Genomic DNA, 55,968 nt, shown 5'->3' with positions numbered 1-55,968 from the left:
TGATGCATTGGGTAATACCGGCAGCGATGCTCGGCATGGCGTGAGGCAGTTCGATGCGCGAGAGCAACTGACGGCGCGAGCAACCAAAGGCTTTGCCGGCGTCGAGCAGCTCTTGGGGAACGTCGCGGATACCCAGGTAGGTCAGGCGGATGGGCGCGGCAATCGCGAACACCACCGTGGAGATCAAACCGGGCACCACACCCAGCCCGAAGAGGGTCAGGGTAGGGATGAGGTAGACGAAGGTCGGTACGGTCTGCATCAGATCGAGCACCGGCCGCATCATGGTGTAGAACAACGGTTTGTGCGCGGCAACAATGCCCAGCGGCACACCGATGACCACGCAGACCAGGGTGGCGAACAGCACTTGCGCCAGGGTCTCCATGGTTTCCTGCCAGTACCCCAGGTTGAGGATCAGCAGGAAGGAGGCGATGACGAACACCGTCAGGCCCCATTTGCGTTGAATAAAGTGAGCCAGCAGCGCAATCAGACCGATCAATGCCAGCGGATTGAACCAGGTCAGCGCGAACGTCACGCCGTGGATCATCGTTTCCAGGGTCGATGCGATTGCGTCGAAGTAGTTGGCACCGTGTTGGGTCAACCAATCGACGAAGGCAGCGATGTACTGGCCTAGTGGGATTTTCTGTTCAGTCAGCATGGTAGTGAATGTCCACATGCGAAGAGGGAAAACATCCCGGGGCAGCGCACCGCCCCGGGGACAACGGATTACTTGGCGAGGTAGGCTTTTACGGCGTCGAGTCCTGGTTTGCCATCAACGGTGGTGACACCGGCGAGCCAGGTGTCGAGCACTTGCGGGTTGGCCTTGAGCCAGGCCTTGGCGGCGGCGTCAGGCTTTTGTTTGTCGTCCAGCACTTTGCCCATCAGGGTGCTTTCCATGTTCAGGGTGAACGACAGGTTTTTCAGCAACTGGCCCACGTTGCTGCATTCTTCGGAGTAGCCCTTGCGGGTATTGGTATAGATGGTGGCCTGGCCGTAGTTGGGGCCGAACGAGTCGTCACCACCGGTCAGGTACTTCATCTTGAAGCGGGTGTTCATCGGGTGAGGTTCCCAGCCGAGGAACACGATGGCCTGGTCGCGCTTGGAGGCACGTTCAACCTGGGAGAGCATGCCGGCTTCGCTGGACTCGACCACTTTGAAGCCTGCGGTTTTCAGGCCGAAGGCGTCTTTGTCGATCAGCGTCTGGATGGTGCGGTTGCCGTCGTTACCCGGCTCGATGCCGTAGATCTTGCCGCCCAGTTCGTCCTTGAATTTGGCGATGTCGGCGAAGTCTTTCAGGCCTTTGTTGTACAGCGCCTCGGGCACCGCCAGGGTGTACTTGGCGTTCTCCAGGTTGGCGCGCACGGTTTCCACGGTGCCGGCATCACGGTACTGCTTGATGTCGTTTTCCATGGTCGGCATCCAGTTGCCGAGGAAGATGTCCATGTTCTTGCCGTCGGCCAGGGACTTGTAGGTCACCGGAACCGAAATCATCGTGGTGCGCGGCTTGTAGCCCAGGCCCTTGAGGACTTCGCTGGTGGTCGCGGTGGTGACGGTGATGTCGGTCCAGCCGACATCGGAGAAGTTGACGGTCTGGCATTGAGCCGGTTCTGCAGCGTTCGCCAGGACTGGCAGACTCAGCATGGCGGCCAATAACAACGAGGGTGAACCTTTCATGGGGCTAGACTCCTGTGTGTTTTCTGGCGGCATTTACCGCGCTTTATAAGTGTTGCGTTCGAGCGTGCGATGACAGCTCTGGCACGGCGCCTTGCAAACGAGTCGAGACTGATCATGTACCAGTGAAAATCTGACGCCTACAGGGGGCGTCGTAACCAGTACAGGGATGGTCGTATCCAGTGTCGGTGACGTCGCTTACAGATTTTTCCAGGGGCAAAACCAAGGTTTTTACCCTTCTGCACCGCTAAAAACGGCCAAAACGCCTGTTCGCACGAGGGCGGCGTTAGTGAGCATGGTTACGTCGGTGTGAGACGCCGTGACGGGCAACAAAAGCTAGATGATGCCGCTATTCGGGCGGATTGAGCGTAGCAGGTAGCCCGTGCTTATCGAGGAGTTCCACGGCAATGGCTATCAGCGTTTTCGACCTGTTCAAGATCGGCATCGGGCCTTCGAGTTCTCACACCGTCGGCCCCATGCGCGCCGCGGCGTTGTTCGTTCAAGGTTTACGTGAACGTGAGGTGTTGGAACAAGTGCGGCGCGTAGAAGTTCAGCTCTACGGCTCATTGTCGGCCACCGGCATCGGCCACGGCAGTGACACCGCGACCATCATGGGCCTGATGGGCGAGTGGCCGGACGCAATCGATCCGTCGCAAATCGGCCTGCATATCCACACCCTGCGCGAGACCGACACGTTGCTGTTGGACGGGCGTCTGCCGGTGCCGTTTGTGTGGGCAAGGGACATGCGTCTGCTCGACGAAAACCTGCCGTTTCACCCCAATGCCATGACCCTGGTGGTGTATGGCGATAACGGCGAATTGCACCGGGATACCTACTATTCAGTGGGCGGCGGTTTTGTGGTGGATGAAGCCCAGGCGCAAAGCGGCGTGGCGGATATGGACCGCACCGTATTGCCCTATGATTTTTCCAGCGCGGTGGAGCTGTTGCAGCTGTGCAAGACCCACAACCTGCGCGTCGCCGAATTGATGCTGGCGAATGAAAAGGTCTGGCGCTCCGAAGAGGAAATTCGCAGCGGCCTGCTGAAGCTTTGGCACGCGATGCAAGATTGCGTGGAGCAAGGCCTCAAGCACGAGGGCATCTTGCCGGGCGGTCTTAATGTGCGTCGGCGCGCGGCCAAGTTGCACCGCAGCCTGCAAGAGTTGAACAAGCCGAATGTGATCGGCTCGACCTTGAGCGCCATGGAATGGGTGAACCTGTTCGCGTTGGCGGTCAATGAAGAAAACGCTGCCGGCGGGCGCATGGTCACTGCGCCTACCAACGGTGCTGCGGGCATCATTCCGGCTGTGCTGCATTACTTCATGAAATTCAGCGAGGAAGTCACCGAAGCCAACGTCGTGGATTACATGCTCGGCGCGGCGGCGATAGGCATCCTGTGCAAGAAGAACGCCTCGATCTCCGGTGCCGAAGTGGGTTGCCAGGGTGAAGTCGGTTCGGCCTGCGCCATGGCCGCTGCCGGGCTGGCGGAAATCCTCGGTGCTACGCCGGAGCAACTGTGCAACGCTGCCGAGATCGGCCTGGAACACAACCTGGGTCTCACCTGCGATCCGGTGGGCGGGCTGGTGCAAGTGCCGTGCATCGAGCGCAATGCGATTGCGGCGGTGAAGGCGATCAACGCAGCGCAGATGGCGTTGCGTGGGGACGGCCAGCACTTTATCTCCCTGGACCGGGTGATCCGCACTATGCGCGATACCGGGGCGGATATGCATGACAAATACAAGGAGACATCGCGGGGTGGGTTGGCGGTGAGTGCCGTCGAATGCTGATGTGGTCGGCTTCTGTGGCGAGGGAGCTTGCTCCCGCTGGGCTGCGAAGCGGCCCCAAAATCTTGGGAGCGCTTCGCACTCCAGCGGGAGCAAGCTCCCTCGCCACAAAGTAAATGCCCTGCTCACAAAGTGCCCACCCAAACCAAAAGCGCCACCTTTTAGCGCGTCGCAAACAGATAAGTAGCTCCCAAACGATTTCCTGCCTAACGACTGTCTCTCTGTGCTCTGGGTGACAGACTTCTCCTACAGCCCCAAAGCGCCTTCCCACAAGTGCTACCGAACTGCTCACACCCGTTGGGCGGGCTCATTCCTACCGCCAATTCTGGCCATATCCATACTTCCGGCGCGGGCTTATCTAGACGCGTCAAAAGGTCGTTTTTAGGAGTTATTGGACGGCCATTCAAGTTTAGGCATGGCATTTGCTCTATCAATTCAAAGCCTCTCTCTGCACCAGATGAAGAGCGCAATAACAAGAGCCTCGCCTGAGGCCATCACCCGCTTTGTGTGAGGAGATACCGCGATGACGTCGTTCAACTCAGGGGCCCAACCCCAGAACCGTGCGCCTCAATCCATCGGCTTTTTGCTGCTGGACAATTTCACGCTGATTTCCCTGGCTTCCGCAGTCGAACCACTGCGCATGGCCAACCAACTCTCTGGCCGCGAGCTGTATCGCTGGACCACTTTGAGTGTTGACGGCAACCAGGTGTGGGCCAGCGACGGTCTGCAAATCACTCCCGATGCTTCCATGCACAAAGCCCCGGCCCTGGACACGGTGATCGTGTGCGGCGGCGTGGGTATTCAGCGTACGGTCACCCGTGAGCATGTGTCGTGGCTGCAAAGCCAGGCGCGCCAGTCGCGCCGCTTGGGCGCGGTGTGCACCGGCAGTTGGGCCCTGGCCTGCGCCGGTCTGCTGGACGGTTTTGATTGCAGCGTGCACTGGGAGTGTTTGGCCTCGATGCAGGAAGCCTTTCCGCGTGTGGCCATGAGCACCCGCCTGTTCACCCTCGACCGCAACCGCTTCACCAGCTCCGGCGGCACCGCGCCGCTGGACATGATGCTGCACCTGATCAGCCGCGATCACGGGCGTGAACTGTCCGCCGCGATCTCCGAGATGTTTGTGTACGAACGCATCCGCAACGAACAGGATCACCAGCGCGTGCCGCTCAAGCACATGCTCGGCACCAACCAGCCGAAACTGCAGGAAATCGTCGCGCTGATGGAAGCCAATCTGGAAGAGCCTATCGACCTGGACGAATTGGCGGTGTACGTCGCCGTGTCCCGTCGTCAGTTGGAGCGGCTGTTCCAGAAATACCTGCACTGCTCGCCGTCGCGCTACTACCTCAAGCTGCGCCTGATCCGTGCACGGCAACTGCTCAAGCAAACGCCGATGTCGATCATCGAAGTGGCGTCGGTGTGTGGCTTCGTGTCCACGCCGCACTTTTCCAAGTGCTACCGCGAATACTTCGGCATTCCGCCGCGGGATGAGCGTGTGGGGTCCAACACCACCCAGCAAGTGGCGATGATGCCGATTCCGCAGGCGCTGGTGTTGTCACCGCTGGCGGGGCCGATGTCGGCGTTGAGCCAGGCGCGCAATGAGTCGACGTTTGCCAGTGTAAGGCTGTAGACCGAGTCGCCTGCATCGGGGGCAAGCCCCCTCCCACCCTTGATTTGTGAATACATTCAAAAATGTGGGAGGGGGCTTGCCCCCGATAGCAATCTATCAGGCCCCAGAGCTCTGCTTGAACTGCACAAGCGCCGGCAACAACTGCTTATCGATCGCCTGCCTCACCGCCGGCAAGATCGTCGCGCTGCCGGTGTACATCTGCTCCACCATGCCCTTGAGCGCCTTGGCCCGCGCCGCACTCAAACCGCGCACGGCACACTCGCACGCCTGCTCGGCAGTCGCGCCGCTGGACACCTCGAAACCCAACGAGCGCAGCTGGCTCAGCAGGTCATCCTGGTCAATCAAATCCGCATGCATCATGACGTTTATCCTGGTGAAGGGAGCGGGGTTTGACTGGGATTCTGGTAGCCGCCCAAGCGGTCGGCAAGGGCAGATTGCACGAATGCCTCAGATGGCTATGAGCATGTCGTTTTCGGGCCATTTACCGACAGAAGTAATAGGCACACTGAATGCCAGGCACGCAACCTGAAGGTTTGGTCACCCTCTCGAAGCACCGCTCACACAAGGCACTCTGCCCCGATCTTGTCACGGCTTGATCGGGGCTTTTTTTATGCCGATAACCCGGCCGAGCAGGGCAGGCAGCGGCAGGTCGGTTTGCTCGGCAGTGATGGCGGTGAGTCGTTGCAGGGTTGTCTCGGTGAACGGGGTTGCTTGCGGGCCAGCGAGATCGACGTGCAGCAGCATCTGTTCGTTGCCCGCCAGTTCCTTCTCATCACTTGTCAGATGCAGGCTGTGATAGAGGTGCAGGCGCTTGGCGTCATGGTCGATCAGTTGAGTGCGTACTTCCACTTCGGCGCCCAGTTTCACTTCATGCAGGTAGTTTAGGTGCAGCTCCAGCGTGAACAACGAGTGGCCGCTGGCTTCGCGGTTCTGGCTGTCCAGGCCCAGTGTGTCCATCAGCGCATCGGTGGCGTAGCTGAAGATCAGCAGGTAGAACGCGTCGCGCAGGTGGCCGTTGTAGTCCACCCAGTCGGGTTGGAGGGTGGTGGTGTAGGTCGTCAGTGCTGGCATGCTTAGTACTCGGTCAAAAATGTGGGAGGGGGCTTGCCCCCGATAGCTGTGGGTCAGCTACAGATGTATCAACTGACAGTCCGCCATCGGGGGCAAGCCCCCTCCCACATTGGGTTATTCGGCGAAGCTCATACCGTGCTTGGCCTTGGTAGTTTTTACCGCCTCCAACACCGCCAACAAGCAATCATCACGATAGCGCTCCAGCGCCGAAATGCTGTGTGTGCCGAGCTGGTCGCTGGTGCCCTCGACGACATCATCAATCAGCTTATCGGTCAGCTCCGGTGCTGGCAGGTACGTCCACGGCAACTGTAGCGCCGGGCCGAATTGCGCCATGAAGTGGCGCATGCCCGCGTCGCCACCGGCCAAGGTGTAGGTCAGGAACGTGCCCATGAACGACCAGCGTAAGCCGGCGCCAAAGCGTATGGCGTCGTCAATTTCCCCCGTGGTCGCCACACCGTCATTGACCAGATGCAGCGCCTCCCGCCACAGCGCTTCCAGCAGGCGGTCGGCGATAAAACCGGGGACTTCCTTGCGCACATGCAGCGGGCGCATGCCGAGGGATTCGTACACCTTGATTGCCGCTTGAACCGCCTGCGGCGCTGTGTGCTTGCCGCCGACCACTTCCACCAGCGGCAACAGGTAAACCGGGTTGAATGGATGACCCACCACACAGCGTTCCGGGTGGGTCGAGCCCTCGTAGAACTCGCTGGGCAACAGGCCCGATGTGCTGGAGCCGATCAGTGCATTCGGCTTGGCCGCTGCGCTGATCTTACTGTGCAATTCCAGTTTCAGCTCCAGGCGCTCCGGGGCGCTTTCCTGGATGAAATCGGCGTCTTTCACGCACTCTTCAATCGTCGATACAAAGCGCAGGCGGTCTTGGGAAGCACCGGGCGCCAGGCCTTGTTTTTCCAGGGCGCCCCAGGCGTTGGCAACGCGTTTGCGCAGGGCGGCTTCGGCGCCGGGGGCGGGGTCCCAGGCGACCACATCGAGGCCGTGGGCCAAGGCGCGGGACACCCAGCCGCTGCCGATGACACCACTGCCGAGGGCGGCGAAGGTTTTGATTTCGGTGATAAAACTCATTGGCAACATTCCTGAATAGTGTGATGTACCCCTGTGGGAGGGGGCTTGCCCCCTCCCACATTTTTAAGTGCGTTTAGTCAGGCCCATTTTTTTGCGGCCTTCGGCAGGGGTCATGACACGCGCACCCAAGCGGCTGAGGATTTCACTGGCCCGCTCCACCAACTGCCCATTGGTGGCCAGCACGCCTTTGTCCAGCCACAAGTTGTCCTCCAACCCCACCCGCACATTGCCCCCCAGCAGCACCGCTTGCGCCGCCATTGGCATCTGCATGCGGCCAATACCAAAGCCTGCCCACACGGCATCGGCCGGCAGGTTGTCGACCATGGCCTTCATGGTGGTGGTGTCGGCCGGTGCGCCCCATGGAATGCCCAGGCACAGTTGGAACAACGGGTTGTCGAGCAGGCCTTCCTTGATCATCTGCTTGGCAAACCACAGGTGGCCGGTGTCGAAGATTTCCAGCTCGGCTTTGACACCCAGCTCTTGAATGCGCTTGGCGCCTGCTCGCAGCTGGGCCGGCGTGGACACGTAGATGGTGTCGCCATCACCGAAGTTGAGGGTGCCGCAGTCCAGGGTGCAGATTTCCGGCAGCAGTTCTTCAACGTGGGCCAGGCGGGTCAGCGGGCCGACCAGGTCAGTGTTGGGGCCGAACTCCATCGGGTTCTCGCCGCCGCCGATCTCCAGGTCGCCGCCCATGCCAGCGGTGAGGTTGACGATGATGTCGATGTCGGCCTCGCGAATGCGCTCCATCACCTCGCGGTACAGCGCGACGTCGCGGCTGAATTTGCCGGTTTCGGGGTCACGCACATGACAGTGCACAACCGTGGCACCGGCCTTGGCGGCTTCCACCGCAGCGGCGGCGATTTGTTTGGGGGTGACCGGCACGTGTGGGCTGCGGCTGGTCGTGTCGCCAGCACCGGTGAGTGCGCAGGTGATGATGACGTCGTGGTTCATGGGGCGGTTCCTTACAGGCGTGGTGGTGCCGTTCGCAGCCGGTGTCGGCTGCGAAGCGGTGATTGGGTTTGGGTTACTTGCTGGTCAATTGCAGGTTGGCCGCAGCCGGTTTGCCGTCGAAGGTGGTCACGCCTTCCAGCCAGCGTGCCTGGTCTTGTGGGTGATCCTTGAGCCACTGCCTGGCGGATTCAATGGGGTCCTTGTGATCCAGCAACGGCTGCATCATCCGGCTCTCGTCGGCGGCGGTGAAGGTGAGGTTGGTCAGCAGTTTGTGCACGTTGGGGCACTGTTCGGCGTAGGTCGGCGCGGTCACGCTCCACACGGTGGCCATGCCTTCGTTCGGGCCCAGGGCGTCGTCGCTGCCGGTGAGGTAGGTCATGGCGACGTTGACGTTCATCGGGTGCGGCGCCCAACCAAAGAACACCACGGCTTCCTTGCGGCGTACCGCACGGTCGACGGCGGCGAGCATGCCGGCTTCGCTGGATTCGACGAGCTGGAACTTGCCCAGGCCGAATTGGTTCTTGGCGATCATCGCCTTGATCTGCGTATTGGCGCCCGAACCCGGCTCGATCCCGTAGATCTTGCCGCCCAGTTCTTTTTCGAACTTGGCGATATCGGCGAAGGTTTTCAGGCCCTTGTCCGCCAGGTAAGTCGGCACAGCGAGGGTGGCGCGCGCGTCTTCCAGGCTGGGTTTGTCGAGGACTTTGACTTGCTTGGCGTCGACAAACGGGGTGATGGTCTGGGTCATCAGTGGGTTCCAGTAGCCCAGGAACAGGTCCAAGCGCTGGTCGCGAATGCCGGCGAAGATGATCTGCTGGGAAGCGCTGGTCTGTTTGGTCTTGTAGCCGAGGCCATCGAGCAACACTTGGGTCATGGCGCTGGTGGCGATCACGTCGGTCCAGTTCACCACGCCCATGCGCACGTTCTGGCAAGATGCCGCGTCGGCCGCCATCACGTTGGTGCTCAAGAGGGCGCTGGCGCTGAGCGCAAGCACGTAGCGGCTGATCAGTCGGTTCATGGTGATTCCCTCGGCAGGTCGTTATTGTGGTTGCCGGTGTCTTTGTGCACCGTGACGCCACGTTACGCAGCTTGGGGGGCAACAAAACGCACGGCGGCGACCGACTCTTGCACTGCAGCGACCTGTCCCCTTGAATCCACCCGGAAACGGGAGTATCACAGTGCCACGCTGTCCGTCCGACGAGAGCGCCACCATGTCCCAGGATTTCTATTTCTTGCTGATGCCGGGCTTCTCGGCCATTGGCTTTATCTCCGCGCTGGAACCCCTGCGAGTGGCCAACCGCTTTCGGGGCGAGTTGTACCGCTGGCACGTGCTGAGTGCCGATGGCGGTGCGGTATTGGCGAGCAATGGCATGTCGGTCAATGCCGATGCGGCGCTGGAGCCGCTGAACAAAGGCGCGACACTGTTGGTGGTCGCTGGCTTTGAGCCCTTGCAATTCACGACGCCAGCGCTGGAACACTGGCTGCGCCGTCTTGACCACGATGGCGTGACCCTTGGCGCCATCGACACTGGCGCCTGTGTGCTTGCCGAAGCCGGCTTGCTCGACGGCCATCGCCTGACCCTGCATTGGGAAGCCGTCGAGGCGTTCAAGGAGTCGTATCCGCACTTGAGCGTCACCCAGGAGCTGTTCGAAATCGACCGTCGCCGCATCACCTGCGCCGGCGGCACCGCCTCCATCGACCTGATGCTCGACCTGATCGCCCAGGCCCATGGCCCGGAGCTGGCGATCCAGGTCTCCGAACAATTCGTACTCGGCCGCATCCGCCCACGCAAAGACCACCAGCGCATGCAGATCGCCACGCGCTACGGCGTCAATAACAAGAAGCTGGTGCACGTGATCGGCGAGATGGAACAACACACCGAACCACCGCTGACCACCCTGGCCCTGGCCGAATCGATCAAAGTCACCCGCCGCCAACTGGAGCGCTTGTTTCGCCTGCACCTGAACGACACCCCGAGCAACTTCTACCTCGGCCTGCGCCTGGAAAAAGCCCGGCAGCTGTTGCGCCAAAGCGACATGAGCGTGCTGGAAGTGAGCATTGCGTGCGGGTTTGAGTCGCCGTCGTATTTCACTCGTAGTTACCGGGCAAGGTTTGCGAAATGTCCGCGGGAGGATCGGCGACGGGAGGTGGTTTGACGGCCAATTATAGTCAATTATACTCGTGACTATAATTTATAGTCCTTTCCATAATTGAGTATAAAACCATGTCCAAGCACAGCGGCTTCGTATTCCGCCGCCCCACCCTGGCAAGCAGCATCGCTGACGGTTTGGTGGGGGCTGGTATCCAGGATTTCACCTCCGGCCTGTTTCTCGCGGCGCCGCGTCGCACGGGCAAAAGTACTTTTCTGCGTGAAGACCTGATCCCGGAGTGTCAGCTTCGGGGCTGGATGACGGTGTATGTCGATCTGTGGGCCGACAAAGAGAAAGATCCAGCCGAGTTGATTGCCAGTGCCATTGCCGCCGCCCTGGCGCCCTATGAAAAGGGCATTCGCAAGCTGGCCAAAAACATCGGCATCGAGAAATTGAGCTTTTTACGAACCCTGTCCTGGGACTTTACCAAGCCACAGTTGCCGGTTGGTGCAACGCTGGCTCAAGCACTGGAACTGCTCCACAGTGCGGCAGAGAAACCCGTTGTGCTGGTGATTGACGAGGCGCAGCACGCGTTAACCAGCGAATCAGGGATCAATGCGATGTTTGCGCTGAAGGCCGCAAGGGACCAGCTCAACCAAGGGCGCGACGAGGAGGGCAGTGGCTTGCATCTGGTGTTCACCGGCTCGAATCGTGACAAGTTGGCTCATTTGGTATTAGGCAAGAGCCAGCCGTTCTTCGGCTCCAGCATCACCGCGTTTCCGCTGCTGGGCAGAGAGTTTACCCAAGCGTACACGGTGTATATCAACGCGCTTTTGGCCGACACCAACCAGTTCAACGCTGCTGACATTGATGATGTCTTTGAGTTGGTGGGGCGTCGTCCAGAGATGTTGCGCACCATCATCGGTGAAGTAGCGCTTGAGTTGGGGGGGGCGAGTAGTCTGGGTCAGCTGTTGCACAGCCGCGCCGAATCGTTGCGCGCTGGTGTGTGGACCGAGTTCGAAAGTGCCTGGAACGCCCTGACCATCCCCCAGCGTGCGGTGCTGGACGTGATGGTGGATCGTTCGCAAAGCGACGAACCCTTCGCACCCTTTACCGACAGCACCCTTGCCGCGGTGAGCAAGAAACTGGAACAGATGGGCAGTGACGTGGTGCCGGGCACCCAGACCATCCAAGCCTGTATCGATGCGTTGCGCGACAAGGAACTGGTATGGAAGTCGAGCCGGGGGGGTTATGCCTTGGAAGACAAGTCCTTCGGTGATTGGCTGCAATACAAGCGCCAGGCGCGTGCCTGAAGGCAACACAGGACAAATGTGGGAGCGGGCTTGCTCGCGAATGCGGTGGTTCAGTCGCTGATGAGTTGACTGACATACCGCTTTCGCGAGCAAGCCCGCTCCCACACTGGATTTGTGGTGTGGCTTATTTCTTCAGCAGGGCCGAGCAGGCGGCTTTGTAGGCTTCATGCTGGTATTTGTTCAGGCTGGCCGGCAGTTCGAAGTTGTGCTTCTTGTTCTGTGCATTGATGGTCTGTGGCGACAGCAGTGTCACCTCCACGCCTTCAAGCAGTTGGAACACACCCTCGATCTTGAACGTGGTCGGCCCGCCGGCAAACTCACCCTTCTTGCTGCGTTTCTTGATCGCAATACGCTCAATGCCGTTGGCCTGCACAAACGCCTTCACCTGCTCGGCAAAGGCCTTGACGTTGGCCGCCTCATCGTCGTCGTCCAGGGCGATTTTCTTGGTGGCCAGGGCAATATGGCTCAGCGCCTGGTTGTCCAGGGAAGCGACGGCGATGATGGCTTCGCTGCCTTTGATTTCGATGCCGCAAGTCTTCATGAATAGCCTTGTGTCAGACGGAAAGTGCCGGGGATTGTCGCTTATTCCTGCCCAATCGACTCCAAAAACTCCGACCGCTCATCACTCATCCGCGCCAGGCAGTCATTCTGTGCAATCGCATACGCCTTGGTGCCGTTCACCGCCGGGAAGGTGTCTACGGCGCAATCGGCATCACGCAATTTCTCCCACTTCTGCTGGGCATCCTTCAGACGAGCGGTAATGTCGGCGAGCTTGGTCTTGTCGCTGCCATAGGTCGAACCCATGCGTTCCAGCAGGCCTTGGTAGTTATCTTTGAGCAATTGTTCGGCGGTGGTGCGGTTGTAGGTGGCGCATTCCAGGGTTTGCTTGTCGTTTTCGATGCCATCGCACGGCGTGCTGTCGGTGTCTTCGGCCGCGTGCGCGGTGGTTGCGATGAGTGCCAAAGCCAGGAAAATCGATTTCATTGCGCCGTCTCATATCAGGTGATGACGCAAATTCTGGCTCAAGCGTGGGACAAAGAACAGCCGCCAGTCGGAGATGTCATGTTGGCCTTTGTCGCGGATTGACGCTTTCGGCAATTCCCCTGTCGTTTTTGCACCCGGCTCTGTCAGCCCCTGGGCATATGCTGGCCCCAAAGCGCCGGCAGACGATTCGGCGCATGAATCGCCAATAAGGGGACGCCTGATGAGCCCAGCCGAATTGCACGCCGACAGCATCGTTATCGACGGGCTGATTATTGCCAAGTGGAACCGCGACCTGTTCGAGGACATGCGCAAGGGTGGCCTCACCGCCGCCAACTGCACCGTGTCGGTGTGGGAAGGGTTCCAGGCCACCATCAATAACATCGTGGCCAGCCAGACCCTGATCCGTGAAAACAGTGACCTGGTGATCCCGGTCAAAACCACCGCCGACATCCGCAAAGCCAAGGAACAAGGCAAGACCGGCATCATCTTCGGCTTCCAGAACGCCCATGCTTTCGAAGACCAATTGGGCTACGTCGAGATCTTCAAGCAGCTTGGCGTTGGTGTGGTGCAGATGTGCTACAACACCCAGAACCTGGTGGGCACCGGTTGCTACGAGCGCGACGGCGGCCTGTCGGGCTTTGGCCGTGAGATCGTCGCCGAGATGAACCGCGTCGGCATTATGTGCGACCTGTCCCACGTGGGTTCCAAAACTTCGGAAGAAGTCATCCTCGAATCGAAAAAACCGGTGTGCTACTCCCACTGCCTGCCGTCCGGGCTTAAAGAGCACCCGCGCAACAAGTCCGATGAAGAACTCAAGTTCATTGCCGACCATGGCGGTTTTGTCGGCGTGACGATGTTCGCGCCGTTCCTGGCCAAGGGTATTGATTCGACCATCGACGACTACGCCGAAGCCATCGAATACACCATGAACATCGTCGGCGAAGATGCCATCGGCATCGGCACCGACTTCACCCAGGGCCATGGCCAGGATTTCTTCGAAATGCTGACCCATGACAAGGGCTACGCCCGCCGCCTGACCAGCTTCGGCAAGATCATCAACCCGCTGGGCATCCGCACCGTGGGCGAGTTCCCCAACCTCACCGAGACCCTGCTCAAGCGCGGCCACAGCGAACGCGTGGTGCGCAAGATCATGGGCGAGAACTGGGTCAACGTCTTGAAAGACGTCTGGGGCGAATAAGCCAGCGCATCACTGCGCAACACCTACATAACAATTTTTCTGGAGTTGAGTTTCCATGGCCAAGATCGCCCCGCAATTACCTATCGAAGTCGACAGCGAGACCGGTGTCTGGACCTCCGACGCCCTGCCGATGCTGTACGTGCCGCGCCATTTTTTCGTCAACAACCACATCGGTATCGAAGAAGTATTGGGCGCCGACGCCTACGCCGAGATCCTCTACAAGGCTGGCTACAAATCCGCCTGGCACTGGTGTGAAAAAGAAGCCGAATGCCACGGCCTGGAAGGTGTCGCGGTGTTCGAGCACTACATGAAGCGCCTGTCGCAACGCGGCTGGGGCCTGTTCAAGATCCAGGACATCGACCTCGACAAAGGCACCGCCAGCGTCAAGCTCGAACACTCGGCATTCGTCTACGTGTACGGCAAGGTCGGACGCAAAGTGGACTACATGTTCACCGGCTGGTTTGCCGGTGCCATGGACCAGATTCTGCAAGCGCGCGGCAGCCAGATTCGCACCGTCGCCGAACAAGTCTACGGAGGCTCCGAAGAGGGCCACGACGACGGCTTGTTCACCGTCAAGCCGTTGTAAGCCGAGGACCGTGCCATGGCTTTCGAAGCAATGTTTGCGCCGATCCAGATCGGCAAACTGACCATCCGCAACCGCGTGCTCAGCACCGCCCACGCCGAGGTGTATGCCACCGACGGCGGCATGACCACCGCGCGTTATGTTCAGTATTACGAGGAGAAGGCCAAGGGCGGTATCGGCCTGGCGATTTGCGGCGGCTCGTCGGTGGTGGCCATCGACAGCCCACAGGAATGGTGGAGTTCGGTGAACCTGTCCACCGACCGCATCATCCCGCACTTCCAGAATTTGGCCGATGCCATGCACAAGCACGGCGCCAAGATCATGATCCAGATTACCCACATGGGCCGCCGCTCGCGGTGGGACGGTTTCAACTGGCCCACGCTGATGTCGCCGTCCGGCGTGCGTGAGCCGGTGCACCGTGCCACCTGCAAGACCATCGAGCCCGAAGAAATCTGGCGCGTGATCGGCAACTACGCCCAGGCTGCACGCCGCGCCAAGGCCGGAGGCCTGGACGGTGTGGAACTGTCGGCGGTGCACCAGCACATGATCGACCAGTTCTGGAGCCCGCGGGTCAACAAGCGTACAGACGAATGGGGCGGCAGCTTTGAAGGCCGTATGAAGTTTGGCCTGGAAGTATTGAAAGCCGTGCGCGCCGAGGTCGGTGACGATTTCTGCGTGGGCATGCGTTTGTGTGGCGACGAATTCCACCCGGACGGCCTGTCCCACGAGGACATGAAGCAAATCGCCAAGTACTACGACGACACCGGCATGCTGGATTTCATTGGCGTGGTGGGTTCGGGTTGCGACACCCACAACACCCTGGCCAACGTGATCCCGAACATGAGCTACCCGCCGGAGCCGTTCCTGCACCTGGCGGCGGGCATCAAGGAGGTGGTCAAGGTGCCGGTGCTGCACGCGCAGAACATCAAGGACCCGAACCAGGCCACCCGCATCCTCGAAGGCGGTTATGTGGACATGGTCGGCATGACCCGTGCGCACATCGCCGACCCGCACCTGATCGCCAAGATCAAGATGGGCCAGGTCGACCAGATCAAACAGTGCGTCGGTGCCAACTACTGCATCGACCGCCAGTACCAAGGGCTGGACGTGCTGTGCATCCAGAACGCTGCGACGTCCCGTGAATACATGGGCGTGCCGCACATCATCGAAAAATCCACCGGGCCCAAGCGCAAAGTCGTGGTGGTCGGTGCCGGCCCTGCCGGGATGGAAGCGGCACGTGTCGCCGCCGAACGCGGCCATGACGTGACCCTGTTTGAGAAGAAAGAGTTCATCGGTGGGCAAATCACCACCGCTTCGAAAGCGCCGCAACGCGACCAGATCGCCGGTATCACCCGCTGGTTCCAGCTGGAGCTGGCACGTTTGAAAGTCGACCTGCGCCTGGGTGTGGCCGCCGATGCCGACACGATCCTGGACCTGCGTCCGGACGTGGTGGTGCTGGCGGTGGGCGGGCATCCGAATGTGGAGCAAAACGAACACTGGGGTGCCGCCGAAGGCCTGGTAGTCAGCAGCTGGGACGTGCTCGACGGCAAAGTCGCGCCGGGCAAGAACGTGTTGGTCTACGACACCATCTGCGAATTCACCGGCATGTCGGTGGCGGATTTCCTCGCGGACAAAGGCAGCCAAGTGGAGATCGTCACCGACGACATCAAGCCCGGCGTGGCGATTGGCGGTACGTCGTTCCCGACCTACTACCGCAGCATGTACCCCAAGGAAGTGATCATGACCGGCGACATGATGCTGGAAAAGGTCTACCGCGAAGGCGACAAGCTGGTGGCGGTGCTGGAGAACGAATACACCGGCGCCAAAGAAGAACGGGTGGTGGATCAGGTGGTGGTCGAGAACGGCGTGCGTCCGGATGAAGCGATCTACTACGCGCTCAAGGAAGGCTCGCGCAACAAGGGCCAGATTGATGTTGAGGCGCTGTTCGCGATCCAGCCGCAACCGTGCCTGAGCGAGGCGGGCGACGGCTACTTGCTGTTCCGCATTGGCGACTGCGTGGCGCAGCGCAACACCCACGCCGCGATCTATGACGCCCTGCGCTTGTGCAAGGATTTCTAAGCCGACACCGAACCAAAGTGGACTCGGTCCAAATGTGGGAGGGGGCTTGCCCCCGATGGCTGAGTGTCAGTTGATACATCTGTAGCTGACCCACCACTATCGGGGGCAAGCCCCCTCCCACAGTTTTTGGCCAGTTTCACAGCAGACCTGTGTGGTCTTTGGGAGCTTCACCATGTTGAACACCTTGCTTCCTATTCTCCTGTTTGCCGCCCTGGGCCTTGCCGTCCTCGGTGCCTTGCGCCGGGTAAACATGTGGCGCCGTGGCCGCGCCTCGAAAGTCGACCTGCTCGGCGGCCTGCTGGCCATGCCCAAGCGCTACATGGTCGACTTGCACCACGTGGTCGCCCGCGACAAATACATCGCCAACACCCACGTCGCCACGGCGCTGGGCTTTGTGCTGTCGGCGCTGCTGGCCATTCTGGTACACGGCTTCGGCCTGCATAACCGCTTCCTCGGCTACGCCTTGCTGTTGGCCTCGGTGCTGATGTTTGTCGGCGCCACCTTCGTCTACCTGCGTCGTCGCAACCCGCCGTCGCGCCTCTCCAAAGGCCCGTGGATGCGCCTGCCGAAAAGCCTGATGGCGTTCTCGGTGAGTTTCTTCCTGGTGACCTTGCCGGTGGCCGGGGTGTTGCCGGCGGACTTCGGCGGTTGGCTGCTCGCTGCGTTATTGAGCGTGGGCGTGTTGTGGGGCGTGAGCGAAATGTTCTTCGGCATGACCTGGGGCGGCCCGATGAAACACGCCTTCGCCGGTGCCCTGCACCTGGCCTGGCACCGCCGCGCCGAACGTTTTGGCGGTGGCCGTTCCACCGGTTTGAAACCGCTGGACCTCAACGACAAAACCGCGCCGCTGGGCGTAGAGAAGCCCAAGGATTTCACCTGGAACCAACTGCTGGGGTTCGACGCCTGCGTGCAATGCGGCAAGTGCGAAGCCGCGTGCCCGGCGTTTGCCGCTGGCCAGCCGTTGAACCCGAAAAAACTCATCCAGGACATGGTGGTCGGCCTGGCCGGCGGCACCGATGCCAAGTTTGCCGGCAGCCCCTATCCGGGCAAGGCCATCGGTGAACACAACGGCAACCCGCATCAACCCATCGTGAATGGTTTGGTGGATGCCGAGACCCTGTGGTCGTGCACCACGTGCCGCGCCTGCGTGGAAGAGTGCCCGATGATGATCGAGCACGTAGACGCCATCGTCGACATGCGCCGCCACCTCACCCTGGAAAAAGGCGCCACGCCGAACAAGGGCGCCGAAGTGTTGGAAAACCTCATCGCCACCGATAACCCCGGTGGCTTCGCGCCCGGTGGCCGGTTGAACTGGGCAGCGGATTTGAACCTGCCGTTGCTCAGCGAAAAAGGCAGCTGCGACGTACTGTTCTGGGTCGGCGACGGTGCCTTCGATATGCGTAACCAGCGCACCCTGCGCGCGTTCGTCAAAGTGCTCAAGGCGGCCGGTGTGGACTTCGCCGTGCTTGGCCTGGAAGAACGCGACAGCGGTGACGTGGCCCGTCGCCTGGGCGATGAAGCCACGTTCCAGCTGCTCGCTTCGCGCAATATCCAGACCCTGGCCAAGTACAGCTTCAAGCGCATCGTCACCTGTGATCCCCACAGTTTCCATGTGCTGAAAAACGAATACGGCGCCTTCAACGGCAACTACCTCGTGCAGCACCACAGCACCTTCATGGCCGAGCTGATCGGCGAAGGCGCACTGAACCTGGGCCAGCACAAGGGCAGCAGTGTGACCTATCACGACCCGTGCTATCTGGGCCGCTACAACGGCGAATACGAGGCGCCGCGCCAAGTGCTGCGGGCGCTGGGCATCGAGGTCAAGGAGATGCAACGCTCGGGCTTCCGTTCGCGCTGCTGCGGCGGTGGTGGCGGGGCGCCGATCACTGACATTCCCGGCAAGCAACGTATCCCCGATATGCGCATGGAAGATATCCGCGAAACCGGTGCCGAGCTGGTGGCGGTGGGTTGTCCGCAATGTACGGCGATGCTCGAAGGCGTGGTCGAGCCGCGCCCACTGATCAAGGACATTGCCGAACTGGTGGCCGACGCCTTGCTGGAAGAGGCCGCACCGGCCAAAGCTCCCCTAAAGCGTGAACCTGCGGAGGTGCACTGATGAGCGACATTATCCGCCGCGATCCGCGGGCCGAATGGATCGCCCGCAACCGCCTGCACCCGCTGCATGCGGCGATGCAACCGGTGCAACACAGTTGGATGGGGCCTAACGGTGTCATCCGCAAAAACGTGCATGGCGTGGGTTTTATCGGCCCCAACGGCATCAAGCGCATCGACCGCAGCGGCGCCCAGCAGGGCGGCGCGGCCAAACGTACGGCGGCGGTGGAGGTGCAGTTGCCGCTGCATCAGGTGCCTAGGCCTGCGTTCTACATCAACGTGGTGCCGGATATGGTCGGTGGGCGCTTGAGCAGCCACGACCGCGACCTGCTCGGCCTGGCCCGACAGCTCGCCGGCAGTGACGGCGCAGTCTTGGCCGTGGTGTTTGGTGAACACAAGGAAAGCGCATTTGCCACGGCGGGTGTCGACCGGCTGCTGGTGCTGGAAGGCCACGCATTCGACGGTTATTCACCAGAGCAACGGGTGCAAGGTTTGCGGGCTGTGGATAACCAGTTCAACCCGCGTCATTGGTTGCTGCCGGACAGTCGCAGCGGCGGTGGCGAGTTGGGTCGACGCTTTGCGGCCAGTCTCAAGGAGCGCCCAGCGACGCGGGTGTGGCAAATCAAGGGTGACGAGTGCATCGGCCGCGCCGGTGCAGGCCAGGAAGACTTGGCCCGTCCGCTGCCGCGCCTGATCCTCGCGGCGGTGGAGTGCGCAGAACCGGTCAGCGAAACCCGTCATGAAGTGTTACCCGTGGAGTTATCCACAACCCTGGCGCGCAGCTTGCCGCGTATCGAGGATCTGGGCGCGGTGGCGGTGGACCCGGCAGCTATCCCCATGGCCGAGGCGGAATTCATTTTCTCCGGCGGCAATGGCGTGAAGGACTGGGCATTGTTCCACCAGACCGCCGCCGCCCTGGGCGCCACCGAAGGCGCCTCCCGCGTGGCGGTAGACGACGGCTTTATGGCCCGTGACCGCCAGGTCGGTGCCAGCGGCACCTGGGTCACCGCGCGGGTGTATGTGGCCGTGGGTATTTCCGGGGCGATTCAGCACCTGCAAGGCATTGGTGCCTGCGACAAGGTGGTGGCGATCAACCTCGACCCGAGCTGCGACATGATCAAGCGTGCCGACCTGTCGGTGATCGGCGAAAGCGCCGCAATCCTGCAAGCGTTGATCGCGGCGGTAGAAACCTACCGCAATGGCGCCAAGCGCGATGCGGCCTGAGGATATGAACATGAGCACAAATGTCATCAGCCTGGTGTCCATCGGCGCCCACCCTACCTCCGGGCGTCCGCGTCGCGCCGAGCAGGATGCGCGTGCGGTGGAGCTGGGTTTGCAATTGGTTGGGGATACGTTGCAAGTGCTGCACGCCGGCAACATCGGCGAGCCCACCTTGCGCAGTTATCTGGGCATGGGCCTGCCGCAACTGCATGTGTTGGAACAGCCGGCGGGCAGCGATGCGTTGCCGGTGTTAAGCGACTATCTGCGCGACGCCGGCGCCCACGTGGTGCTCGCCGGCAGCCAGGCGGAAACCGGCGAAGGCTCAGGCATGCTGCCGTACCTGTTGGCCGAGCAATTGGGCTGGCCGCTGATTGTGGGGTTGGCACAGGTCGAGTCCATCGACGGTGGCGTGGCCCATGTGCTGCAGGCGTTGCCCCGTGGCCAACGGCGACGCCTGAAGGTGCGCTTGCCGTTCCTGGCGACAGTGGATAACGCGGCGCCCAAGCCACGCCAGAGTGCGTATGGCCCGGCGCAACGGGGCGAGCTGGCGGCCCATGACGTCGAGGTTGAAGAGGACGAGTTGTTCACCGGCGCCGTGCTGCAACCGGCCAAGCCTCGGCCCAAACGCCTGAAGGTGATCAAGGCCAAGAGCGGCGCGGACCGGATGAAGGCGGCGACGGCCAAGGCCAGTGGCGGCGGTGGGCAGGTGCTCAAGGGTGTGAGCCCGGAGGAGGGGGCCCAGGCGATTCTCAAGTTGTTGGTTGAGGAAGGCGTCGTGCGCTAACTCTCAAACACCGCAGGGGAAATGTGGGAGGGGGCTTGCCCCCGATAGCGGTGGGTCAGCTAAAGATGTATCAACTGACAGTCAGCCATCGGGGGCAAGCCCCCTCCCACATTGATCCTCATTGTGTCTGTGAGGGCGGGGTTGTTGCAGGCACGGGCGCAGGCTTTGGTACAAGGTCCGGCAACGGCGGTGGCAGCGGCGCCCAGTTGGCATCCGGTTGTTGCATCGGCGGTGGCAATGCCGGTGCTGAGCCGCCGCCCGTGGACTTGAGCACCATATTGCTGGTGGTGTCGCGCAGGATCATTCCTTCCGTCGAACTGCGCGCTTCGGTGCCACTGTGGAACGTGCTGATCTGCGAGATCGGCAGGTCCAGGTTACGTTCGATCCTCGGCGTGAGCAGCAGGATGATCTCGGTTTTCTGTTGGGTGCTTTGATTGGTGCCGAACAGTTTCTGGCCGATCCACGGGATCTGGCTCAGCCAGGGCAGGCCTGAGCCTTCATCGACGTCGGAGGTGCGGATCAGCCCCGACACCACTTGGGTTTCATTGTTGCGCGCGGTGAGCAGTGTCTTGGTGGAGCGGGAACCCAACTCGAACGTCGCGGGTACATTTTCCGAACCGGGAATCCGCTTGGTGATGTGGCTCATTTCCACATTCAATTCCAGGTTCACCTCATCGCTCAGGCTGATGATCGGCTTGACCGTAATCTGCAAGCCCACGTCCTGGTAAGACACTGACGAGGTGGTGATCTGGTTGGCCGTGGTGGTGGTGACCACCGGGATTTTGTCGCCGATATTCACCGCCGCTTCTTCACGATTGCGCACCCGAACCCGAGGGTTGGCCAGGGTTACCGTGTTGCCGCTGCGTTGCAGCATATTGATGCGCGCCGAGGTGCTGCCCGAGTCCAACAGGATGTTGTCGCCGTTGATGCCGCGCAGCGCGCTCAGGGGTATACCCCCCAGCCCGGTGGGAACACCACTCAGGTTACCCACCGACACGCCGATGCTCTCCGGGTACTTGATACCCAGGTTCAGTTCATCCGCCAGGCTGACCTCCAGCACCTGGATATCGATGGTCACTTCCGACTGCGCGATATCAATGGCTTCGACCATCTTTTCCACGGCGCTCAGGGTATCGAGGCCATCACGCACGATCACGGCATTCAAGCGCTCATCCACCAACACCTCCTTGGGCTTGAGCACTTGCTTGATCTCGGCCGCGATGATCTTGGCGTCGCCATGGCTGAGATAGAACGTGCGCACTGCCAGCTCGCGGTATTCGCGTTCCTTATCCGGGCGTTTGGGGTAGACGAGGATGGTGTTGTTGTTGAGGATTTTCTTGTCCAGGCCTTGGGTGGTCAGCAACAGGTTGAGCGCGTCTTCGGCGGTGGTGCGGCTGGCCGTCATGCTCGCCGAGGCACTGGGGTTGACGTCCTTGTCGATGACAAAGTTGACCCCCGACAGGCGTGCAATGGTTTCGAAAATCGTGCTCAGGCTTTGTGAGCTGAATTCCAGGCTCAGGGGTTTGCGCATCGCCTCGGAAAGGTCGGCGCTGAGGTAGTCGGCGCTCACCAGTTCACGGGTCAGCGCGTTGCGAAAGTCCAACGCCTCTCGGTAGTTGGGTTTTTGCGCGATGATCTGGCGCACCAGGTTGAGCGCCTCCACCGGGTTGGCGCGTTTCATTTCATAGGCCCGCGCGAGTTGTGGGCGCAGTTGCTGCATGGCCTGGATGCTTTGGATTTCCTGGCGTGCGCCGAGGTTGCCGGGGTCGTATTTGAGGATGGTTTCCAGCGCACGAATGGCGGCGGCATCGTCACCGCGCATCAGCGCAGTGCTGGCCTCGCGGCTGTATTGGGCGACCAGCAGTTCCAGCTTGCTGAATTGCGCGGTGCGTAATTGCACGTCATCAGGCGATTGCCTGGCTTCGGCTTGCAGCACCTCGACCGAACGCACAATGTCGCCTTTCTGGCGCAGCTCATCGCTCTGCTTGATCGCGTTCTGCGTCTGGCAGGCGCTGAGCAGCGCCAGCATCAGGCTTAACGACATCCTCGTACGGTTCGCCATGATGGTGTCCTTCCCCACTCAGTGGGTGTCCAGGCGCAAGGTGCTGACATGCTTGAGCGGCAGGTAGGTCAGCACCACGGCGGTGTCGGTAAGTTTGTCCAACCGGTAGTGGGCGTCGAGCATCTTGCCCGGCACGATGTGCCCGGGTACGGAGCAGCGGTTGCACAGGGTGTACTGGGCGTTGTTGCCACGCAGCACGACGATTTTCGATTGGTTCTCGTAGCGCCATTGCGCGCTAACCGTAAAGGGCAGCGGCGGCGGCTTGGGCGGCGAGTTGTCCACCGGTGTCGGCGCCGGTGGCGGTGTCCAGGTTTGGGCGGGGAACAGGTCGATCACCGCACCCGACTTGGGCCCGGGCGTGGTGACCGGCGCTGGTTCGACAGGCTTGACGACGGCGGTTGTGGGCGTGCTGGGCGGATTGTCCGCAGTGTCCTGCCAGAACAACCAGCCGCAGCCAACCAGGGTCAGCAGTAACAGCACGCGCAAGTACAACGGCAGCTTCATTGCACCACCCCCAGCAGGCTGAGTTTCAGGCTGATGCTCAGCAGGCCGCTGCTGATGTCCTTGCGCTCCAGGGACAGGCTTTCGATGCGCACGGCGGGTTCCTGGGCGATGGCAGTGAGGGTGTCGCGCAGGATGCTGTAAGGCCCGGTGAGTGGCACCTCGACCTCCAGGCGTTGCAGCCCGGTATCGCCTGGGTTGGAGTAGCTCAGGTTGGTTTGCTCAACGGTGAAGCCGCGTTGCTGGATCAACGTGAATACCGCTTCCAGGCGGGCGGCGAAGTCCGCCGCCTCGGGTAATTTTTCGACCACGGCCGGCTCGGTCACCTGCACCTGCTGGGGCTGTTCGGCGATGCCGGCTTCCACTTCCAGACGACGCTGGGCATCCTGCTGGACGGCGGGCTGGATCACCAAGGCCTCGATCAGCAGTGCACCGATCATCACCGCGATGGCCAATACACCCCAAAAGCCCAGGGCCTGTTGCCAACGGGTCAGACGCCAGCGCAGGGCGGGGAGGTGGCGTGCCAGGCGGTCCATGTCGGTTACCTCTTCGCCAGGCTGAGCTTGACCAGCATCGGGCGCTGCGGGTCGTTGGGTTTGCGTGCGCTTTGTTGCAGGGTCACGCGTAATTCGGGCAGGGCTTTGAGGCGCTCAACAAAACGAAACGCATCCGGCAGGGCGCGTACCTCCAGGTCCAGGGTCAGTAGCTGGGTTTGCGTTGTCACGTCCAGGCGGGTGATCGCCACATCGTGGGACCAGGCTTGGCCAAGCGCGTCGAGCAAGGCAAAGGGCGTGGCCGACTGCTGGGCGAAGACGGCCAGTTGTTGCTTTTGCACAGGCGATAAACGAATCGCAGCCTGGATCAACTGTTCTTGTTGGCGAGTCAGTTGGATAAAGTGCTGCTCACGCTCATCGGTGAGTTGCTGTTGGTACTGCAGGCGCTGCCAGTCTTCCCAGGTGTTGAACAGCAGCAACGCCGCCAGCAGCCAGAACACCGCCACCCACGAGCGACGGGTAGGGCTGGGGTGTTGGAAGTCAACGACGGGCGCGCTCATGGCAGCGACTCCAGCAACCAGGGATGAAGCGGTCCAAGCCAATGTTCATGGGTGGGGTCGTTGCTGATCACACGGGTTTCGTCGGCGTGGTGTTCCACCAGCATATCGGCGGCGAACAAGCTGTCGCTCAAAGGGCTGGAGGTGGCCATGGCGCATACCTGGCGCGCGCTGGCGTCTTGGACATAGAGGCAACTGAGTGCACCCGGTTCAGACACCGCCAGCACGCAATCGGCCGGCAATTGCGCCCAGTACTGGCGGGCTACGGCACTGAGCAATGGGGTGCACGCCACCAGCGGCAGCGTCTTGAGTTTGAACAGTGCACGCAGATCACTCAGCAATTCCCGCGAGGTCGCGACCGCGAGGCATGCCTGGCCGAAATCGTGACGGGCGACGTGTACGTGCCAGTACGTCGGGTCCAGGTCTGCCTGTTGGCTGAACGCGGTTTCGGCAAAGGCTTGCCAGTCTTCCATGCGGTGCATGCCGTCCTGCCAGGGCAACATCAGGTAATGCACATGAGGAAAACCGAGCAGCACCGTGGCCCGGTCGAGGAACGGTGCGCGCCCCCGCGGAGCCTGTTCCAACAAGCTGGCACAGGCTGCCAACGGTTCGCCGTGTTGCTGCGCACGCCATACGCTGGAGCCGCGCCAACGCGCCCGTGCGGCCCAACTGACGTCGGCTTTTTGCAGCAACACCACATGCTCAATAAAGGGAAATGACACGGTGAATCTCCTTGAGCGTAGTGTCGCCCTGGGCGGCATGGGCCAAGGCGATATCACGGATAAATACATGGCCGGCTTCACGCGCCAACTCACGTAGCGCGGCAGCGGAACTGCGATTGAGCAAGCCTTCCTTAAGGCGGTCGGTGACCGTCAGCACTTCCGCCAGGGCCAGGCGTCCGCGATAGCCGGTGTGGCGGCAGGCGTCGCAGCCCGTGCCGACGCGGTAATGCCCACCCTTGAGTTGCGCGGCGGACAGTTTGGCCAGGCGCACGATATCGGCATCAGGCTTGGCGTCGACCGCGCAGTCGGGGCAGATGCGCCGTACCAGGCGCTGGGCGACCACGCCGTTGAGGGCTTCGACAAAACTCGCCGGGGCCACCTCCATGTAGGTAAAACGCTCCAACACGCTGAATGCGCTGTTGGCGTGCACCGACGACATCACTAGGTGTCCGGTCAACGCTGCCTGTACGGCAATCCCGGCGGTTTCACCGTCGCGGATTTCCCCCACCAGAATGGTGTCCGGGTCATGCCGCAGGATCGAGCGCAGGCCACGGGCGAAGGTCAGGCCCTTCTTGTCGTTGACCGGAATTTGCAGCACACCGGGCAATTCGTATTCCACCGGGTCTTCGATGGTGATGATTTTCTTCTCGCCGGTATTGGTCTCCGACAGCGCGGCATACAGGGTGGTGGACTTGCCACTGCCGGTGGGGCCGGTCACCAGCAACATGCCGTAAGGCTCGCTGGCGAGTACGCGGATACGCGCGATGGTGTCGGCGGCCAACCCCAGGTTTTCCAGGCTCAAGGACGCACCACGCTGGGACTTGTCGAGAATCCGCAGCACCGCATCCTCGCCATGGATACTCGGCATGATCGACACCCGGAAATCCACCTCGCGCCCCTGCATCCGCGCCTTGAAACGCCCGTCCTGGGGCACCCGGCGCTCGCCGATATCCAGCTCCGACAGCACCTTGATCCGTGACAGCGCCTGCTCGGCCTGATCCAGCCCGGCGGCCTGGCCCATCTGCTGCAAAACTCCGTCGATGCGGTACTTGATCACCAGGCCTTGAGGCGTGGACTCCACATGGATATCACTGGCGCGGCTTTGCAAGGCATCGAACAACATGGAATTGACCAGCCGCACCACCGGGTTGTCGTCGCGGGCGATGCTGCTCAGGGAAATTTCCTGGGCGGCCTGGGCAACCTGAGCGTTTTCGTCATCGCTGCCGAAGGGCTGCATCACTCGCTGGCTGGTTTCGGCCAGCGCCAACTGGGCTTTGACCGCCCCCGGCAAACTCATCGCCAGGGGCAGTGGACTGTTGGACTGCAACCAATGGCGGCTGGCCTGGATAAACGGCTCGCCCAATACCAGACAGGGTTCGCCTTGGTAATCCACCGGCAGGACGTTGTGGATCAGGGCCTTGGGCAGCGGCAAAAGATCAAAGCGCCAATGGCCTTCAAGTTCATCGGCCGGTACGCCGATCAGCCCCAGAGGGCGGGCGATGGTGTGCAATTGATCGGGGGCTTTTTCCAGCACTTCCCGCAGGTAACTGGCCAGCGTTATCCCGCGTTGTGCGGCGAGGGCCTGCCACTGTTGGGTCTGAGTGCTCATCGCGGCTTACCCCTGGATTGAACCCGCCAATTCGAAAATCGGCATGTACAGCATGAACACGATCAGGCCGATCAGCCCGCCGACCACCAGCATCAACAACGGCTCGAAGACTTTGCTGAACAGCTCGATGGCCCGCTCCAGAGCCTCATCGTGAAACTGCGCAATGCGTTCGCACATGGCGGCCAGTTCACCGCTCTGTTCGCCCACCCGCAGCAGGCGCTCGGCGACGGCGGTGGTCAGTTGATGGCGGGCCAGGGAAGTGGACAGCGGCTGGCCGGCCTGGATCGCCGTCAGGGCCTGGCGCAAGTCGCCCTGGCGCTCGGGGGGCAGCAGCGCACCGGACATTTCCACCGCCGTGACCACCGGCATGCCGCCCATCAGCAACATGCCGGCGGTGCGATAAAAGCGCGCGAGGATAAACAATGTGCGCTGCGCACCGAGGCTGGGAATCTTCCAGAACAACGCGGCGGCACGGCGTTTGAACGCGGCGCTGCGAAACAGCAGCACCAGTGCGACCAGGATGAGCACCAGACCCACCATCAGCTCCGTGCCACGGCTTTCCACCAGGGCGCCCCACCACACCATGAACTGCGCTGTAGCGGGCAGGTCCGCCACGGCATCGAACACCGAGGCGAAACGCGGGATCACGAAGAACAGCAAAAACAGCAGGATCAACGCGCCCACGCTGAGCACCACCAAGGGATACATCAACGCGCCGCTGACGCGTTTCTTCACCGTCTCCAGATGCGCTTCAAAATGGTGATAGCGGCGCAGCGCCACCGACAGCTGCCCACTGTGTTCCGAGGACGCCACCGTGGCGATCAGCAGCGAGGGAAACACCTCGGGCTTGAGCTGCATGGCCTTGGACAACGAGTTGCCTTGGTACATCGATTCCAGCAAGTCACTCATGACTTGCCGATTGACGCCGGCGGGGGCTTTGTCGCGCAGGGTTTCCACCGCCTCCACCAACACCAGTCCGGCGTCCAGCAACACCACCAATTCCTGGATAAACAAGCCTAGGGCAAAGCGCGTGCGACGGCTGGGCAAGCGCAGTGGGCGGCGTGCCTGCAGCGAGATCACTTGGGCACCATCGGCCTGCAATTGCTGGCGCGCCTGGGCCAGGTCCAGAGCCTGCAAACGCAGGGTCTGCAAGTGGCCGTCGCGGATGATGCGCGCGTCAAAATCGATCATGGCGTTTGCCTCGCCAGTTGCTGACGCTGTTGCACCAATTCAGCGTAATAACGCCACACCGCCAACGCATAGCGCGTGCGACGGCTGTCACGGTCCGCCCGCGTACCGGCGTTATAGGCGCCCACGGCTTGCCAGCCGTAGCCTTTTTCGCGAATGAACCCGGCCAGGATCCACGCGCCGACCATCACGCTGGTGCAGGGCTGGGTGATCAAATGTTGTTCAGTGATACCGAATGGAACGAGCGCGGGCAGGTGACGGCTGTTGATCTGCATCAGGCCGATATCGCGGCTGCCGTCGCCATTGATATTGCGTGCGTTGGGGTTGAGGTTGGATTCGACCTTGGCGATGGCGTAGAGCAACAGCGGATCGACGTGGTAACGGCTGGCTGCCAGTTGCCAACAGTTGGCCTGGGCGAAGCCCGTCAGGCACCACAGGATCAGGGCCATCGGCAGCGTGCGCATGTCATAGCCCATAGACGATGTCGGCGTAAGTGTTCACCCCACCGGCCTTGCCGTCGCGACCCAGGGAGATGATCTCCACATCGTTGGGCGGGGTGCCGGGGTTCTTGTAGAGGTAGGGGTTGCCCCAAGGGTCGGGCGGCAACGTCTTCAAATACGGTCCCTGCCAGTTGTTGGCGTTGGCGGGGCGGGTGGTTAGGGCGTCCAGGCCGAGGGCTTCATCGGGGTAGTTGCCGTTGTCCAGGCGGTACTGGTTCAAGGCGTCCGCCAGGGACTTCATCTGGCCTTGGGCGGTCTGGACTTTGGCCAGTTCAAGGCGGTCGAACATCTTGGGACCGACGTAGCCGGCGAGGAGGGCGATGATCAGCAGGACGACGAGCAGCTCCAGCAAGGTGAAGCCATGTTGGGAGCTGTGGATAAATGCGCGCTTGTGCATGGAGATAACCCGGCGGTTGGGTGTCACTCTTCCGGCCCGCGTTTTGAGCGGGCACCGCCGGTAGGACTGCGTTAGAACGAGTACATCTTCAACTGTAGCGGTGCTCGATATAAGGCGCCGGGGGGCGCCCTATAACGATTGGCTCTTGTCATTATCGGGTTAGTGAATATGCCTGTGGGTTATGGTACTTCCTCCCAGGCATCTGCCCACGCGGTGCCTTTGCCTGGAGCGTAGGCCCATGCTGCACCCGCGCACCATCCGGTGTAAGGCCAAGGCTTGCACTTATAGTTCTTACCGTTATTGCTCACGATGTCGCCATCTTTGTAAGACGTACCTTCGACGTAGGCGGGCGCATCCCCGCCGCTAGCTGGCGAAACTCGTATGGTATGCGTCGCAGTGTAATTGGTACCTGTCTGACCATCGCGCGTATTCAATCGCACGGTATATTGAGTGGGATTCGCGACAGTGGGTGCCGTCCCGGTCACGGTTTTGCTGCTGGTGTCGTTAGTGATCAGTACCGGCGCCCACGCGTACTGGGGCGTGTTTTGTGCGTTCTTAAGCTCACCGACGAAGCTATAGGTTTGGCCTGATTTCAATTCAGTGGGACCGGTGATCATCGCGGTTGGTGTGGGGGCAGGGCCGCCACCTTCAATAACCGTCATGTTTTGCAAGGCGTCGCGCTCTTTGTAGAACACGTGATTTCTCAATGGGTCCACAGTATTAAACTTGACGGATCCGTTCTGCAGCTCGCCGATCTCAACGCTTGGATTGGTGATGCGATCTTTAAGCTCTCGGCTCCATCGAGCGGGGGGCAAGTTATCTGGGGTTAGCGCTACCTTCGCATCGCTGACATCGGTGCCATTACTGATGACACGATGTCGAATTTGGTCGCCGGGCTTAGCCGTCAATGTTGCCGGGTCAACGAAGGGACCAATTAAATAGCGTGTTACCGGGTCTGGCCCTCCTCCAAACGTAACGTCACTGCACATGAAAAATGTTTCTCCGACGCTGTCGTCCCTGGCCCAAATTAAAACAATCACGGCAGAACCCGTCAAACCACCCGGAATAACCGTGGGAATTGTTACTACGCCACTTGCCCACAGGCCTTTGGGTATTGTCCCCGCTGGCGGCGGTTTGACGTCTGATGACGTTATCGTGTGCATACTTCCGAGTGGCAAGAGATCACTTGTGCTTACGGCGGTCGTCGCAGAATTGAATCCGGGCTTGGTGATAAAGACAAACGCTCGGCTGGGTTCATGAACGGCTGTCATGAATAGCTTCAGATCTATCGTGGAACCAGCCGTTAAAGGTGTTTTTGTCCAGTCACCTGTCGGCACAGACATGCTTGCCTTCTTTTCATCGTTGGCCGAACACACTTGGCCTGGTTTAAGTTGGCTCAATATCTGTTCAATAGGTGTTGTAGCTGACCCTGTCACAATGGAGTACTCATGAAACTGGTCGGTTGGGTAAGCCTTCTGGGCATCCGTTTGGTGAATGGCCGCCGCGGTCCTGCATCCGTCGTCGTTAATGTACCCAGACCAGTGACCTCCTGTGCTTTTACAATTGGATTGTCTATCTATGGGGTATCCAACGAATCCGTGCCCCCACGTTATTGCAGGAATTGAAACTATTGCCGTCAGCCAGCAGAGAATCAGATATTTTGAATATCGCATTAACGTATTCATGCTCTAGTCCACCTTCAATTCAGATAACCAAGTTCCGAACGGCTGGAACAATCAGTGTGTTTGTATTGGCGTTACGGGTCGGGCTGATCTCCATGGGGTCTGATGGGAACTTCAGGGTTGCTCTGCCCAGAGCCATGCAGAAATACCCACCCTTGATAACTACCTTGCCCTGTAAAACCTTGATTGATGACGGCGAAGTTGCCTTGCTTGAACGGCGTGCCTGTGGCTTTGCTGAACACGCCCATGATGGTTTCGCCCGGGCCTTCGACCACGCCCCAGTCGGCGGTGCCGGTGAGGGGGTCGTCGTAGGCCTTGCGCAAGTAGCGCCGGGTGGTTGGTTGGCGGCGGTCGAGTACCAGATCCTCAAGCGACTTGGGATAGGTAGTGCCAGCACCGTAATACAGGCCGATAGCCCGGCGGATCTCATTGCCTCGCGCCAACAATTCCAGCTCCCGCTCGCGCTGCAACACGCTGGACCACAGCGTGCCCACTTCCATCAGCATCACGGCCACCACGGCCACCGTCACCAACATGCCCATGAACACCGAGCCGTGTTGGCGGTGTTTACCAATCTGCATACGTACTCCCGTCCTTTGCGGTGCCGGGTGCGCCGCTGCGTACGTCGCCCAAGCCTTGTTCATCGGAGGGTTGCAGCTGCCAGGTGTCGCGCTTGCCGGTGACCGGGTCCACGGGGATTTCGCGCAGATAGCGGCGGTCCACCAGGGCTTGTAGGGAGTCGGGGTTGTCGCCGTGGTCTTCGCGGTATTGGTCGAGGGCTTGACGGATAGTGGACAGGTTGTGGCGCAGCACGGTTTCCTGAGCCTTGGCGTGCTGGCGAAAATACTGGGGCGTGACCAGGGTCATGAGGGTAGCGATGATGGCCATGACCACCAGCAGCTCGATCAGGGTAAAGCCCCGATCACCACTGGCTGTATAACGTTCCATTCAAACTCTCCCGGGTGCTGCGGGATGAAACGTCAAATACATCTTCTCCCTCTTGTGGACTATCGGCGGCGCTTTTGTAACTGCGCAGTTGCCAGGTTTCTGCGGGCGAACGGTCAGGGCACTCGCACACCGGGTCGCGGGGAATGCGGCGCAGGAAGAAGAGTTTTTTGCCTTGCAGGTTGGTGCGGTCGGTTGCGCCGCTGACCAGAATTTCAAGGGAGGGGGGATAACCGCTGTCGCTGACGCTCTTTTCAATCCGGCCGTCGTCGGTGGCTTCCTTGTAGGCATCGATGGCGCGCCGGATCTCTCGCAACGAACGTTGCAAGTCCAGTTCACGATCACGTTTACCCATCAGTGCCGTCAGCGGATAAGCCACTGTCGCGAGCGTGGCCAGCAGGGCCAGCGTCAGTAGCAATTCAATCAGCGTAAAACCTTTGGCGCAGTGATGGCTGGGTTCACCCTGCCACATCACCGGTGCGTCTCCTGTTATCCCGCCAAGGACTTCCGCATTAACCCAGGCTTGTGAAGTTAACTGCACAGGAGAGTGTAGATGCTGGGTGTTTTTTGTACAGCAAGAAGGTTTACCCACAATCGCTGTGAGCGGAGCTGTGGATAAGGTGTTTGTGGGTGGCCGCAAGGCACGTGAATCAAGGGTTACAGACCGTTGTGTAAAAAATGACCAGGCTAAGTAGCGGTTTTTACGAGAGTTTTTGTGTGGATAAGCGCGTTGTACGACTCGGAGTTGCCCCCAAAGTCTGTTGGCGCTTCTGTGGATAAGATGTTTGCTATCGGCTACAGGTCATATGGATAAAGGGCTGCACAGAATTGATCAATTAGTGATCAATTTGCCCATTGATGAGGATTAAAGTCCCGAAACCCACGGTTTATGACGGTTGCGCATGGTTTTCCACAGCGCTGGCAAAGTTACACCCAAAGTCTGTTGGCGTTTCTGTGGATAAGGTGTTTGCGTAGTGCTACAGATCACGTTTTATATGGGTTGCAGCGTTATGGTTAAAAAATGATCAGATGGGCTTGAAAAGTGTTGGTTGGAATAAGTCACGGTTTTTCTTCAGTTATTTTCGTGTGATCAGCACAGTTGCCCACAATTGCTGTGGGTGGCTTTGTGGATAAGTTGTTGGGTAAAGGCTGGAGGGCAGAGGGTTAGAGGGCTGTAGCCAGTCTGGTCAAATTTTGAACATTATGAAGAGCCCAATGTGGGAGCGGGCTTGCTCGCGAAGGCGGTGTGTCAGCCAATGTATGTGCTAGCTGATCCACCGCGTTCGCGAGCAAGCCCGCTCCCACACAAGCCGGTCTTCACATTTCTTATTCGTGTACCGCGACACCCTTGAGGTACGGCGCCGGCGCCGCGCCCAGGTTGCTCAGCATGCGCTCGCTGTACCAATCCACGAAGTTCACCACGCCGAACTCATAGGTCTTGGAGTACGGGCCTGGCTGGTACGCGGTGGAGTTGATGCCGCGCTGGTTCTCTTCGGCCAGGCGACGGTCCTGGTCGTTGGTGGCGTCCCACACCTGGCGCATGCGCTCCACGTCGTAGTCCACGCCTTCGACGGCGTCCTTGTGCACGATCCACTTGGTGGTGACCATGGTTTCCTGGGCGCTGATCGGCCACACAGTGAACACGATGATGTGGTCGCCCATGCAGTGGTTCCACGAGTGGGGCAGGTGCAGGATGCGCATCGAGCCCAGGTCCGGGTTCTTGATGCGGCCCATCAGTTTTTGGCAGCCCTGTTTGCCATCCAGGGTCATCGACACGGTGCCCTTGAGCAGCGGCATGCGCACGATGCGGTTACGCAGGCCGAAGCTGGCGTGGGCGTAAGGGATTTTCTCCGCATCCCAGGCAGCAGCCGACGCGGCGACGTGATCTTTAAACGCCTGGTCGGCGCGGGGGTCGGTGACGTCGTCCCATTCCAGCAGGGTTTTCAACAGTTCCGGGTGCGACGCGTTGCAGTGGTAGCACTCGCGGTTGTTTTCCAGCACCAGCTTCCAGTTGGCTTTCTCCATCAAGGTGGTGGTGATTGCCACCTTGGTGTTTTCCATGTCGTACGGTTCCATGTAGTGGCTGAGCGTCGACAGGAAGTCATCAATGGCTGGCGGGTTCTCGGCCAGGCTGATGAAGATATAGCCGCCGGCCGTCTTCACGTTTACAGGCTTGAGGCCGTATTGCTTCATGTCGAAGTCGGCGCCCATCTCGGTGCCCGCGAACAGCAGGCGGCCGTCCAGCTCGTAGGTCCATTGGTGATAGTGGCAGACCAGTTTGGCGACCTTGCCCTTGTCGCTGGTGCACAAGCGCGAGCCACGGTGGCGGCATACGTTGTGGAACGCATGCACCACGCCTTCGGCGCCACGAATCACGATGATCGGGTTCTTGCCCACTTGCAGGGTCAGGTAGTTGCCCTTGGTGGGGATTTCGCAGGTCATGCCGGCGATCAACCACTCTTTCTGGAAGATCTCCTGCATGTCGATATCGAACAGCCGGTCATCAGAGTAGAACGGCTGCGGCAGCGAGAACGTGCGCTCACGTTCTTGCAGCATTTGCGCGGTGGCCTTGCGTGCGGGTTCCAGCGGATCGCCCAAGCTTAAGGTTGCGGTGACGTCCATCGTGTGTGTCCTCATGGCCATTCTGTGTGGCCGAGATAAGTGGCTAATCAGGTTTGCAGCAAGGCGTAAAAAAAGCGTCGTTGTTGGGAGCGAGTGTGGGGCCGCCGATGGGCCGAACCTTATCTATGGGCGACATGGCCCAATCTGATCCCGACGCGCAACCCTAGGTCGTTGGGGGCTGGTCGCGATAAGTATGTGAATGTCGCAGATAGGTAAATGGGCGCATTCGGCGTTACGCAGAATCGCCACCATAAGGCCGACGTCGGCGGTGGAGAACAACATGTCTAACAATTTCCTGAATCCGGTAACCACCCAGACCTGGGCCAATGGTCGGCACATCGTCCGTTGCGTCAAAGTCATCCAGGAAACCTGGGATGTGCGCACCTTCTGTTTCATGGCTGACCAGCCGATCCTGTTCTTTTTCAAACCGGGGCAATTCGTCACCCTGGAGCTGGAAATCGAAGGCCAGCCGATCATGCGCTCCTACACCATTTCCAGCTCGCCGTCGGTGCCCTATAGCTTTTCGGTGACCATCAAGCGCGTGCCCGGCGGGCGGGTGTCCAACTGGCTGCACGACACGTTGCATGAAGGCCAGGAACTGGCGGTGCACGGGCCGGTGGGGCTGTTCAATGCCATCGACTTCCCAAGCCCGAAAGTGCTGTACCTCAGTGGCGGCGTGGGGATCACCCCGGTGATGTCCATGGCGCGTTGGTTCTACGACACCAACGCCAACGTCGACATGACGTTTATCCACAGCGCCCGCTCTCCCAAAGACATCATTTACCACCGCGAGCTGGAGCATATGGCGTCGCGGATCGACAACTTCAGCCTGCACCTGATTTGCGAGAAGCACGGCCTGGGCGAGCCGTGGGCGGGGTATCGCGGCTATCTGAACCACAAGATGCTCGAATTGATGGTGCCGGACTTCCTGGAGCGCGAAGTGTTCTGCTGCGGGCCAACGCCGTATATGAACGCGGTGAAGCGCTTGCTGGAAGTCGCCGGTTTCGACATGACCCGCTACCACGAGGAATCTTTTGGCGCCACGCCGCCGGAAGCCCGTGCCGACGCGGTGGAGCAAGCCGAACAAGCGGCGGATGCGCCGGAAATCGATTTGGCAGACCTGCATCAGGTGGAATTCATTGCCTCGGGCAAAAGCATCCGCGTGGCACCGGGGGAAACCGTGCATGCGGCGGCGGCCAAGCTTGGCCTGTTGATTCCGAAGGCCTGCGGCATGGGGATCTGCGGTACATGCAAGGTGATGAAGCTGGGCGGCGAGGTCGAGATGGACCACAACGGCGGGATTACCGAGGAAGACGAAGCCGAGGGTTACATCCTGTCGTGCTGCAGCGTGCCGAAGGGTGATGTGCGCATCGAGTTCTGACGCTCTCAAGTGGGCACAATCCAATGTGGGAGGGGGCTTGCCCCCGATAGCAGTGTGTCAGCCAACAGATCTGTTGCTGATGTACCGCCATCGGGGGCAAGCCCCCTCCCACCTTTGCTTTGTGTGATTACTGGGCGTAGATGTGTACGACGAAGTGCTGGCCTGATGCTGTCAATTCATAGACTTTATCGTAGATCCGCAGTGTCCTTGATGGCTCACGGATGGTGTCGCCGACTTTGGCGTATTTGCGGAACTCATCCCAGTCAATCACGGTGGTGCTGACAGTGCCGTCGCTTTGCAGGGTGTTGCCGTTGCTTTGATATTCCATGGTTTAGCTCTCTGCTGGATTTCCGTTTCCGGCCGATGATTCGGCAGGCAGTTGTGCCCGAAAGGTGGCCGCTGCAGCGGCGTTTTCCTTTCGGGTTCCAAGAGGCTAGTCAATGAAAATGCAGTGTGCTGCTGTCAGAAATATCAAATAACAGACTCGGCATTGCGCCAGTATCAGGCGCCCATCACTTCGCGGATATCTGCTGCCAATTCCCTTACACGCTCTTCCTCGGTATCCCACGCACACATGAACCGTGCGCCGCCTTTGCCGATGAAGGTGTAGAAGCGCCAGCCCTTGGCCGTCAGCGCCGCGATAGCCGGTTCTGACAGCTGTAGGAACACGCCGTTGGCCTGCACCGGGAACATCAATTCCACGCCGGGAATATCCGCCACCAGGCTGCTCAGCAGTTGCGCGCAGTGGTTGGCGTGACGCGCGTGCTTGAGCCACGCATCGTTCTCCAGAAGGCCCACCCAAGGCGCAGACAAAAAGCGCATTTTCGACGCCAACTGGCCCGCCTGTTTGCAGCGGTAGTCGAAGTCTTCAGCCAGCTTGTGGTTGAAGAACAGGATCGCTTCACCCACCGCCATGCCGTTCTTGGTGCCGCCAAAGCACAACACATCCACGCCGGCCTTCCAGGTCAGGTCGGCCGGTGAGCAACCGAGGAACGCGCAGGCATTGGAGAAGCGCGCGCCGTCCATGTGCAGGTTCAGGCCCAGTTCCTTGCAGGTCACGCTGATGGCGCGGATTTCATCCGGGGTGTACACGCTGCCGACTTCGGTGGCTTGGGTAAGGGTGACCACGCGCGGCTTGGGGTAGTGGATGTCCTGGCGCTTGAGGGCGATCTCGCGGATCGACTCCGGGGTCAGCTTGCCGTTTTCGGTGCGGGCGGTGAGTAGCTTGGAGCCGTTGGAGAAAAACTCCGGCGCGCCGCATTCGTCGGTTTCGACGTGGGCGGTTTCCGAGCAAATCACGCTATGGTAGCTCTGGCACAACGAGGACAGCGCCAGGGAGTTGGCCGCCGTACCGTTGAAGGCGAAGAACACTTCGCAGTCGGTTTCGAACAAATTACGGAAACCGTCGGCGGCGCGGTGGGTCCATTCATCATCGCCGTAGGCACGTTGATGGCCCTGGTTGGCTTGTTCCATGGCGGCCCAGGCTTCCGGGCAGATGCCGGAATAGTTGTCACTGGCAAATTGTTGGCTCTTGTCGGTCATGGCCCGTTCCTGTGGTCGATGTTGGAGCGCACTGTAACCAAGATTGTTGGGGGGGCGCACGCACTGTAAATGCAAAGTCGTTGGGGAATTATGCACGGTACTCACACCTTGCCTGTCGGACCTGTCCGAGACGGCGCCCTGGACCTGCTCAAGTGGCTGGCGCTGCTGTGCATGGTGCTTGATCACCTGCGGTATGTCGGGTTGAGCCTGGATGGGTTGTATGTGCCGGGACGCCTGGCATTCCCGTGGTTTTGCCTGGCGATTGCGGCGAATGTGCACCGGGTGAAAATCGCGTCGGTCAGTGGGCGTTACCTGGGTTGGCTGCTGCTGTTCAGCGTGATCAGCGAAGTGCCCTATCGGATGTTTATCGAGGATGCCGATACGTTGAATGTGTTGCCGACGTTGGCGCTGGGGATGCTGGTTGCGCGGGGATGGCAGCAAAAGGCGCTTTTTGATCGGGGATTGGCGCTGATTGCACTCGTGATAGCGGCCGTGTTTTCCACGCACTTGATGTTCGGTTTTTTTGGTGTGTTGTTGCCGTTGGCGATGCTGCTGGTGTTTCGTCGTCCGTGGTATTTCAGCGTACTGCCGGGGGTGGTGTGTGTGGCGGCCAATCAATGGCAAATCCTGCTCAATAGCGGGTCGCTGGTGGCGATAGCGGGATTGGCCGCATGCCTGATCGCGCCATTGGCTGGCCTTGTCTTGTTGCGACATGCCAAAAACGTCTCGCCGCCGGCGATGCGGCGCTGGGCTTATACCCTTTATCCGCTGCACTTCCTCCTGCTGCTAATCGTCCGCAAGATCATCGCCTAACCCCCTGTGGGAGGGGGCTTGCCCCCGATGGCGATGTACCAGCCACTGCCTGTGCAAGCTGACCCACTGCTATCGGGGGCAGGCCCCCTCCCACATTTATCCAGTGTTGTTCCTGCCATGTCGTAAACGCACCTTTGCGTGGCGCCCGTAGGCATTTGATCTATAAGCGCCAGCCCTACCATCGCATCAAAGGGCCCTGCACCGGGCCTCAACAATACGAAAGGCTGGGAGAGACGCGATGTTCAGCAAACAAGACCAGATTCAGGGATATGACGACGCACTGCTGGCGGCGATGAATGCCGAGGAGCAGCGCCAGGAAGATCATATCGAGCTGATCGCGTCAGAGAACTACACCAGCAAGCGCGTGATGGAAGCCCAGGGCAGCGGCCTCACCAACAAATACGCCGAAGGCTACCCAGGCAAGCGCTACTACGGTGGCTGCGAGCATGTGGATAAAGTCGAAGCCCTGGCCATCGAGCGCGCCAAGCAACTGTTCGGCGCCGATTACGCCAATGTGCAGCCGCACTCCGGTTCGTCCGCCAACAGCGCCGTGTACCTGGCCCTGCTGCAAGCCGGCGACACCATTTTGGGCATGAGCCTGGCCCACGGCGGTCACCTGACTCACGGCGCCAAAGTGTCGTCCTCGGGCAAGCTGTACAACGCAGTGCAATACGGCATCAACACCGACACCGGCCTGATCGACTACGACGAAGTCGAGCGACTGGCGGTTGAGCACAAGCCAAAAATGATCGTGGCCGGCTTCTCTGCCTACTCCAAGACTCTGGATTTCCCACGCTTCCGTCAGATCGCCGACAAAGTAGGCGCGCTGCTGTTCGTCGACATGGCCCACGTCGCCGGCCTGGTTGCCGCTGGCCTGTACCCGAACCCGTTGCCGTACGCCGATGTGGTCACCACCACCACCCACAAGACCCTGCGCGGTCCACGGGGTGGCTTGATCCTGGCCAAGTCCAACGAAGAAATCGAAAAGAAACTCAACGCTGCCGTGTTCCCCGGCGCCCAGGGCGGCCCGCTGATGCACGTCATCGCCGGCAAGGCCGTGTGCTTCAAGGAAGCGCTGGAGCCGGGCTTCAAGACTTATCAACAGCAAGTGATCGATAACGCCCAGGCCATGGCCGAGGTGTTTATCAAGCGCGGTTACGATGTGGTGTCCGGCGGCACCGATAACCACCTGTTCCTGGTCAGCCTGATCCGTCAGGGCCTCACCGGCAAAGAAGCGGACGCCGCCCTGGGGCGCGCCCACATCACCGTCAACAAAAACGCCGTGCCGAACGACCCGCAGTCGCCGTTCGTGACGTCGGGCCTGCGCATCGGCACCCCGGCAGTGACCACCCGTGGTTTCAAAGTGGCGCAGTGCACTGAGCTGGCCGGCTGGATCTGCGACATCCTCGACAACCTCGGCGACGCCGATGTCGAGGCCAACGTGGCCAAGCACGTGTCTGCCCTGTGCGCTGATTTCCCGGTTTATCGCTGAGCGCGGTTTTGGAGTAATGACTATGCAACGCTACTCGGGCTTCGGCCTCTTCAAACACTCCCTCAGCCACCACGAAAACTGGCAGAAGATGTGGCGCACGCCCACCCCTAAAAAGGTCTACGACGTGGTCATCGTCGGCGGTGGCGGGCATGGTCTGGCGACCGCCTACTACCTGGCCAAGGAACACGGCATCACCAACGTGGCCGTGGTCGAGAAAGGCTGGCTGGGCGGCGGTAACACCGCGCGCAACACCACCATCGTGCGCTCCAACTACCTGTGGGACGAGTCGGCGCACCTGTACGAACACGCGATGAAACTGTGGGAAGGCCTGTCCCAGGACCTGAACTACAACGTGATGTTCTCCCAGCGCGGCGTGTACAACCTGTGCCACACCCTGCAAGACATCCGTGATTCCGAGCGCCGCGTGAGTGCCAACCGCCTCAACGGCGTGGACGGTGAACTGCTCAACGCCAAGCAAGTGGCCGACGAGATCCCGTACCTCGACTGCTCGAAAAACACCCGCTACCCGGTACTCGGCGCCACCGTGCAACGGCGTGGCGGCGTGGCCCGTCACGATGCCGTGGCCTGGGGTTTTGCCCGTGCCGCTGACGCCCTCGGCGTGGATTTGATCCAGCAGACCGAAGTGATCGGTTTCCGCAAGGAAAACGGCGTGTGCATCGGCGTCGAAACCAACAAGGGCTTTATCGGCGCCAAGCGCGTCGGTGTGGTCACGGCCGGTAACTCCGGGCACATGGCCTCGCTGGCCGGTTTCCGCCTGCCGGTGGAATCCCACCCGCTGCAAGCGTTGGTGTCGGAGCCGATCAAGCCGATTATCGACAGCGTGATCATGTCCAACGCCGTGCACGGTTACATCAGCCAGTCCGACAAGGGCGACCTGGTGATCGGCGCGGGTATCGACGGCTACAACGGCTACGGCCAGCGCGGTTCGTACCCGGTGATCGAGCACACCATCCAGGCCATCGTCGAGATGTTCCCGGTGCTGTCCCGCGTGCGCATGAACCGCCAGTGGGGCGGCATCGTCGACACCACGCCGGACGCGTGCCCGATCATCTCCAAAACCCCAGTGCCGAACATGTTCTTCAACTGCGGTTGGGGCACCGGTGGCTTCAAGGCCACACCGGGCTCAGGCAACGTGTTTGCCGCAAGTCTCGCCAAAGGTGAAATGCACCCGTTGGCAGCACCTTTCTCCATCGACCGTTTCCACAACGGTGCGTTGATCGACGAACACGGCGCTGCGGCCGTCGCCCACTAACAGGAGAAATTTCCTATGTTGCATATCTTCTGTCCTCACTGTGGCGAACTGCGCTCCGAAGAGGAATTCCACGCGTCCGGCCAAGCGCACATCCCGCGCCCGCTGGACCCGAACACCTGCACCGACGAGCAGTGGGGCGACTACATGTTCTTCCGCGACAACCCTCGCGGCCTGCACCACGAACTGTGGATTCATGCCGCCGGTTGCCGCCAGTATTTCAACGCCACCCGCGACACCCTGACCTACGAAATTCTTGAAACCTACAAGATCGGCACCAAGCCGCAATTTACCGCCAAGGCTGCTGGAGAGAAGGTATGAGCCAGACCAATCGCCTGTCCAACGGTGGCCGGATCGACCGTAATAAAGTCCTGACGTTCAGCTTCAACGGCCAGACCTACAAGGGCTTTGAAGGCGACACCCTGGCCGCCGCATTGTTGGCCAACGGCGTCGACATCATCGGCCGCAGCTTCAAGTATTCGCGTCCTCGCGGCATCTTTGCTGCGGGCGCCGAAGAGCCAAACGCGGTGCTGCAAATCGGCGCCACCGAAGCCACCCAGATCCCCAACGTGCGTGCCACGCAACAGGCGCTGTATCAAGGCCTGGTCGCCACCAGCACCAACGGCTGGCCGAACGTCAACACCGATGTGATGGGCATTCTTGGCAAGGTCGGCGGCAAGCTGATGCCGCCGGGCTTCTACTACAAAACCTTCATGTACCCGCAATCGTTCTGGATGACCTACGAGAAGTACATTCGTAAGGCCGCAGGCCTTGGCCGCTCGCCGACCGAGAACGACCCGGACACCTACGACAACTTCAACCGTCACTGCGATGTGCTGGTGGTGGGTGCTGGCCCTGCCGGTCTGGCGGCTGCATTGGCGGCTGCACGCAGTGGTGCCCGCGTGATCATCGCCGATGAGCAGGAAGAGTTTGGCGGTTCGCTGCTGGATTCCCGCGAAAGCCTCGACGGTAAACCGGCTGTTGAATGGGTCGCCAGCGTCATTGCTGAGCTCAAGGCCCTGCCGGACGTGGTGTTGCTGCCTCGCGCCACCGTCAACGGCTACCACGACCACAACTTCCTGACCATTCACGAGCGCCTCACCGATCACCTCGGTGACCGTGCGCCGATTGGCGTGGTGCGTCAGCGTATCCACCGTGTGCGCGCCAAGCGCGTGGTGCTGGCGACCGGTGCGTGCGAGCGTCCACTGGTCTACGGCAATAACGACGTGCCGGGCAACATGCTGGCCGGCGCGGTCTCTACCTACGTGCGTCGCTATGGCGTGGCACCGGGCAAGAAACTGGTGCTGTCGACCAACAACGACCACGCCTACCGCGTTGCGCTGGACTGGCTCGACGCCGGTCTGCAAGTGGTCGCCGTGGCCGATGTGCGCCACAACCCACGCGGCGCGCTGGTGGAAGAAGCCCGAGCCAAAGGTATTCGTATCCTCACCGGCAGTGCCGTGATCGAAGCCCGTGGCAGCAAGCACGTCACCGCTGCCCGTGTGGCCGCAATCGATGTGAAAGCACACAAAGTCACCAGCCCCGGCGAATGGCTGGACTGCGACCTGGTGGCCAGTTCCGGCGGCTACAGCCCAGTGGTGCACTTGGCCTCGCACCTGGGTGGCAAGCCGACCTGGCGTGAAGACATCCTCGGTTTCGTACCGGGCGAAGCGCCGCAAAAACGCGTGTGTGTCGGTGGTATCAACGGCGTCTACGGCCTGGGCGATTCCCTGGCAGACGGTTTCGAAGGCGGCGTACGTGCCGCCAGCGAAGCCGGGTTTGCGCCGGTTGAGGGCACGTTGCCAAAAGCGTTGAGCCGCCTGGAAGAGCCGACCCTGGCGGTGTACCAAGTGCCTCACGACAAGCCCACCGCACGGGCACCGAAGCAATTTGTCGACCTGCAAAACGACGTCACCGCCGCCGCCATCGAACTGGCGACCCGCGAAGGTTTCGAGTCCGTCGAGCACGTCAAACGCTACACCGCGCTGGGCTTCGGCACCGATCAGGGCAAGTTGGGCAACGTCAACGGCCTGGCCATCGCCGCTCGCTCGCTGAACGTGACCATCCCGCAGATGGGCACCACCATGTTCCGTCCCAACTACACGCCGGTGACTTTTGGCGCGGTGGCGGGCCGTCACTGTGGGCACATCTTCGAGCCGGTACGCTACACCGCGCTGCAAGCCTGGCACGTCAAGAACGGCGCCGAGTTTGAAGACGTCGGCCAGTGGAAGCGTCCGTGGTACTTCCCGCGCAACGGTGAAGACCTGCACGCGGCGGTGAAACGCGAATGCCTGGCCGTGCGCGACAGCGTGGGCCTGCTGGATGCGTCCACCCTCGGCAAGATCGACATTCAGGGCCCGGATGCCCGTGAGTTCCTCAACCGCATCTACACCAACGCCTGGACCAAGCTCGATGTGGGCAAGGCGCGCTACGGCCTGATGTGCAAGGAAGACGGCATGGTCTTCGACGACGGCGTTACCGCCTGCCTCGCTGACAACCACTTCCTGATGACCACCACCACCGGCGGCGCGGCCCGCGTACTCCAGTGGCTGGAAATCTACCAACAGACCGAATGGCCAGACCTCAAGGTGTACTTCACCTCGGTCACCGACCACTGGGCGACCATGACCCTGTCCGGCCCCAACAGCCGCAAGCTGCTGGCGGAAGTCACCGACATCGACCTGGACAAGGACGGCTTCCCGTTCATGACCTGGAAAGAAGGCCTGGTGGGCGGTGTACCGGCGCGGGTGTTCCGGATCTCGTTTACCGGTGAGCTGTCGTACGAAGTCAACGTACAGGCTGACTACGCCATGGGCGTGCTGGAAAAAATCGTTGATGCCGGTAAGAAGTACAACCTGACCCCGTACGGCACCGAAACCATGCACGTGCTGCGGGCCGAGAAGGGCTTCATCATCGTCGGCCAGGACACCGACGGCTCGATGACCCCTGACGACCTGAACATGGGCTGGTGCGTTGGCCGGACCAAGCCGTTCTCGTGGATCGGCTGGCGCGGCATGAACCGGGAAGACTGCGTGCGTGAAGAGCGCAAGCAATTGGTGGGCTTGAAGCCGGTCGATCCAAAAGTGTGGCTGCCGGAAGGCGCGCAGTTGGTGCTTGATCCCAAGCAGTCGATTCCGATGAAGATGGTCGGTCACGTCACTTCAAGTTATGCCCACAACTCCCTGGGTTATTCATTTGCCATGGGCGTGGTGAAGGGCGGCTTGAAGCGTATTGGTGAGCGGGTGTTCTCACCGCAGGCGGATGGCAGCGTGATCGAGGCGGAGATTGTGTCTTCGGTGTTCTTCGATCCTAAGGGCGATCGCCAGAACATCTGATAAACCGAGTCGCCTGCATCGGGGGCAAGCCCCCTCCCACAGGGGAATGCATTCCAAATGTGGGAGGGGGCTTGCCCCCGATGAGGCCAGAACAGACACCACCGAATTCAGAACAGGTGCTTTATGACAGCAGCCAATGTGTACCAACAACGCCCCACCACCGGCGCCAAGGCCGAGTCGTCGCTGCACCATGCCGACCTCGCCAGTCTGGTTGGCAAGGGACGCAAGAACGCCGGCGTGATCGTGCGTGAAAAGAAACTCCTGGGCCACCTGACCATTCGTGGCGATGGCCATGACGCCGCGTTCGCCGCCGGCGTGCACAAGGCCCTGGGCATCGAACTGCCCGGCGCCCTGCAAGTCATCATCAAGGGCGAAACCAGCCTGCAATGGCTCGGCCCGGATGAGTGGTTGCTCATCGTGCCAAGCGGCGAAGAGTTCGCCGCCGAGCAAAACCTGCGGACAGCCCTGGGTGATTTGCATATCCAGGTGGTCAACGTCAGCGGCGGCCAGCAAATTCTTGAGCTGAGCGGCCCGAACGTGCGCGATGTGCTGATGAAGTCCACCAGCTACGACGTGCACCCCAACAACTTCCCGGTGGGCAAGGCGGTGGGCACGGTGTTCGCCAAGTCGCAACTGGTGATCCGCCATACCGCCGAAGACACTTGGGAACTGCTGATTCGCCGCAGCTTCTCGGACTACTGGTGGTTGTGGTTGCAGGATGCGTCTGCCGAGTTCGGCCTGAGCGTCCAAGCCTGAGGAAGATCCCATGAGCCGCGCACCCGATACATGGATTTTGACCGCCGACTGCCCTAGCGTGCTTGGCACGGTGGACGCGGTCACCCGCTACCTGTTCGAGCAGGGCTGCTACGTCACCGAGCACCATTCCTTCGATGACCGGTTGTCCGGGCGGTTTTTTATCCGCGTGGAATTCCGTCAGCCCGACGGGTTTGACGAGCAGGCTTTCCGCGATGGCCTGGCCACTCGCGGCGAAGCCTTTGGCATGATCTTTGAGCTGACGGCGCCGAACTACCGGCCAAAAGTGGTGATCATGGTCTCCAAGGCCGATCACTGCCTGAACGATCTGCTGTACCGCCAACGCATTGGGCAACTGTCGATGGACGTGGTCGCGGTGGTGTCCAACCACCCCGATTTGAAGCCGTTGGCCGACTGGCACCAAATTCCCTACTACCATTTCCCCCTCGACCCCAACGACAAGCCGTCCCAGGAGCGTCAAGTGTGGCAAGTGGTGGAAGACACCGGCGCCGAATTGGTGATCCTTGCGCGCTATATGCAAGTGCTGTCCCCGGAGCTGTGTCGCAAGCTGGATGGCAAGGCCATCAACATTCACCACTCGTTGTTGCCGGGGTTCAAGGGCGCCAAGCCGTATCACCAGGCGTACAACAAAGGCGTGAAGTTGGTCGGGGCGACGGCGCATTACATCAACAACGATCTGGACGAAGGCCCGATCATCGCCCAGGGCGTGGAGGTGGTGGATCACAGCCACTACCCCGAGGATTTGATTGCCAAGGGGCGGGATATCGAAGGGCTGACATTGGCCCGGGCGGTGGGGTATCACATTGAGCGGCGGGTGTTTTTGAATGCCAATAGGACGGTGGTGCTCTGATTGACGCCATCGGGGGCAAGCCCCCTCCCACATTTGAATTGTGCACATCTTCAAGTGTGGGAGGGGGCTTGCCCCCGATGAGGCCCTAACAAACAACACAAGAAACAGCATCTGTAACCCGAGCACTTTACGCGCTGCCTACCAGGGCAACGCGGTTCCATAAAAACAACAGCGAGGTGAAAGCATGTCTGGTAATCGTGGTGTCGTGTATCTCGGCAACGGCAAGGTCGAAGTACAGAAAATCGACTATCCCAAAATGCAGGACCCCCGTGGCAGGAAGATCGAACACGGCGTCATCCTGCGCGTGGTCTCCACCAATATCTGCGGCTCCGACCAACACATGGTCCGTGGCCGCACCACCGCCCAGACCGGCTTGGTGCTCGGTCACGAGATCACCGGTGAAGTGATCGAGAAGGGCAGCGACGTGGAGAACCTGAAAATCGGCGACCTGGTTTCCGTTCCCTTCAACGTGGCCTGCGGCCGTTGCCGCTCATGCAAAGAGCAACACACCGGCGTGTGCCTCACCGTCAACCCGGCGCGTGCCGGTGGCGCCTACGGCTACGTCGACATGGGCGACTGGACCGGCGGCCAGGCCGAGTACGTGCTGGTGCCGTACGCGGACTTCAACTTGCTCAAATTGCCGGACCGCGACAAGGCCATGGAGAAAATCCGCGACCTGACCTGCCTCTCCGACATCCTCCCCACCGGCTACCACGGCGCCGTCACTGCGGGCGTGGGCCCAGGCAGCACGGTGTATATCGCCGGTGCCGGCCCGGTCGGCCTCGCCGCTGCCGCTTCCGCCCGCCTCTTGGGCGCTGCGGTGGTGATCATCGGCGACGTCAACCCGGTGCGCCTGGCCCATGCCAAGGCCCAGGGTTTCGAGATTGCCGACCTGTCCAAGGACACTCCGCTGCACGAACAAATCGCCGCGCTGCTGGGCGAACCGGAAGTGGACTGCGCCGTCGACGCCGTTGGCTTCGAAGCCCGTGGCCACGGCCATGAAGGCGTAAAAGCCGAAGCCCCCGCCACCGTACTCAACTCGCTGATGGGCGTAGTACGCGTTGCAGGCAAGATCGGTATTCCGGGCCTGTACGTCACCGAAGATCCCGGTGCCGTAGACGCCGCCGCCAAAATGGGCAGCCTGAGCATTCGCTTCGGTCTGGGCTGGGCCAAATCCCACAGCTTCCACACCGGGCAAACGCCGGTGATGAAGTACAACCGGGCGCTGATGCAGGCAATCATGTGGGACCGTATCAACATTGCCGAAATCGTCGGTGTGCAGGTGATCAGCCTGGATGACGCACCGCGCGGGTATGGCGAGTTCGATGCGGGCGTGCCGAAGAAGTTTGTGATTGATCCGCACAAGCTTTTCAGTGCGGCGTAGTTGATAGATAAGGGCGGCTTAGCGTCGCCCTTTTTTATCACGGATAAGTCTTAGATAAAAAACCAACTGATTAACATGCCGACAAAAGACATGAAGGCAGTGAGTGTCGGTATTACCATCCAATACCTAAGGTGTCTTGGTATTCTTTCAACGTCCTCAACAAGCACCAGGCGTCTCCATTGAAGTAGTTTCGGAATGAGAATAATGGTGGCCATGGCGAATACGCGCTGCGGGCGTCCGTCAAAGTGCGCATTACGAAAGATCTGTTTTTGCACGACTAGATAGGTGCTGTATTGCACATAGCCTTCTGCAGCATCCAGCTTTTTGTACATGGCACAAAAGATCAGCGGAAAGCTCAACAGCATCAGGATGGCTGAACCAATACCGAGGTAGAACCAGACCATTAATCCCTCGCAGTCTTATAGATGAAATCGCCTGTGCGTTGCGCAAGCCCGGTTCCCAGCGCAGCTCCCCCTATTCCGCCTGCGGCACCGCCGACGATTGCACATGCCAAGGCTCCGGTGCCAGCCGTGGGTATTCCAAAAACTAACATGCAGACGCCGATGCCGATGGAGGCTCCAAGTCTTGCTCCCAAGTATGAGCCACCCGCGCCAGCTACCAACTTGCCCCCTTCAACGTATTTCGCTTGCGTGCATTCTTGCTCACGCCCGGTGGAACACGCCTCTGCTATCTCCAGTGCTGTCGACCCAACGTCCAGCGCAAGACCAATGTAAGTGCCTTTCTTCAATATCTGCGACGCCTTGGCTATACGCTTGACCGTGTTCTCATACCCTCGAATCTCCCCGTGATGCCAATAGCTCTTGCTGGAGATCCCCAGCATTTTTTTGATTGAACCTTCATTCTTAAGGCCCGTACCAAAGCGCGCCATCCCGGAGAGTTGGGTATCCAGCTTCGCAAACAAAGCCCTGCGCTTAGCCAGAAACTCATTCCTCGCACTCACGGTACCGCTCCTCAGGTATTGCTTATGCAACTCATCGATTTCCTTGAGTGTCTGCTCGATCTGCGTCAGGTGCTTGCTCCAGGCACTGCTCACGCTGCCGATGCCCAAAGACGCATGGGACAGGATGGTCTGCAACTGATCGTAGTTTTTGATGAGGAATTGATCAGTGGCGGAATGTGCGAGCAAGGCGTGTTTGATGTTAGCGGCTGATTGCATCAAGCGAGCTTCTTCAGCGGTGCAGGCAGCGGATCGGCTGTCACCGATAATGACCAATTGCCCAGGCAGCACGACGGTGTTGCGAATGTGCTGGTTGAGGATGTCGAACTTGGTTTGGGTATTTGGGTTGAGCGAAAGGCTCAGTTTGAGCAATGGATATGGCTGCGGCCGTTCGTTGATAAATGCATAGGCTCCCTGCATTGCGTGCACTTCCAAGACTGTGGCGCACGACTATAGGAAGGCGCTACAAGCGAGGTAAGGCGCATACAGGGGCGGTTTTAAGGTTTGAGAAATGGACTACTTAAGTCCAGGCGTGTGCCTACGTTGCAGCCGTCGGCTGATCAGAGCCTGTCCTCCGCCATGAGCAAGTCTCCCAACCGATGAAGATCAAATGTGGGAGGGGGCTTGCCCCCGATGGCAGAGTCTCAGCCGCTTATTCATAGGCTGATACACCGCTATCGGGGGCAAGCCCCCTCCCACATAGTTTCCAGGTGTCTGGGGGATCAGCGGTTAGCCAAGGCGCCCTGGTACACAGTTGGCCCTGTAGGCTGCTTGCTCACCGACCCGCCCTTGACCTCCGAACTCACCATCACTTCCACCGGGTGGCGAATGCTGTCCTGCTGGCGCGGGTTCAAGCCGATGATGCCTTTGCCATCCTCCGGCAACAGCCCGAGTGAAACCGGCGCTTTGCCTTCGGGCATCGCCCACAGTTCCAGGCTGCGATCCGGTTCTGGCGCGGCGGTGGCGATAGGTTCGACTTCCAGGTAGTCCTTGTGCACCCTCAATTGCGCGGCGGGTTGCTGAGTGGTGGTCACCAGGGTGGTCGCGGATTTGACGTTGTCCTGGGTGTAGAACGCGCCAATGAGCCCGGCGACGATGGCCACGCTGACGCCGATGAATACGCGTGTGCGGCTCCAGAATGGGAGTTTTTGCTCAATGATTGGGTGGCGAGTGGCGCTCATGAAGTAGGTCCTGACAGGGCTTTCAGTCCTGTTATGGACCCTGCTTCACGCGCGGGGTTCCGGCCTCGATTCAGATCAGAGTGATGCCAATTTGCCCTGATACAGCACGGGGCCAGTGGGTTGTCCGGTAGGCGAACCACCGTGGGGCTCCAGGCTCACGGCCAGGGTCAGTGGCGCGACCAGTAAGGCTTGTTGGGCTTTGTTCAGTGGGAGGCGGCCTTTGCCCGCCGCCGGTATCAGGCCCAGGGAAATGGGTTTGCCGCCGGCAGGAATCGCCCATAGCTCCAGATCGTACGTCGATTCCACCGCAGCCAAGGCTAACGGCTCGACTTGCAGATGATCGCTAAATGTACGGACATGCAACGCTGGCTGCTGGCCGGCATTCACCAAGGTGGCGTTGTGTTCCATGCCGATATCGCGCTGGTACAGCACGCCCACCAGCAAGGCGACAACCACCGCGCAAGCGGCGGCCAATACGCGGATATTTTTCCACAGCGGTTTCTTCGCCGGCATATGCAGCACTTGCGGATTGATACGTGCCTGGATGCCCGCCCATACATGCTCGGGCACGGGCTGTTCGGGCAGAGTGCCGGTCAGGCTGGCCAGGGCGTTCTGCCAGTGGCCCAGCTCGACCCTTAACGCAGCGTCTTCCAGCAACAAGGCATCAAAGCGCCGACGTGCGGTGGCGGGCATCAACCCGATGGCGTAGTCGGCGGCAAGCGCGCGACGCAATGCTGTGGTTTGGTAGTTCATGATTCAAGGCACCTGCGCAGGCGTTCCATGCCGCGGCGAATCCAGGATTTGACCGAGCCCAGGGGCGCCGCCAGGTGGTCGGCCAACTCCGAGCAGGAGAGGCCCTGGAAGTAGGCCACGGTGATCGAGCGGCGCTGCATGCCATCCAGGGTGTCCAGGCAGCGATTCAAGGCGTGGGCTTCGCGCTGGTGGTCGAGCAGGTCGAGGGCGCTGGGGGCATCGTCGATCATGGCATCCTGTTGGCCGTCGGCCAGCGGCTGTTCGCGGTGCTTGCGCAGTTGGTCGATGGCCAGGTTGCGGGTGATGTTGACCATCCAGGTCATCGGCGCCGCCAGGTGCGCCTCATAGCGTGCTGCGTTGTACCAGATGCGCACGAAGGCTTCTTGCAGCACCTCTTCGGCCAGGTCCGCACGGCCCATGAAGCGCAGCGCCACACCGTGCAAGCGCGGCGAGACGCTGCGGTAGAGGGTTTCGAACGCCTGGCGGTTGCCCAGGGCGCATTGGGCCAGTAACGGCCGCAATGGGTCAGCATCGTTGATCGAAATAGGGCCTCTCCAAGCACTCGAACGAGGGCGACGGGACTGCGCACGGTAGGCAGAGGGTAGTTCAGCTCTGGCATTCATTCCATCCAACTCCCGGCGGCGCATGCTGGATATACGCAGGGGCAGTCGATTCGGATGCAGTGAATATCTGAACTAAACTTGGTGTGGGAACAATCCTTTGGAACTGTCAGTCAAACCCCTGCTTTTAGCGCCTACTTTCAGAGGTTATTTTGATGAAGATTTCACGCGGTTTTGCCCTGTCCTGCCTGCTGAGCGTGGCCGCCGGCCCGGTGTTTGCCGCAGGTTTCAGCCTGGGTGACGTGGCCAATGCCGTTTCCGGCGCCCAGGGCAACAACAAGGCGGCAGCAGCGGCGCCCAGCTCCCAGACCGCTGGTCTGCTCAGCGCCCTGACCTCACAGCTGAACGTCACCCCCGAACAAGCCGTCGGCGGCACGGGCGCCATGCTCGGTCTGGCCAAGAACCAACTGAGCGGCAGCGACTATTCGCAATTGGGTAAAAGCGTGCCGGGCCTGGATCAGCTGTCGGGCAGCAACTCCCTGGGCAGCCTCGGCGCCTTGAGCGGCATGCTTGGCCAGAGCGGCGGCAGCAAGACCAGCGGCCTGGATGGCCTGCTGGGTAATGTGAAAAGCACCAACGACCTGAACACGGCGTTCAGTGCGCTGGGCATGGACAGTGGGATGGTCGGCCAGTTTGCGCCGGTGATCCTGCAATACCTGGGCAGCCAGGGCGCCAGCACCTCCGTGCTGGGCAAGCTGGCCCAGGCCTGGGGCACCGGCGGTTAAGTCCGCTCCGCGCGCAGTTGTTCGATGCGCGCGTCCTTCTCGTTCCAGAGCTGGTTCACCCAGTTCTGGACGGTCTGGCGGAATGCCGGATCATTCTCGTAATCCCCCTGCCACAACGCCGGGTCCAGCTCCCGGGTGCGGATATCGATGATTACCCTCGGCACCGCGCCGCTGATCAAGTCCCAGAACCCTGGGATCTTGTCCTGTGGATACACCACGGTGACGTCAAGGATCGCGTCCAACTGCTCGCCCATCGCCGCCAATACAAACGCCACGCCGCCCGCCTTGGGCTTGAGCAACCGCGTGAACGGTGAATCCTGCTGCTTGCGCTTGGCCTCGCTGAAGCGCGTGCCTTCCAGGTAGTTGACCACGGTCACCGGCTGGCGCTTGAACAGCTCGCAGGCTTCTTTGGTGATCTTCAAATCCTGCCCCGCCAATTCCGGGTGCTTGGCCAGGAACGCCTTGCTATAGCGCTTCATGAACGGGTAATCCAGCGCCCACCAGGCCAGGCCGAGGAACGGCACCCAGATCAGCTCTTTTTTCAGGAAGAATTTGAAGAACGGTGTGCGGCGGTTGAGCGCCTGGATCAGCGCCGGGATATCCACCCAGGATTGGTGGTTGCTGATCACCAGGTAAGACGTGTCGCCCCGCAGGTCGTCGCCGCCGCGAATATCCCATTGGGTGGGGATGCACAGGGCGAAGATCAGTTTGTCGATCTCGGCCCAGGTCTCGGCGATCCACATCACCGCCCACGACATGTAGTCGCGCGAGCGGCCGGGGGCGACCAGCTTGAGCAGAGCGAATACCATCAACGGCCCGATCAGGACCAGGGTGTTGAGCAACAGCAGCAGGGTGACCAGACAGCCGGTGAGCAGGCGGCGCATAAGCAACTCTTGGATTCTTGTGGGCGGGCCATGATAAGCAAGCTGAGTCTAGAGGCCAAATCGCAAAGTGTCGGACGAATGTTTCACAATGTGCCGGGTAAGGTGGGAGGCGCTAACTAAGTGCCGCTGTTGCGGTCTAGAATCCGCCTACTTCTATTCCGAGGAACTCACTTCGTGAAACTGCTCCTTGCCGCCTTCGCCCTGGTCGCCTTGCCCGTCATGGCCGCCGAACCGACCCTCTACGGTCGCTACGAGTACATCCAACTGCCGGAGATCGGCGAAACCTTCAAGGCCAAGATGGACACCGGCGCGCTCACCGCCTCGCTGTCGGCCCGTGATATCGAAACCTTCCAGCGTGACGGTGACGATTGGGTGCGTTTCCGCATCAGCGGCAAGGACGCGTCCAACAAGGTCTACGAGCACAAGGTGGCGCGCATCAGCAAGATCAAGAGCCGTGCCGACGAAGACGACGACAAGGACGAGCCCACGGTGGCCAAGCGCCCGGTGATCGACCTGGAAATGTGCCTGGGCAACGTCAAGCGCACCGTCGAGGTCAACCTCACCGACCGCAGCAGCTTCAACTACCCGCTGTTGATCGGCGCCAAGGCGTTGCGTGAATTTGGCGCTGCGGTGAACCCGGCCCGTCGTTACACTGCCGACAAACCGGACTGCTGACGGACCCCCATGCCCCACATCCTGATTGTCGAAGACGAAGCGGCCATCGCCGACACGCTGATATTCGCCCTGCAAGGCGAAGGCTTCACCACCACCTGGCTGAGTCTCGGCCAGGAGGCCCTGGCCCATCAGCGCCAGACCCCGGCGGACCTCATCATCCTCGACATCGGCCTGCCGGACATCAGCGGTTTTGAAACCTGCAAGCAACTGCGCCGGTTCAGCGAAGTGCCGGTGATGTTCCTCAGTGCGCGGGACGGCGAGATCGACCGGGTGGTGGGGCTGGAGATTGGCGCCGATGATTACGTGGTCAAGCCGTTCAGCCCACGGGAAGTGGCGGCGCGGGTACGGGCGATTCTCAAGCGTGTGGGCCCCGGTGTGGCGCCTGCCGTGTTCCAGGTCGACCGCGAGCGCATGCAGATCAATTATCGCGGCCAAGCGCTGAGCCTCACGCGGCATGAATTCCGCCTGCTGCAAAGCCTGCTGGAACAACCCGAGCGGGTGTTCAGCCGCGAGCAGTTGCTGGACGCGGTGGGCGTAGCGGCAGACGCCGGTTATGAGCGCAATATCGACAGCCACATCAAGAGCCTGCGCAGCAAACTGCGGGCGGTGGCCGCCGATGCCGAGCCGATCCAGACCCATCGCGGCCTCGGTTACAGCTACAGCCCGAGCAACAGCTGATGCGCCTCGGGCTGCGGATCTTCCTGGTGTACGCGCTGTTTATCGGCCTGACCGGTTACTTTGTGCTCAGCACCGTGATGAAGGAAATCCGCCCCGGCGTGCGCCAGTCCACCGAAGAAACCCTGGTGGACACCGCCAACCTGCTGGCCGAGATCCTGCGCGAGGATGTGAAGAATGGCACCCTCGGCCAAAGCCACTGGCCCGAACTGCTCAAGGCCTACGGCAATCGCCAGCCGGGGGCGACTATTTGGGGGCTGCCGAAAAACCAGGTCAACCACCGTATCTATGTAACGGACGCCCAGGGCACCGTATTGCTCGACTCGTCCGGCGAAGCGGTTGGCCAGGACTACTCCAAGTGGAACGACGTGTACCTGACCCTGCGCGGCGAATACGGCGCCCGTTCCACCCGCAGTGAACTGGACGACCCAGCGTCGTCGGTGATGCACGTAGGCGCGCCGATCCGCGACAACGGCCAGATCATCGGCGTGGTCACCGTGGCCAAACCCAACAGCTCGTTGCAGCCCTATGTGGATCGCACTGAGCGCCGCCTGCTGTGGTACGGCGCCGGGTTGGTGATCCTCGGCCTGTTGCTCGGTGCGCTGTTGTCGTGGTGGCTGAGCGTGGCGTTGCGTCGGCTCACGGCGTACGCGGAAGCCGTCAGCGAAGGCCGGCGCGCCGAGTTGCCGCATTACCGGGGTGGCGAGCTCAAGCAGCTGTCCACCGCCGTGGAACACATGCGCACGCAACTGGAAGGCAAGGCCTACGTCGAGCATTACGTGCACACCCTGACTCACGAATTGAAAAGCCCCCTGGCCGCGATTCGCGGAGCGGCGGAGCTGTTGCAGGGCGATATGAGCCGCGAGCAGCAGCAGCGGTTTGTCGGCAATATCGACAGCGAAAGCGCGCGCTTGCAGCAGTTGATCGAACGTCTGCTGAACCTGGCGCAAGTGGAGCAACGTCAGGGGCTGGAAGCGCAGGTGAGCATCCCGCTGGCGGCAATGGTCGACGATGTGCTCAAGGCCCAGTGCGCGCGAATCGAAGGCGCCGGCTTGCAGGTCGAGCAGGCGATTGGTGCGCAGGTGAAGGTGTACGGCGAGCCGTTCCTGTTGCGTCAGGCCCTGGGCAATCTGTTGGACAACGCGCTGGACTTCACACCGCCCGGTGGCACCCTTAAATTCAGCGCCCACACCCTGCACAATGACGTGCAAGTCAGCCTGTTCAACCAGGCCGCTGCGATTCCCGATTACGCGTTGCCGCGCCTGAGTGAGCGCTTCTACTCGCTGCCACGCCCGGCCAGCGGGCGCAAAAGCACAGGCCTGGGCCTCAACTTTGTCGAGGAAGTGATGAAGCTGCACGGCGGTGCGTTGCAGATCGGCAACGTACCGGGTGGCGTGCTGGTGACGTTGCATCTCCACACAGTCTCCACACAACCCACATAAACCTCCCACACCGACTGCCCAGACTCGCCCCATCAAAACAGGGAGAGTCCCATGAACCGCAGTCTGCTTTTCAAACTGGGCGCGATTGCGCTGCTGATGCTGGTATTGCTGATTCCATTGCTGATGATCAACGGCATCATCGTCGATCGCCAGCACACGCGTGATGCCGTGCTGGAGGATATCGCCCGCAGCTCCAGCTACAGCCAGCGCCTCACCGGCCCGGTGATGGTGGTGCCTTATCGCAAGACCGTGCGCGAGTGGAAGCTCAATGAAAAGCTCAACAAACGCTATGAAGTCACCCGTGAAGAGCGTGGTCGTCTGTATTTCCTGCCGGACCGTTTTGAGCTCGACGGCAAGGTGCAGACCGAACTGCGCGCGCGGGGTATTTACCAGGCGCGGCTGTTCCATGCCGACAACCGCATCAGCGGGCATTTCGAGGTGCCTGCGCAAATGGGCATCACCGAAGACTTCGCCGATTACCGTTTTGAACCGGGGTTTCTGGCGGTGGGTATCAGCGATATTCGCGGCATCGAAAACGCGCTGAAACTGGAGCTGGGCAGCCAGCGCCTGGATTTCGAACCCGGCTCCCAAGTGGACTGGTTGGGGGAGGGCGTGCACGCGGTGCTGCCGGAGCCGGACAGCAAAAAGCCGTATGTGGTTGAGTTCGCGTTTGACCTGCGCCTGCAAGGCACCGAGCAACTGCAAGTGGTGCCGGTGGGCAAGACCAGCCAGGTGTCCCTGGCGTCCAACTGGCCGCATCCCAGCTTTGTCGGCAACTTCCTGCCGGCACAGCGTGACGTCACGGGCCAGGGTTTTAGCGCCACGTGGCAGACCTCATTCTTCTCCACCAACCTGGAACAAGCGCTGCAAAGCTGCCTGGACGGCCAGGGCTGCAAGGACTTCACGAATCGCAGCTTTGGCGTGAACTTCATCGACCCGGTGGACCAGTACCTCAAGAGCGACCGGGCGATCAAATACGCACTGCTGTTTATCGCCCTGACGTTTGCCGGCTTCTTCCTGTTCGAAGTGCTCAAGAGCCTGGCGGTGCACCCGGTGCAATATGCGTTGGTGGGCTTTGCCCTGGCGTTTTTCTACCTGCTGCTGTTGTCGTTGTCCGAACACATCGGGTTCGCCATGGCTTACCTCATCTCGGCCAGTGCCTGCGTGTTGTTGATCGGATTTTACGTGTGCCACGTGTTGCGCAGCATCGGCCACGGCCTGGGGTTTTCGGCGGGGTTGGCGGCGTTGTATGGCTTGTTGTACGGGCTGTTGAGTGCCGAGGATTACGCGCTGTTGATGGGCTCGCTGTTGCTGTTTGGCCTGCTGGGCACAGTGATGGTGCTGACGCGCAAATTGGATTGGTATGGGGTGGGCAGGCGTAAGCCGGAGCCAT

The 55,968-nt window shown here is 60.7% G+C and carries 55 protein-coding genes (2 of these 55 running past the window's edge); 24 read left to right on the top strand and 31 right to left on the bottom strand.

The genetic code is table 11. The annotated features are described in order from the left end of the window. Both choW and DYL61_RS01990 read right to left on the bottom strand, forming a co-directional pair. Window positions 1–655 carry the 5' portion of a choline ABC transporter permease subunit gene (choW, locus tag DYL61_RS01995; protein WP_105697781.1) on the bottom strand. The gene continues 191 nt to the left of window position 1, outside the view, so only the first 655 of its 846 coding nucleotides appear in the window; its start codon is at window positions 653–655; the stop codon falls past the left edge of the window. 68 nt (window positions 656–723) lie between these two features. Further along, on the bottom strand, window positions 724–1,671 hold the full coding sequence (locus DYL61_RS01990) for a choline ABC transporter substrate-binding protein (protein ID WP_105697782.1): 948 nt from the start codon (window positions 1,669–1,671) through the stop codon (window positions 724–726). Between the two features lie 404 nt (window positions 1,672–2,075). Between DYL61_RS01990 and DYL61_RS01985 the strand changes: the two genes are divergently transcribed. Then, the gene (locus DYL61_RS01985; protein WP_135306993.1) at window positions 2,076–3,452 is read left to right on the top strand and encodes an L-serine ammonia-lyase; all 1,377 of its coding nucleotides are present in this window, start codon (window positions 2,076–2,078) and stop codon (window positions 3,450–3,452) included. A gap of 520 nt (window positions 3,453–3,972) precedes the next feature. Beyond that, on the top strand, window positions 3,973–5,076 hold the full coding sequence (gbdR, locus tag DYL61_RS01980) for a choline metabolism transcriptional regulator GbdR (protein WP_032884022.1): 1,104 nt from the start codon (window positions 3,973–3,975) through the stop codon (window positions 5,074–5,076). Between the two features lie 96 nt (window positions 5,077–5,172). Here the strand turns inward: gbdR and DYL61_RS01975 are convergent, their stop codons facing one another. The 5 genes from DYL61_RS01975 to DYL61_RS01955 all read right to left on the bottom strand — a co-directional run bounded on the left by DYL61_RS01975 (window position 5,173) and on the right by DYL61_RS01955 (window position 9,196). Beyond that, window positions 5,173–5,436 carry a hypothetical protein gene (locus DYL61_RS01975; RefSeq protein ID WP_105521017.1) on the bottom strand — a complete coding sequence of 88 codons (264 nt, stop codon included), beginning with the start codon at window positions 5,434–5,436 and terminating at the stop codon, window positions 5,173–5,175. A gap of 225 nt (window positions 5,437–5,661) precedes the next feature. Continuing rightward, window positions 5,662–6,147 (bottom strand): thioesterase family protein, encoded by a 486-nt coding sequence (locus DYL61_RS01970; RefSeq protein WP_135306992.1) that lies wholly within the window; start codon window positions 6,145–6,147, stop codon window positions 5,662–5,664. 114 nt (window positions 6,148–6,261) lie between these two features. After that, window positions 6,262–7,227 carry an L-carnitine dehydrogenase gene (locus DYL61_RS01965; protein ID WP_135306991.1) on the bottom strand — a complete coding sequence of 322 codons (966 nt, stop codon included), beginning with the start codon at window positions 7,225–7,227 and terminating at the stop codon, window positions 6,262–6,264. 63 nt (window positions 7,228–7,290) lie between these two features. Next, window positions 7,291–8,178: a 3-dehydrocarnitine:acetyl-CoA trimethylamine transferase CdhC gene (gene cdhC, locus DYL61_RS01960; protein WP_105697787.1), complete on the bottom strand. Its 888-nt coding sequence runs from the start codon at window positions 8,176–8,178 to the stop codon at window positions 7,291–7,293. Between the two features lie 73 nt (window positions 8,179–8,251). Beyond that, the gene (locus DYL61_RS01955; RefSeq protein ID WP_135306990.1) at window positions 8,252–9,196 is read right to left on the bottom strand and encodes a choline ABC transporter substrate-binding protein; all 945 of its coding nucleotides are present in this window, start codon (window positions 9,194–9,196) and stop codon (window positions 8,252–8,254) included. 193 nt (window positions 9,197–9,389) lie between these two features. Here DYL61_RS01955 and DYL61_RS01950 point away from each other — a divergent pair, with 193 nt between their 5' ends. Together DYL61_RS01950 and DYL61_RS01945 are read left to right on the top strand one after the other, a co-directional pair. Then, the gene (locus tag DYL61_RS01950; RefSeq protein WP_167497926.1) at window positions 9,390–10,334 is read left to right on the top strand and encodes a GlxA family transcriptional regulator; all 945 of its coding nucleotides are present in this window, start codon (window positions 9,390–9,392) and stop codon (window positions 10,332–10,334) included. A gap of 68 nt (window positions 10,335–10,402) precedes the next feature. Next, window positions 10,403–11,581: an AAA family ATPase gene (locus DYL61_RS01945; RefSeq protein ID WP_135306988.1), complete on the top strand. Its 1,179-nt coding sequence runs from the start codon at window positions 10,403–10,405 to the stop codon at window positions 11,579–11,581. Window positions 11,582–11,705: 124 nt separating this feature from the next. Here DYL61_RS01945 and DYL61_RS01940 read toward each other — a convergent pair whose 3' ends face one another. Next, the gene (locus DYL61_RS01940) at window positions 11,706–12,122 is read right to left on the bottom strand and encodes a DUF3010 family protein (protein ID WP_135306987.1); all 417 of its coding nucleotides are present in this window, start codon (window positions 12,120–12,122) and stop codon (window positions 11,706–11,708) included. A 41-nt stretch (window positions 12,123–12,163) separates the two neighbouring features. Then, window positions 12,164–12,565 (bottom strand): lysozyme inhibitor LprI family protein, encoded by a 402-nt coding sequence (locus tag DYL61_RS01935; RefSeq protein WP_135306986.1) that lies wholly within the window; start codon window positions 12,563–12,565, stop codon window positions 12,164–12,166. Between the two features lie 220 nt (window positions 12,566–12,785). Here DYL61_RS01935 and DYL61_RS01930 point away from each other — a divergent pair, with 220 nt between their 5' ends. From DYL61_RS01930 to etfB, 6 genes are all read left to right on the top strand, one after another. Further along, window positions 12,786–13,763, top strand: a complete 978-nt coding sequence (locus DYL61_RS01930) for a dipeptidase (RefSeq protein ID WP_053258385.1) — start codon at window positions 12,786–12,788, stop codon at window positions 13,761–13,763. Window positions 13,764–13,818: 55 nt separating this feature from the next. After that, window positions 13,819–14,349, top strand: a complete 531-nt coding sequence (locus DYL61_RS01925; RefSeq protein WP_016977793.1) for a DUF5943 domain-containing protein — start codon at window positions 13,819–13,821, stop codon at window positions 14,347–14,349. A gap of 15 nt (window positions 14,350–14,364) precedes the next feature. Next, the gene (gene dgcA, locus DYL61_RS01920; RefSeq protein WP_135306985.1) at window positions 14,365–16,425 is read left to right on the top strand and encodes a dimethylglycine demethylation protein DgcA; all 2,061 of its coding nucleotides are present in this window, start codon (window positions 14,365–14,367) and stop codon (window positions 16,423–16,425) included. 172 nt (window positions 16,426–16,597) lie between these two features. Further along, window positions 16,598–18,541 (top strand): dimethylglycine demethylation protein DgcB, encoded by a 1,944-nt coding sequence (gene dgcB / locus DYL61_RS01915; RefSeq protein ID WP_135306984.1) that lies wholly within the window; start codon window positions 16,598–16,600, stop codon window positions 18,539–18,541. Continuing rightward, window positions 18,541–19,761 (top strand): electron transfer flavoprotein subunit alpha, encoded by a 1,221-nt coding sequence (gene etfA / locus DYL61_RS01910; RefSeq protein WP_135306983.1) that lies wholly within the window; start codon window positions 18,541–18,543, stop codon window positions 19,759–19,761. Before dgcB ends, etfA begins: the two co-directional genes overlap by 1 nt. A gap of 10 nt (window positions 19,762–19,771) precedes the next feature. Continuing rightward, window positions 19,772–20,542 (top strand): electron transfer flavoprotein subunit beta, encoded by a 771-nt coding sequence (etfB, locus tag DYL61_RS01905; protein WP_135306982.1) that lies wholly within the window; start codon window positions 19,772–19,774, stop codon window positions 20,540–20,542. Window positions 20,543–20,660: 118 nt separating this feature from the next. On the opposite strand, the gene DYL61_RS01900 is transcribed toward etfB, so the two are convergent. The 14 genes from DYL61_RS01900 to gbcA all read right to left on the bottom strand — a co-directional run bounded on the left by DYL61_RS01900 (window position 20,661) and on the right by gbcA (window position 33,821). Further along, entirely contained in the window at window positions 20,661–22,604 is a 1,944-nt protein-coding gene (locus DYL61_RS01900; protein WP_135306981.1) for a secretin N-terminal domain-containing protein, read from the bottom strand. Between the two features lie 18 nt (window positions 22,605–22,622). Beyond that, window positions 22,623–23,108 (bottom strand): hypothetical protein, encoded by a 486-nt coding sequence (locus DYL61_RS01895; RefSeq protein WP_135306980.1) that lies wholly within the window; start codon window positions 23,106–23,108, stop codon window positions 22,623–22,625. Continuing rightward, window positions 23,105–23,641, bottom strand: coding sequence for a hypothetical protein (locus DYL61_RS01890; RefSeq protein WP_135306979.1), 537 nt, complete (start codon window positions 23,639–23,641; stop codon window positions 23,105–23,107). Before DYL61_RS01890 ends, DYL61_RS01895 begins: the two co-directional genes overlap by 4 nt. Before the next feature lie 5 nt (window positions 23,642–23,646). Beyond that, window positions 23,647–24,159: a hypothetical protein gene (locus DYL61_RS01885; protein ID WP_135306978.1), complete on the bottom strand. Its 513-nt coding sequence runs from the start codon at window positions 24,157–24,159 to the stop codon at window positions 23,647–23,649. Further along, the gene (locus DYL61_RS01880; protein WP_135306977.1) at window positions 24,156–24,878 is read right to left on the bottom strand and encodes a hypothetical protein; all 723 of its coding nucleotides are present in this window, start codon (window positions 24,876–24,878) and stop codon (window positions 24,156–24,158) included. Before DYL61_RS01880 ends, DYL61_RS01885 begins: the two co-directional genes overlap by 4 nt. Beyond that, window positions 24,859–26,487 (bottom strand): GspE/PulE family protein, encoded by a 1,629-nt coding sequence (locus DYL61_RS01875; protein WP_135306976.1) that lies wholly within the window; start codon window positions 26,485–26,487, stop codon window positions 24,859–24,861. Before DYL61_RS01875 ends, DYL61_RS01880 begins: the two co-directional genes overlap by 20 nt. 6 nt (window positions 26,488–26,493) lie before the next feature. Next, window positions 26,494–27,678, bottom strand: coding sequence for a type II secretion system F family protein (locus DYL61_RS01870; protein WP_135306975.1), 1,185 nt, complete (start codon window positions 27,676–27,678; stop codon window positions 26,494–26,496). Next, window positions 27,675–28,139: a lytic transglycosylase domain-containing protein gene (locus DYL61_RS01865; RefSeq protein ID WP_135306974.1), complete on the bottom strand. Its 465-nt coding sequence runs from the start codon at window positions 28,137–28,139 to the stop codon at window positions 27,675–27,677. Before DYL61_RS01865 ends, DYL61_RS01870 begins: the two co-directional genes overlap by 4 nt. 1 nt (window position 28,140) lies before the next feature. Continuing rightward, window positions 28,141–28,572 (bottom strand): type II secretion system major pseudopilin GspG, encoded by a 432-nt coding sequence (gspG, locus tag DYL61_RS01860; protein WP_135306973.1) that lies wholly within the window; start codon window positions 28,570–28,572, stop codon window positions 28,141–28,143. Between the two features lie 179 nt (window positions 28,573–28,751). Further along, window positions 28,752–30,257 (bottom strand): lytic polysaccharide monooxygenase, encoded by a 1,506-nt coding sequence (locus DYL61_RS01855; RefSeq protein ID WP_135306972.1) that lies wholly within the window; start codon window positions 30,255–30,257, stop codon window positions 28,752–28,754. Between the two features lie 71 nt (window positions 30,258–30,328). Further along, the gene (locus DYL61_RS01850) at window positions 30,329–30,835 is read right to left on the bottom strand and encodes a type II secretion system protein (RefSeq protein WP_193559419.1); all 507 of its coding nucleotides are present in this window, start codon (window positions 30,833–30,835) and stop codon (window positions 30,329–30,331) included. Further along, window positions 30,822–31,202: a type II secretion system protein gene (locus tag DYL61_RS01845; RefSeq protein WP_135306971.1), complete on the bottom strand. Its 381-nt coding sequence runs from the start codon at window positions 31,200–31,202 to the stop codon at window positions 30,822–30,824. The genes DYL61_RS01850 and DYL61_RS01845 overlap by 14 nt, the downstream gene beginning before the upstream one ends. Further along, window positions 31,177–31,671: a prepilin-type N-terminal cleavage/methylation domain-containing protein gene (locus tag DYL61_RS01840; protein WP_135306970.1), complete on the bottom strand. Its 495-nt coding sequence runs from the start codon at window positions 31,669–31,671 to the stop codon at window positions 31,177–31,179. The genes DYL61_RS01845 and DYL61_RS01840 overlap by 26 nt, the downstream gene beginning before the upstream one ends. 854 nt (window positions 31,672–32,525) lie before the next feature. Further along, on the bottom strand, window positions 32,526–33,821 hold the full coding sequence (gbcA, locus tag DYL61_RS01835; protein ID WP_135306969.1) for a glycine-betaine demethylase subunit GbcA: 1,296 nt from the start codon (window positions 33,819–33,821) through the stop codon (window positions 32,526–32,528). 280 nt (window positions 33,822–34,101) lie between these two features. On the opposite strand from gbcA, the gene gbcB reads away from it, so the two are divergent. After that, window positions 34,102–35,202 carry a glycine-betaine demethylase subunit GbcB gene (gene gbcB, locus DYL61_RS01825; RefSeq protein ID WP_135306968.1) on the top strand — a complete coding sequence of 367 codons (1,101 nt, stop codon included), beginning with the start codon at window positions 34,102–34,104 and terminating at the stop codon, window positions 35,200–35,202. A gap of 127 nt (window positions 35,203–35,329) precedes the next feature. Here the strand turns inward: gbcB and DYL61_RS01820 are convergent, their stop codons facing one another. Beyond that, window positions 35,330–35,530 carry a hypothetical protein gene (locus DYL61_RS01820; protein WP_135306967.1) on the bottom strand — a complete coding sequence of 67 codons (201 nt, stop codon included), beginning with the start codon at window positions 35,528–35,530 and terminating at the stop codon, window positions 35,330–35,332. Window positions 35,531–35,703: 173 nt separating this feature from the next. Further along, complete coding sequence (locus DYL61_RS01815; RefSeq protein WP_016972857.1) at window positions 35,704–36,744, bottom strand: threonine aldolase family protein; 1,041 nt, start codon at window positions 36,742–36,744, stop codon at window positions 35,704–35,706. Window positions 36,745–36,834: 90 nt separating this feature from the next. Here DYL61_RS01815 and DYL61_RS01810 point away from each other — a divergent pair, with 90 nt between their 5' ends. From DYL61_RS01810 to fdhA, 8 genes are all read left to right on the top strand, one after another. Beyond that, window positions 36,835–37,557 (top strand): TraX family protein, encoded by a 723-nt coding sequence (locus tag DYL61_RS01810; RefSeq protein ID WP_135306966.1) that lies wholly within the window; start codon window positions 36,835–36,837, stop codon window positions 37,555–37,557. 238 nt (window positions 37,558–37,795) lie between these two features. After that, window positions 37,796–39,049: a serine hydroxymethyltransferase gene (gene glyA / locus DYL61_RS01805; protein WP_135306965.1), complete on the top strand. Its 1,254-nt coding sequence runs from the start codon at window positions 37,796–37,798 to the stop codon at window positions 39,047–39,049. A gap of 22 nt (window positions 39,050–39,071) precedes the next feature. Further along, window positions 39,072–40,322: a sarcosine oxidase subunit beta gene (locus DYL61_RS01800; protein ID WP_047882492.1), complete on the top strand. Its 1,251-nt coding sequence runs from the start codon at window positions 39,072–39,074 to the stop codon at window positions 40,320–40,322. 15 nt (window positions 40,323–40,337) lie between these two features. Next, window positions 40,338–40,640 (top strand): sarcosine oxidase subunit delta, encoded by a 303-nt coding sequence (locus DYL61_RS01795; RefSeq protein ID WP_101273319.1) that lies wholly within the window; start codon window positions 40,338–40,340, stop codon window positions 40,638–40,640. Then, complete coding sequence (locus tag DYL61_RS01790; RefSeq protein WP_135306964.1) at window positions 40,637–43,654, top strand: sarcosine oxidase subunit alpha; 3,018 nt, start codon at window positions 40,637–40,639, stop codon at window positions 43,652–43,654. The genes DYL61_RS01795 and DYL61_RS01790 overlap by 4 nt, the downstream gene beginning before the upstream one ends. Window positions 43,655–43,777: 123 nt before the next feature. Further along, a complete protein-coding gene (locus DYL61_RS01785) occupies window positions 43,778–44,410 on the top strand; it encodes a sarcosine oxidase subunit gamma (protein ID WP_135306963.1) in 633 nt (210 codons plus the stop codon). A 10-nt stretch (window positions 44,411–44,420) separates the two neighbouring features. Then, on the top strand, window positions 44,421–45,278 hold the full coding sequence (purU, locus tag DYL61_RS01780; protein ID WP_005792124.1) for a formyltetrahydrofolate deformylase: 858 nt from the start codon (window positions 44,421–44,423) through the stop codon (window positions 45,276–45,278). Window positions 45,279–45,462: 184 nt separating this feature from the next. After that, a complete protein-coding gene (fdhA, locus tag DYL61_RS01775) occupies window positions 45,463–46,662 on the top strand; it encodes a formaldehyde dehydrogenase, glutathione-independent (protein ID WP_105697821.1) in 1,200 nt (399 codons plus the stop codon). Window positions 46,663–46,712: 50 nt separating this feature from the next. Here fdhA and DYL61_RS01770 read toward each other — a convergent pair whose 3' ends face one another. From DYL61_RS01770 to DYL61_RS01750, 5 genes are all read right to left on the bottom strand, one after another. After that, entirely contained in the window at window positions 46,713–47,066 is a 354-nt protein-coding gene (locus DYL61_RS01770) for a hypothetical protein (RefSeq protein ID WP_135306962.1), read from the bottom strand. Next, complete coding sequence (locus DYL61_RS01765) at window positions 47,066–48,040, bottom strand: hypothetical protein (RefSeq protein WP_135306961.1); 975 nt, start codon at window positions 48,038–48,040, stop codon at window positions 47,066–47,068. Before DYL61_RS01765 ends, DYL61_RS01770 begins: the two co-directional genes overlap by 1 nt. A 302-nt stretch (window positions 48,041–48,342) precedes the next feature. Beyond that, complete coding sequence (locus DYL61_RS01760; protein WP_135306960.1) at window positions 48,343–48,801, bottom strand: anti-sigma factor domain-containing protein; 459 nt, start codon at window positions 48,799–48,801, stop codon at window positions 48,343–48,345. Window positions 48,802–48,876: 75 nt separating this feature from the next. Further along, window positions 48,877–49,554 carry an anti-sigma factor gene (locus tag DYL61_RS01755; protein WP_135306959.1) on the bottom strand — a complete coding sequence of 226 codons (678 nt, stop codon included), beginning with the start codon at window positions 49,552–49,554 and terminating at the stop codon, window positions 48,877–48,879. Then, window positions 49,551–50,177 carry an RNA polymerase sigma factor gene (locus tag DYL61_RS01750; protein WP_135306958.1) on the bottom strand — a complete coding sequence of 209 codons (627 nt, stop codon included), beginning with the start codon at window positions 50,175–50,177 and terminating at the stop codon, window positions 49,551–49,553. The genes DYL61_RS01755 and DYL61_RS01750 overlap by 4 nt, the downstream gene beginning before the upstream one ends. A gap of 152 nt (window positions 50,178–50,329) precedes the next feature. Here DYL61_RS01750 and DYL61_RS01745 point away from each other — a divergent pair, with 152 nt between their 5' ends. Continuing rightward, complete coding sequence (locus DYL61_RS01745) at window positions 50,330–50,899, top strand: DUF2780 domain-containing protein (RefSeq protein ID WP_135306957.1); 570 nt, start codon at window positions 50,330–50,332, stop codon at window positions 50,897–50,899. Here the strand turns inward: DYL61_RS01745 and DYL61_RS01740 are convergent. Then, the gene (locus DYL61_RS01740) at window positions 50,896–51,783 is read right to left on the bottom strand and encodes an acyltransferase (protein ID WP_135306956.1); all 888 of its coding nucleotides are present in this window, start codon (window positions 51,781–51,783) and stop codon (window positions 50,896–50,898) included. The two genes, DYL61_RS01745 and DYL61_RS01740, sit on opposite strands and share 4 nt — an antisense overlap. A 174-nt stretch (window positions 51,784–51,957) precedes the next feature. Between DYL61_RS01740 and rloA2 the strand changes: the two genes are divergently transcribed. The 4 genes in view from rloA2 to creD are tightly spaced (at most 51 nt apart) and all read left to right on the top strand, a layout consistent with a single transcriptional unit that may run on beyond the window. Continuing rightward, window positions 51,958–52,458: a retropepsin-like aspartic peptidase RloA2 gene (gene rloA2, locus DYL61_RS01735; protein ID WP_105697828.1), complete on the top strand. Its 501-nt coding sequence runs from the start codon at window positions 51,958–51,960 to the stop codon at window positions 52,456–52,458. Between the two features lie 9 nt (window positions 52,459–52,467). Then, window positions 52,468–53,136 carry a two-component system response regulator CreB gene (gene creB / locus DYL61_RS01730; protein ID WP_135306955.1) on the top strand — a complete coding sequence of 223 codons (669 nt, stop codon included), beginning with the start codon at window positions 52,468–52,470 and terminating at the stop codon, window positions 53,134–53,136. Further along, window positions 53,136–54,575 carry a two-component system sensor histidine kinase CreC gene (gene creC, locus DYL61_RS01725; RefSeq protein WP_135306954.1) on the top strand — a complete coding sequence of 480 codons (1,440 nt, stop codon included), beginning with the start codon at window positions 53,136–53,138 and terminating at the stop codon, window positions 54,573–54,575. Before creB ends, creC begins: the two co-directional genes overlap by 1 nt. Window positions 54,576–54,626: 51 nt before the next feature. Then, window positions 54,627–55,968: the 5' portion of a cell envelope integrity protein CreD gene (creD, locus tag DYL61_RS01720; RefSeq protein WP_135306953.1), read on the top strand. 29 nt of this gene lie beyond the right edge of the window; 1,342 of the gene's 1,371 nt are visible here — the first part of the coding sequence; its start codon is at window positions 54,627–54,629; its stop codon lies beyond the right edge, outside the window.

The organism is Pseudomonas nabeulensis (genome assembly GCF_004682045.1).
Taxonomy (GTDB): domain Bacteria; phylum Pseudomonadota; class Gammaproteobacteria; order Pseudomonadales; family Pseudomonadaceae; genus Aquipseudomonas; species Aquipseudomonas nabeulensis.
The sequence above is the reverse complement of the archived record's forward strand: the minus strand, read 5'-3'. Positions and strand labels throughout refer to the sequence as shown.

Coding starts and splice junctions, on each gene's coding strand:
- DYL61_RS01955 (WP_135306990.1), bottom strand. CDS start 9,196: ATGAACCGACTGATCAGCCGCTACGTGCTTGCGCTCAGCGCCAGCGCC.
- gbdR (WP_032884022.1), top strand. CDS start 3,973: ATGACGTCGTTCAACTCAGGGGCCCAACCCCAGAACCGTGCGCCTCAA.
- DYL61_RS01815 (WP_016972857.1), bottom strand. CDS start 36,744: ATGACCGACAAGAGCCAACAATTTGCCAGTGACAACTATTCCGGCATC.
- DYL61_RS01950 (WP_167497926.1), top strand. CDS start 9,390: ATGTCCCAGGATTTCTATTTCTTGCTGATGCCGGGCTTCTCGGCCATT.
- glyA (WP_135306965.1), top strand. CDS start 37,796: ATGTTCAGCAAACAAGACCAGATTCAGGGATATGACGACGCACTGCTG.
- DYL61_RS01890 (WP_135306979.1), bottom strand. CDS start 23,641: ATGGACCGCCTGGCACGCCACCTCCCCGCCCTGCGCTGGCGTCTGACC.
- dgcB (WP_135306984.1), top strand. CDS start 16,598: ATGTTGAACACCTTGCTTCCTATTCTCCTGTTTGCCGCCCTGGGCCTT.
- DYL61_RS01760 (WP_135306960.1), bottom strand. CDS start 48,801: ATGAGCGCCACTCGCCACCCAATCATTGAGCAAAAACTCCCATTCTGG.
- DYL61_RS01740 (WP_135306956.1), bottom strand. CDS start 51,783: ATGCGCCGCCTGCTCACCGGCTGTCTGGTCACCCTGCTGCTGTTGCTC.
- DYL61_RS01970 (WP_135306992.1), bottom strand. CDS start 6,147: ATGCCAGCACTGACGACCTACACCACCACCCTCCAACCCGACTGGGTG.
- DYL61_RS01940 (WP_135306987.1), bottom strand. CDS start 12,122: ATGAAGACTTGCGGCATCGAAATCAAAGGCAGCGAAGCCATCATCGCC.
- DYL61_RS01840 (WP_135306970.1), bottom strand. CDS start 31,671: ATGTGGCAGGGTGAACCCAGCCATCACTGCGCCAAAGGTTTTACGCTG.
- DYL61_RS01820 (WP_135306967.1), bottom strand. CDS start 35,530: ATGGAATATCAAAGCAACGGCAACACCCTGCAAAGCGACGGCACTGTC.
- DYL61_RS01885 (WP_135306978.1), bottom strand. CDS start 24,159: ATGAGCGCGCCCGTCGTTGACTTCCAACACCCCAGCCCTACCCGTCGC.
- DYL61_RS01755 (WP_135306959.1), bottom strand. CDS start 49,554: ATGAACTACCAAACCACAGCATTGCGTCGCGCGCTTGCCGCCGACTAC.
- DYL61_RS01850 (WP_193559419.1), bottom strand. CDS start 30,835: ATGCAGATTGGTAAACACCGCCAACACGGCTCGGTGTTCATGGGCATG.
- DYL61_RS01785 (WP_135306963.1), top strand. CDS start 43,778: ATGACAGCAGCCAATGTGTACCAACAACGCCCCACCACCGGCGCCAAG.
- DYL61_RS01765 (WP_135306961.1), bottom strand. CDS start 48,040: ATGCAGGGAGCCTATGCATTTATCAACGAACGGCCGCAGCCATATCCA.
- DYL61_RS01750 (WP_135306958.1), bottom strand. CDS start 50,177: ATGAATGCCAGAGCTGAACTACCCTCTGCCTACCGTGCGCAGTCCCGT.
- purU (WP_005792124.1), top strand. CDS start 44,421: ATGAGCCGCGCACCCGATACATGGATTTTGACCGCCGACTGCCCTAGC.
- DYL61_RS01895 (WP_135306980.1), bottom strand. CDS start 23,108: ATGAAGCTGCCGTTGTACTTGCGCGTGCTGTTACTGCTGACCCTGGTT.
- DYL61_RS01965 (WP_135306991.1), bottom strand. CDS start 7,227: ATGAGTTTTATCACCGAAATCAAAACCTTCGCCGCCCTCGGCAGTGGT.
- DYL61_RS01945 (WP_135306988.1), top strand. CDS start 10,403: ATGTCCAAGCACAGCGGCTTCGTATTCCGCCGCCCCACCCTGGCAAGC.
- creC (WP_135306954.1), top strand. CDS start 53,136: ATGCGCCTCGGGCTGCGGATCTTCCTGGTGTACGCGCTGTTTATCGGC.
- DYL61_RS01745 (WP_135306957.1), top strand. CDS start 50,330: ATGAAGATTTCACGCGGTTTTGCCCTGTCCTGCCTGCTGAGCGTGGCC.
- DYL61_RS01870 (WP_135306975.1), bottom strand. CDS start 27,678: ATGATCGATTTTGACGCGCGCATCATCCGCGACGGCCACTTGCAGACC.
- DYL61_RS01935 (WP_135306986.1), bottom strand. CDS start 12,565: ATGAAATCGATTTTCCTGGCTTTGGCACTCATCGCAACCACCGCGCAC.
- gspG (WP_135306973.1), bottom strand. CDS start 28,572: ATGCACAAGCGCGCATTTATCCACAGCTCCCAACATGGCTTCACCTTG.
- gbcB (WP_135306968.1), top strand. CDS start 34,102: ATGTCTAACAATTTCCTGAATCCGGTAACCACCCAGACCTGGGCCAAT.
- DYL61_RS01985 (WP_135306993.1), top strand. CDS start 2,076: ATGGCTATCAGCGTTTTCGACCTGTTCAAGATCGGCATCGGGCCTTCG.
- DYL61_RS01795 (WP_101273319.1), top strand. CDS start 40,338: ATGTTGCATATCTTCTGTCCTCACTGTGGCGAACTGCGCTCCGAAGAG.
- DYL61_RS01790 (WP_135306964.1), top strand. CDS start 40,637: ATGAGCCAGACCAATCGCCTGTCCAACGGTGGCCGGATCGACCGTAAT.
- dgcA (WP_135306985.1), top strand. CDS start 14,365: ATGGCTTTCGAAGCAATGTTTGCGCCGATCCAGATCGGCAAACTGACC.
- DYL61_RS01975 (WP_105521017.1), bottom strand. CDS start 5,436: ATGATGCATGCGGATTTGATTGACCAGGATGACCTGCTGAGCCAGCTG.
- DYL61_RS01925 (WP_016977793.1), top strand. CDS start 13,819: ATGGCCAAGATCGCCCCGCAATTACCTATCGAAGTCGACAGCGAGACC.
- DYL61_RS01855 (WP_135306972.1), bottom strand. CDS start 30,257: ATGAATACGTTAATGCGATATTCAAAATATCTGATTCTCTGCTGGCTG.
- DYL61_RS01930 (WP_053258385.1), top strand. CDS start 12,786: ATGAGCCCAGCCGAATTGCACGCCGACAGCATCGTTATCGACGGGCTG.
- gbcA (WP_135306969.1), bottom strand. CDS start 33,821: ATGGACGTCACCGCAACCTTAAGCTTGGGCGATCCGCTGGAACCCGCA.
- DYL61_RS01865 (WP_135306974.1), bottom strand. CDS start 28,139: ATGCGCACGCTGCCGATGGCCCTGATCCTGTGGTGCCTGACGGGCTTC.
- DYL61_RS01810 (WP_135306966.1), top strand. CDS start 36,835: ATGCACGGTACTCACACCTTGCCTGTCGGACCTGTCCGAGACGGCGCC.
- DYL61_RS01770 (WP_135306962.1), bottom strand. CDS start 47,066: ATGGTCTGGTTCTACCTCGGTATTGGTTCAGCCATCCTGATGCTGTTG.
- DYL61_RS01990 (WP_105697782.1), bottom strand. CDS start 1,671: ATGAAAGGTTCACCCTCGTTGTTATTGGCCGCCATGCTGAGTCTGCCA.
- DYL61_RS01845 (WP_135306971.1), bottom strand. CDS start 31,202: ATGGAACGTTATACAGCCAGTGGTGATCGGGGCTTTACCCTGATCGAG.
- etfA (WP_135306983.1), top strand. CDS start 18,541: ATGAGCGACATTATCCGCCGCGATCCGCGGGCCGAATGGATCGCCCGC.
- creB (WP_135306955.1), top strand. CDS start 52,468: ATGCCCCACATCCTGATTGTCGAAGACGAAGCGGCCATCGCCGACACG.
- DYL61_RS01800 (WP_047882492.1), top strand. CDS start 39,072: ATGCAACGCTACTCGGGCTTCGGCCTCTTCAAACACTCCCTCAGCCAC.
- DYL61_RS01900 (WP_135306981.1), bottom strand. CDS start 22,604: ATGGCGAACCGTACGAGGATGTCGTTAAGCCTGATGCTGGCGCTGCTC.
- etfB (WP_135306982.1), top strand. CDS start 19,772: ATGAGCACAAATGTCATCAGCCTGGTGTCCATCGGCGCCCACCCTACC.
- cdhC (WP_105697787.1), bottom strand. CDS start 8,178: ATGAACCACGACGTCATCATCACCTGCGCACTCACCGGTGCTGGCGAC.
- DYL61_RS01875 (WP_135306976.1), bottom strand. CDS start 26,487: ATGAGCACTCAGACCCAACAGTGGCAGGCCCTCGCCGCACAACGCGGG.
- fdhA (WP_105697821.1), top strand. CDS start 45,463: ATGTCTGGTAATCGTGGTGTCGTGTATCTCGGCAACGGCAAGGTCGAA.